Genomic DNA, 56232 nt, shown 5'->3' with positions numbered 1-56232 from the left:
GACGCCACCAAAGCCCAACTGAAAAGCTACCTCGAACGCGCCACGCAACCGATTGAAATCGTTGCCTCGCTCGACGACAGCGAGGCCTCCGGCGAAGTGCTGTCGCTGCTCAAGGACGTTGCCGAAGCCTCGCCGCTGGTCAAGCTGACGGAAAGCCGCGACGACAATCACCGCAAGCCCTCGTTTTCCATCAACCGCCCGAGCGAAAACCACGGCCCGCGTTTTGCCGGCCTGCCCATGGGCCATGAATTCACCTCGCTGATCCTGGCCTTGCTGCAGGTCGGCGGCTACCCGCCCAAGGTCGAGCAAGCCGTGCTGGAACAAATCCGCGCGCTCGATGGCGATTTCGACTTCGAGGTTTATGTCTCGCTGACCTGCCACAACTGCCCCGACGTGGTCCAGGCGCTGAACCTGATGGCGGTGCAGAACCCGCGCATCAAGACCACGATGATCGAGGGCGGCACCTTCCAGGACGAAGTGAAGGAGCGCGAGATCATGGGCGTGCCCACGGTCTTCCTCAACGGCACCATGTTCGGAAACGGCCGCATGAGCCTGGAAGAAATCCTCGCCAAGATTGACACCAGCGGCGTGGAACGTGAAGCCAAGATCATCGACAAAAAGGAAGCTTTTGATGTACTGATCGTCGGCGGCGGCCCGGCCGGTGCCGCGGCGGCCGTGTACGCCGCGCGTAAGGGGATTCGCACCGGCGTGGCCTCGGAGCGCTTCGGCGGCCAGGTGCTGGACACCATGGGCATCGAGAACTTCATTTCCATCAAGGAAACCGAAGGGCCCAAATTCGCCCATGCGCTGGAAGAGCACGTGCGCAATTACGACGTGGACATCATGAACCTGCAGCGCGCCAAGGCCTTGATCCCGAACAGCGGGCCGGACAAAAACCTGATCGAAGTCCAGCTTGAGAACGGCGCTTCGCTCAGGAGCAAGTCCATCGTGATTTCAACCGGCGCGCGCTGGCGCAACATCAACGTGCCCGGCGAGCACGAGTTCAAGAACAAGGGCGTGGCCTACTGCCCGCACTGCGACGGCCCGCTGTTCAAGGGCAAACGCGTGGCGGTCATAGGCGGCGGCAACTCGGGCGTCGAGGCGGCCATCGACCTGGCCGGCATCGTCGGCCACGTCACGCTGATCGAATACGACACCGCGCTGCGCGCCGATGCCGTGCTGCAACGCAAGTTGAACAGCCTGGCGAACGTCACGGTGATCACCAACGCGCAGACCACCGAAATCACCGGCGACCAGAAGGTCAACGGCCTGGTCTACAAGGATCGCGCCGGCGGCGAGCTGAAAACCGTGGCGCTCGAAGGCGTGTTCATCCAGATCGGCCTCGTGCCCAACACCGACTGGCTCAAGGGAACGGTCGAGCTGTCGAAACACGGCGAAATCATCGTCGACGCCAAGGGCCAGACCTCGGTGCCCGGCGTGTTCGCGGCCGGCGACGTGACGACGGTACCCTTCAAGCAGATCATCATCGCGGCCGGTGAAGGCGCGAAGGCCGCCCTCAGCGCCTTCGACTACCTGATCCGCAGCCCCATCGCCGCGCAATAAGCTCGCGATCCAGTGAACGTTGAACGCAAAAAGCCGCCCCGACCGGGGCGGCTTTTTTTCTGCGGCTAGCGAGGAAAATTCGGCAAAAACCGCACGGGCTCTAGCGTCTTTCAAATGAGAATTACTCTCATCGATGATATAGTTCGCTGCCTCATCTTCCGCTAGCCAGACATCCCAGCAGCCTCTCGCGCTGCCAGGCGCAGCAAGCCAACAACCTGCCCACGCGGCCCCTGAATTTCCGCCACCCACCGTGGCGCATCGGGCCGCCGTGCGCACGCCAGTTTCCTGGCGTTCCTCCCGGAGTTCTGACTTGCCCAGCTTGCACCTGCCGCGCGCCACACGCCGCCTGGCTCCGTTCACCGTTCTTTCGCTGGCCGCCGCGCTCCAGGGCGCTTATGCCCAGGCCCCTGCCGAAACCACCCTGCGCGAAGTGCAGGTGAGCGCCGAGCCCGAAAAAGAAACCGCCACCGGCCCGGTGACAGGCTATCGCGCCAAAAGAGCCTCCACCGCCACCAAAACCGACACGCTGCTGTCCGAAACGCCGCAAGCCGTCACCGTGGTGACCAGCCAGCAGATCAGCGACCAGGGCGCCAACAACCTGCAGGATGCGCTGGGCTACGCCGCCGGCGTGCGCTCCGATGCTTACGGGCTGGACTCGCGTACCGACTCGGTGCGGGTGCGCGGCAGCAACCCCGACAACTACCTCGACGGCCTGCGCGAGGCCTACGGTTACTACACCAGCCGCACCCGGGCCGATCCCTACACGCTGGAGCGGCTGGAAGTGCTGCGTGGCCCCTCGGGCATGCTGTTCGGCGCGGGCACCGCCGCCGGCGTGATCAATATGGTCAGCAAAAGGCCGCTAGCCGAAGCCCAGCACGAAGTGGCTGTGCAATACGGCAGCTATGGCCGCAAACAACTCCAGCTAGACCTGACCGGCCCGCTCACGCAGGACGGTGAGTGGCTGTACCGGCTGGTCGCGCTCAAGCGCTCATCGGGCACACAGGTGGACTACGTGCCGGACGACCGCAGCCTGGTCTCACCCTCGCTGACCTGGCGACCCAGCGCCGCCACCTCATTAACCCTGCAGGCGCTGTGGCAGAAAGACAAGAGCGGCTCGACTTCGCAATTCTTCCCGTGGGAGGGCACGCTGCTGCCCAACCCCAACGGCCGCCTGCCGACCAGCCGTTTCATCGGGGAGCCCGGCGACTACTACAACTCCGAGCGCAAGACTTTCGGCTGGCTGTTCGAGCACAAGTTCAACGACAACTGGACAGTGCGCCAGAACTTCCGCGTCTCGCGCAACGAGAACGACAACCGCTACCACTATGGCGACTTCTTCACGGCCCCGGGCAGTTGGGGATCGGACCCGGTGGCCAAGCGGCGGCTGGGACGCATCAACGACAGTTCGCTGACACGCAACCGCATCACTGCGCTCGACAACCACGTCGAAGGCCATTTCAACACCGGTGCCCTGCAGCACACGCTGTTGTTCGGTGCGGATTTCGCGCGCCACCGCGAGAACGTCTGGTCGGGCGCGACGGTCAGCGACATAGATGCCTATGCGCCGGTCTACGGCAACCTGCTGGTTCCGGACCGTACGGCGTTGCCGCGCACCACCCAGCGCCAGACTGGTTTGTATATGCAGGACCAGATGAAGTGGGACCACTGGATCGTCACCGCGGGCCTGCGCCATGACAAGGCCGTCGCGGGCGCCGACGGCAGCCCCGAGGAAGAAAGCAAGGCCACGACCAAGCGCCTGGGCCTGATGTACGCCTTCCCCTCGGGCTGGTCGCCTTATGTAAGTTACAGCGAATCGTTCACACCACAAGCAGCCATCAAAGGCCAGGTATTCAAGCCGCTACGCGGCGAGCAATGGGAGCTGGGCCTGAAATACGAGCCGGCGGGCCGGGCGCTGGCTTTCAGCGCGGCGCTCTACGACCTGCGCGAGAAAAACCAGATCGCCTCGCCGCTGCCCGACACCTATACCCAGGTCGGCGCCACCCGCACCCAAGGACTGGAGCTGGAGCTCAAGGGCCCCGTCACCCCGAACCTGGAACTGGTCGCGCACTACAACTACACCGAACTGGACAAGCAGCTCGAGGGCCTGCCCAAGCACCAGGCAAGCGCCTGGGCCAAATACCGGTTCTCCATCGCCGGCGTGAACGGCTTCTCGGCCGGCGCCGGCGTCCGCTGGATGGGCTCCTTCAACGACCAACAGGGCGGCGGCAACGGCCCGCACATCCCCAGCGTCGCCTTGCTGGACCTGATGTTCGCCTACGACACCGGGCAGTGGCGCTACGCCGTCAACATCAACAACGCGACCGACAAGACCTATTTCAGCACCTGCCTGGCGCGCGGTGACTGCTGGTATGGCGCACGGCGCAACCTGGTGGCCAGCGCCACCTACCGTTTCTAGGCACGAAGGAGCACCATGATGAACAGCCGCAAGGTCAAAACCTGGACCTGGATCCACAAGTGGAGCAGCCTGGTCTGCACGGTCTTTATGCTGCTGCTGTGCCTGACTGGGCTACCCCTGATCTTTCACCATGAGATCGGCCACCTGCTGGGCACCGAAGTGGAAGCGCCCGACCTGCCCAAGGACACGCCGCGTGCCAGCCTGGACAAGGTGATGCAGGTGGCGCAGGCCTTGCATCCAGGCAAAGTGCCCATGTTCGCCTCGCATGAGATCGACGACGACCGCTTCTGGTACGTCACGCTGGGTGACACGCCGACCTCCGAGGTCGGCAACAAAACCGTCGCCGTCGATGCGCGCAGCGCCGCGGTGCTGGCGCAGCCGAAGTTTGACGAAGGTTTTATGTACGTCATGTTCAAGCTGCACGTGGACCTGTTCGCCGGGCTGCCCGGCAAGCTGTTCCTGGGCTTGATGGGCCTCTTGCTGCTGCTGGCGATTGTGTCAGGCGTGGTGCTGTATGCGCCCTTTATGCGCAAGCTGGACTTCGGCGCCGTGCGGCAAAGCCGGCCGCGCGCCAGGTGGCTGGACCTGCACAACCTGCTGGGCATCGTGACCTTGGTGTGGGCCTTCACCGTGGGCGCCACCGGGATGATCAACACCTGGGCCGACCTGGTGATCAAATACTGGCAGTACGACCAGCTCAGCGCACTGCTGGCGCCTTACCAGGGGCAAAAGCCGCCGGCTCGCCTGGCCTCGGTGCAGCAGGCGGCATCGTCGGCCACCGCGCTCGCGCCCGACATGAAGATGGCATTCATTGCCTTTCCGGGCACGACGTTTTCCAGCCCACACCATTACACAGTGTTCCTGCGCGGCAACGAGCCTTTCAATTCACGCCTGCTCAAGCCAGTGCTGGTGGATGCGGGTACCAACGCGCTCACCGCCAGCCCGCCGCTGCCCTGGTACCTCACGGCGCTGCTGGTATCGCAGCCGCTGCACTTCGGTGACTACGGCGGCATGCCCATGCAAATCCTCTGGGCGCTGCTGGACATCGCCACCATCGTCGTGCTGGGCAGCGGCCTCTACCTGTGGGTCAAGCGCCGCAACCCGGCGCTGGCGAAGCCGGCCACAACCACACATGCGCCGGATCCGCGCACCCTCGCCCGCAAGGCACCGGGCGGTGCAGCATGAGCACGGCGGCAAACTCCTTCTGGCGCCTTTGGCGCTGGCCCCTGGTGCTGGGCCTGCTCAGCACCAGCGGCTTGCTGAGCGCGCTGGTCTCCGACGGCTGGGGCGACTGGTGGGCCTGGTTAAGCCTGGGCCTGCCGGTGGCCGTGATGGCCTGGTGCGCATGGATGCCCCGCAAGCCGGCAGGGCCCTGAGCAACAGTGAGACCTTGGCACCCACATGGCGTCGCACCGGTCGCGAACGACAGCTTCGCGCAAGCGATAAAATACGGCGCTGCTCACGCACGATCTGAAGGCTGAACTGAAGGAGTGCGCGGCGGGCCTCCTGCCCTCTTGCATTGCCCAAACTACTTTTCGTTCTTTCCTTCTTTCTTTTTCTCATGAGCGCCTTTAACACCGAACGCATTATTTCCGTCCACCACTGGACCGATACGCTCTTCAGCTTCACCGCCACGCGCGACCCCGGCTTTCGTTTCGTCAACGGCCAGTTCACCATGATCGGCCTGCCTGTCGACGGCAAGCCATTGATGCGCGCCTACAGCGTGGCCAGCGCCAACCATGAAGATCAGCTGGAGTTTTTCAGCATCAAGGTAGCCAACGGCCCGCTGACCTCGCGGCTGCAGCACTTGAAGCCCGGCGACGACATCCTGGTGGGCCGCAAGCCTACCGGTACGCTGCTGCTGCAAAACCTGTTGCCCGGCAAGACGCTGTGGCTGCTGGCGACCGGCACCGGCCTGGCGCCCTTCCTCTCACTGATCAAGGACCCCGACACCTATGAGCGCTTTGAGCGCGTGGTGCTGGTGCACGGCTGCCGCACCAGCGCCGAGCTGGCCTACCGCGGGCTGATCGAGCATGAGTTGCACGAGCATGAGTTCCTGGGTGAACTTGTGCGCGGCCGGCTGATGTATTACCCGACTGTGACGCGCGAGCGCTTTCGCAACGAGGGCCGCATCACCGAGCTCATGCAGTCGGGCAAGATCTACAGCGACCTCGGCTTGCCGGCGATCTCGGCGGAAAACGACCGCCTGATGCTGTGCGGCAGCCCCGACATGCTGCGCGACATCAAGGCCATGCTGGAAGCCCAGGGCCTGGAAGAAGGCAATATGCAGCACGCCGGCCACTTCGTGGTGGAGCGCGCCTTCGCCGAGCGCTGAGCATCGCCCACGACACAATACGAACAGTTCTCACAATCAAACGCAAGCAGACCGCGCCAGCAGGGGGAATGCTTGAGTTGCGAGCTGCGGCCAGTGACAATGGGCGATCCGAACTACAACGATAAGGAATTCCCATGAAAGGCGACGCAAAAGTCATCGCTCATCTGCAGGCGCAGCTCAAAAATGAACTGACGGCCATCAACCAGTACTTTCTGCATTACCGCATGTACAAGCACTGGGGCCTGGACAAGCTGGCCAAGAAGGAATACGAGGAGTCCATCGGCGAAATGAAACACGCCGACAAGCTGATGGACCGTATCTTCATGCTCGACGGTCTGCCCAACCTGCAGGACCTAGGCAAGCTGCTGATCGGCGAGGACGTGCTGGAGGCGCTGAACTGCGACCTGAAAGCCGAAACCGGCGCGCAGGCAACCATCAAGGACGGCATCGCTCACTGCGAAAGCGTGCGCGACTATGTCTCGCGCGATTTGCTGCAGGAAATCCTGGACGACACCGAAGAGCACATCGATTTCCTGGAAACCCAGATCGAGCTGGTCGCCAAGGTCGGCGTACAGAACTATCTGCAAAGCCAGATGGGCGAAATCAGCTAAGCCCTTGCGGCAGTCTCGCACCTTCGGTGCAGCTCAAAAAATACGGGGCCTGTGGGCCCCGTTGTTGTTTCGACAGCTTTTGTCGCCCCTCTCATTTCGTGCGTGTTCCCCGCCTTGAAATGGCTTTGGTTCCCTCGGTTTCGCATTTTTGCGACAAAAACAAGCCTTGCGGGACCCGGTTCTTCAGCATTTAGAAACAAGATATTACGAATCATTATCATTTGGGATAAACTTCAAGCGATCTTTTCGAGCCAGCCAACTCGCGTCCCTTTTCGGTGATTTCGAGCCAGCCAAGCTTTTTCCTGAACCCGGTCCGCCTGCACAGGCCGGACCCTGCTTGGAGGCCATCTTGGCACACCCGTCCGCTCGCGCCGCAAAACCTGCGCGCAATAAAAAAATCCGCAACGCCGGTACCAACAGCTTCGCCCCTCTCGCCGCACCTGCGGTTTCTGGCCCCTCTTCCGACAAAGCCCTGCTGCCTCTGGGCGCGCTGATGCTGGCTGTCTCGGTGTCCGGATGGGCGCAAAGCGCCGCCCCGGCACCCGCCGCCGCAAGCACCACGACTTCCACGCAGGCCGAGGGCAAAACCCTGGCGCCCGTCACGGTCACAGGCACGCGCGACCGCGAGAACCAGACCTACCAGAGCGGCATCACCAGCGTCGGCAAGATGCCCGTGGCGGCCAAGGACATTCCCCAGTCGCTGACGGTTGTCAATGAAAAGCTGATGCACGACCAGGGCAAGGACAGCTTCAAGAGCGCCCTGGAAAACGTCATCGGCATCACGTTTGAAGCCGGCGAAGGCGGCCGCGTCGGCGACAACATCCGCCTGCGCGGCTTCAGCGCGGCGGGCGACATTTACCTGGACGGCATGCGCGACATCGCGCAGTACAACCGCGACAACTTCAACACCGAGCGCGTGGAAGTCCTGCGCGGCGCGGCCTCCATGCTGTTCGGCCGCGGTTCCACCGGCGGCGTGATCAACCAGGTCAGCAAGCAGGCGCGCCTGATCACCGAACACGAGGTGAACGCCACCGTCGGCACCAAGGGCTACCAACGCTACCAGGGCGACTTCAATTTCAAGCTGGACGACGATGCGGCCTTTCGCATCAACGCCATGGCCACCGACGGCGACGGCCGCGGTGAAAACGCCAGCGCTTCCACCCACCGCCGCGGCCTGGCGCTGGACTACCGCTTCGGCATCGGCACGGCCAACGAATTTGAAATCAGTTACTACCACCTGCACTACAACGACAAGCCCGACTGGGGTTTTGCGTGGTTCAACGACCGTCCGGCGCCCGGCCCCACCAACAAATACTGGTACGGCCTGAACACCGACTTCCAGAACGACAAGGCCGACGCCGTCACCTTGAGCCACACCCACCGCTGGGCCGACGGCAGCAGCCTGAAAACCACCGTGCGCGACGGCTACTATTCGCGCACGCTGCGCGCCACGCAGGCCAGCTTTGCCGCGGGCACCACGCTGGCCAACCTGAACGCCAACACGGTGGTGAGCCGTGGCGCCAGCGGTGCCGGCAATGCCAAGGCGGGCAATGAGCACCACACCTTCCTGCAAACCGACTACCTCACCACCACCCAGTGGTTCGGCCGCAAGAACAGCTTGCTGATAGGCGCCGAATACGCGGTGGAAAACTCCGACCGCTCCAGCTACCCCTTCCTCGCGGTGGCGGCAGGCGGCCCCGCCAAGCCCTCCACCGTCGTCGGCAACCCCATCAGCAACGGCATAGGCGGCAATCTCACGCAGAGACTGGAAACGCAATTCAAGGCCACGACGTTGGGCCTGTACATGCAGGACACGATCGACCTCGCGCCTTACTGGAAACTGGTCGCAGGCCTTCGCATTGACAACTTCAAGGCCGACTACCAGCGTCCCGGCGGCACCGCGCCCAACAACACACCACTTGGCCGGTCTGACAGCCTGCTCAGCAAGCGCCTGGGCGTGATGTACCAACCGACTGACGAGGTCAGCTATTACGCAGCTTACGGTACGTCCTTCAACACCCAGGGCGACCTGTACCAGTTCGATCCGCAATCGGCCAACACCGCCCCCGAAAGCAGCCGCAACATGGAAATCGGCGCCAAATGGGAGCTCTACGGCGGCGACCTGTCGCTGCGCGCCGCGCTGGCACGCACCGAGAAGTACAACGAGCGCAACACCGACCTGGACACCAACACCAACTCCTACCTGCTGTCCGGCAAGCGCCACACCGACGCACTCGAATTCGAGATCGCCGGCCGCATCACGCCGCAGTGGGACGTCTTTGCGGGTATTGGTTTCCTGAAGGCGAAGATCGACCAGTCCGGCTCTAACGCGGCAGGCCAGGCCGAAGTCGGCCAAAACCCCGGCCTGAGCCCAAGCCGCCAGGCCAATCTGTTCACCACCTACCGCATAGGCGACAAGTGGCGCATCGGCGGCGGCTTCACAGCCGTCAGCACCAACAAGCCGGCCAACAGCGTCACCACCTTCAACCGCGCTCCAGGCTACGTCAAGGCCGACGCGCTGGTGGAATACCGCATCAGCGAAGGCAACACCGTCAAGCTGAACATCGACAACATCTTCGACAAGGTCTACTACAACACGCTGTACCGCGGTTTCGCCGCGCCCGGCGACGCGCGCAGCGTGCGCGTGACGCTGACCAGCAAGTTCTGATTCGACGAAGAGAATTTTTTCAAAGGTCTTGGGCACCTGGGGGATACTCCGGGTGCCTTTTTTCATTTCAGCGATCTTTCCGGAGATGCATCCATGCTGCTTCGCATTCACCAAGCCCTCCAGCCCGGCGAACTCGCGCAGGTCCGCGAGCTGATCCTGGGTGCCGACTGGGCCGACGGCCGTATCACCGCCGGCAGCCAGAGCGGCACCGTCAAGAACAACCTGCAACTGCCCGAAGAATTGCCGGCCGCCCAGCAGGCGCGCCATATCGTGTCGGTGGCCTTGGCCCGCAACCCCATGTTCGTGACCGGGGCGCTGCCCAAATCGGTCTACCCGCCGCTGTTCAACCGCTATGGCGGGGACGCCAACAACTTCGGCAACCACATCGACAATGCCGTGCGCACGCATGCGGCCACGGCGCGCCATGTGCGCACCGACATCTCCTGCACGCTGTTCCTCAGCGACCCGGCCGGCTACGACGGCGGCGAGCTGGTGGTGCAGGACACTTACGGCGAGCAGCGCATCAAATTCGATGCCGGCGACCTGGTCATGTACCCGGGCACCTCCGTGCACCGTGTGGAGCCGGTCACGCGCGGCGAACGGCTGGCCTGCTTTTTCTGGATCGAAAGCATGGTCCGCTCCGACGCCCAGCGCCGGCTTCTGTACGAGATGGACATGGCCATCACCTCGCTGCGCCAGAAAGACCTGGAACGCGCGGCCCAAGGTGCCGCCGAAAGCCCGGAGGTGGTGCGCCTGACCGGCTGCTATCACAACCTGCTCCGCATGTGGGCCGAGGTCTGAGGTCCGTCCAGGCATCGCCCCTCCCGCTAGAGGTCTTTTGGGGCCGGAGAACGCAGTCGCGCGCGCCAACCGGAAAACTACAAAATTCATAGCATCCAAGGCTTACCAGGTATCGCTTAGCGGGATTTCCGGGCTGTGCACCTGACGGTGGATGGCTTACCGGCGGCAGCCCGATACCGAAATAACACCTTCAAGATTGCAAATGCGACAGATTCGCATTTATAATCTGCACACCGATTGAATCAATCCCCAGCCAAGCCACTCCATGATTGTTTGCGTCTGCCGCCGTATCTCCGACCGCGAAATTGTCCGCCATGCCCGCGCGGGCCTGGGCTTTGACGAGATCCAGTTCGAACTCGGCGTCGCCACCCAGTGCGGCCAATGCGAAGGCTGCGCCCGTGACGTGGTGGCGCAGTGCAGCAACAGCTGCCCGACCGCCAACATCAAGCTCGCCACCCACACACAGGAAGGCAGCCCATGGAACATCTTGCAACACTCACCCCAAGCCTGATCGCGGCGCTTCCCGCCAGCCTGGTCCTGGTGATAGCTTCCACGTGGTGGATCTTCCGCCGCTGATTCTGCTCAAACACCGATAGAACCGGGCCACGACACACTCGCGGTCCTTCGCCTACTCACCATTTCCCGATGACCGCCACTTTCTCCACCGCCCCGCGCCCGCCCGCGCCGCGCCAGCCCCTGAGCCGGAATGCCGTGATCGCCCTGGTCGTGGTCGGCCTGCACATAGGCTTTATCTGGGCACTGCAAAGCGGCTTGCTGATGCGCGCAGCGGAAATCGTGGTGCCCGCTGAAATCCTGACGCAATTCATAAGCCCACCAGCTCCCAAGGTGGAGCCGGTGCCGCCCACGCCGCCAACTCCATCTGTGCAAAAAAAGCCGGTGGCCAAGGCTCCCGTACAGCCAGCACCCCAACCCCTGGCCATTCCCGACCCGGCGCCCGCCCCGAATGCCCCGACGGGCGTGGTCACGCCGCCGCTGCCGCCCGCGCCCGTGGCCGTCGCACCCGCAGCGCCGCCGGGGCCCCCAGTTGTGCAATTGCCTTCCAGCGACGCCGACTATCTGCAGAACCCGACGCCGATCTATCCCCCCCTGAGCAAACGCTTCGGTGAGCATGGCAAGGTGACTTACAAGGTATGGATCGGTGCCGACGGAAAGCCCCAGCGCGCCGAACTCGTTACCTCGAGCGGCTTTTCCCGCCTCGACAAGGCCGCCTACGACGCCGTCATGAGCTGGCGCTATGTGCCCGGCAAGCGAAACGGCGTTCCCGAAGCCATGCCCTTCAATGTCCCCATCAACTGGACATTAAAGGACTGAGCGAAATCTTTTTGAACCTTGGAGTATTGATTCATGAATTCCCAATTCGGCCTTGCCAACGTCTGGAGCCAGGGCGACATCGTCACCAAATCAGTGGCGGTGCTGCTGCTGGTGATGTCGCTGGCCTCGTGGATGGTCATCATCATCAAGTCGCTGGACCTCATCAAGTACAAAAAGATCGCCCGCGCGGCCGAAGACTTCTGGCATAGCGAGGACTTTGCGGCCGGCCTCACCAAGCTCGGCGGCGACCCGACCAATCCCTTCCGCCAGCTGGCCCTCGAAGGCCGCGAAGCCACCCTGCACCACCGCAATACCAAGGCGCACCTGCATGACGCCCTGGACGTGAGCGACTGGGTCACGCGCACGCTGCGCAATACCATCGACGAATTCACCGGCAAGCTGCAGTCCGGCCTGGCCATCCTGGCCTCCGTCGGCTCGACCGCGCCCTTCGTCGGCCTGTTCGGCACCGTGTGGGGCATCTACCATGCGCTGCTGTCCATAGGCGCGGCCGGCCAGGCGACCATCGACAAGGTGGCCGGCCCCATCGGCGAATCGCTGATCATGACGGCCCTGGGCCTGGCCGTGGCCATTCCCGCCGTGCTGGGCTACAACGCGCTGGTGCGCGGCAACAAGGGCGTGCTGCAAAAGCTCAACCGCTTCGCGCACGACCTGCATGCCTACTTCGTGACCGGAGCCCGCGTGAGCGCCGGGGGCCAGGCCAACGTCGTGGCCATGAAAAAGGCCTGAGCTCCATTCAAACAGCCCCCGCGACCCGCAACGCGGGGCTCCCTATTCAGCGACCGAGAAGCACCATGGCCTTTGGAACCCAAGACGACAGCGATGACGTGATGAACGAGATCAACATGACGCCCATGGTGGACATCATGCTGGTGCTGCTCATCATCTTCATCATCACGGTCCCCGTGATGAAACATTCCGTCAACATCGACCTGCCGCGCGCCTCCAACGAAGCGCAGAACATCAAGCCGGAAACGGTTCGCCTGAGCGTGGATGCCGAAGGCAGCTATTTCCTCAACGAAACCAAGATCACCGATGAACAGCTGAGCACCCAGCTCAAGGCCGCGGCGGCCCAGAACCCGCAACCCGAGTTGCACATCCGCGGCGACAAGTCGGTTCGCTACGAGCGCGTGGCGCAGGCCATGGCAGCCGCGCAGCAGGCAGGCCTGCGCAAGATCGGCTTTATCACCGAACCCAAGAACTGATCAGAGCCGATCAAGGCCCGTCCCCGCTAACCCGCACGGCAGGCCTTTTCCTTTGACACAAAAAGAAAACACTTCGCAGCCCAAACTCGCTTGACTTTTAAATGAGAATGGTTATCATTAACTCAACGAAACCCAAACAGGTTTAAACCATGTCCATCGCATTGCCCCCCTCCAACACCTTGAGCCTTCCTGCCCGCGCGCCCGTGCACACAGAGACCGCTTCGGGCGGCCAGGGCAGTCCCGCGGCTACGGTCAGCAGCACGGAAATCCTGCGCGGACAAAAGGCCGTGGAAATCAACCACAACGGCGCCACCTACCGGCTGCAAGCCACGCGCCTGGGCAAACTGATCTTGACCAAATAAAGTCGCACGCAGGTTTCAGCACAGTTTTTCATCAAAAGTTTCATCGTGGGGCGATCCGGGGCTACCAAGCTCCCAAGGTCGTTTTTAGCCAGCCATAGACTCCCCGGAGTTGTTTAGCCAGGCTTTTTTTCATGAGACTCCTGTTCAGTTCACGCCAACAAAAAAGCCGACCTGGTGGTCGGCTTTTTTTATGCCCTCGCGAACACGGTGCTTTAAAGGCCGATAGCGGCGATACCCGCGCGCGCTATCTGCGCGTCTTCACTGGACTTCACGCCACTCACGCCCACGGCGCCAATGCACTGCCCGTCTTTCACGATGGGCACGCCCCCTTCCAGCATGCCGTGGATATAAGGAGCCGACAGGAAGGACGTGCGGCCGCCGTTGATGACGTCTTCGTACACCTTGCTTTCACGGCGGCCCATGGCGGCGGTATTGGCCTTGGAGGGCGCGATGTGCGAGGAAATCGGCGGAGCACCGTCCAGGCGCTGCAGGTGCAGCAGGTGGCCGCCGTCGTCAACGATGGCGATGGTCACGGCCCAGCTGTTTTTGAGGGCTTCCGCCTCGGCGGCCGCGGCGATGGTTTTGACGTCTGCGAGTTCAAGCACTGCTTTTGATTTCATGGTCTTCAGGATTTCCGTTGATTGGCAAAGATACCGAGCATACGCAAATTCGAGGCCGTCCTTCAGACCCATTGCCGTCAAATTAGCTTATAGAACCCTTACAAAAAGTAGGGAGTGCGGACTGGAAAAACGGCAATGCACCCTAAAATAATCTTGCCCGCATTTGCTGGCGCCCTGGAGACGACTCTCATGACTGACAATGTTCAAACCCTCGACTATGGCGTTGCCACAAGCGTCGAGCAACGCAACAAGGTCCTGCGCAACACCTATTGGTTGCTGGCCCTGAGCCTGTTGCCCACCGTGCTGGGCGCTTGGCTGGGCGTGGCGACCGGCATCACCCGTTCGCTGACAGGTGGACTGGGCCTGATCGTGTTCCTGGGCGGTGCATTCGGTTTTATTTTTGCCATCGAGAAGACCAAGAACTCTGCCGCCGGTGTGCCCGTGCTGCTGGGCTTTACCTTCTTCATGGGCCTGATGCTCTCTCGCCTGATTGCCATGGTGCTGGGCTTCAGCAATGGTTCCTCGCTGGTGATGACGGCTTTTGCCGGCACGGCCGGCGTGATGTTCGTGATGGCCAGCCTGGCCACCATCATCAAGCGCGACCTGAGCGGCATGAGCAAGTGGCTTTTTGCCGGCGCCCTGGTCATCCTGGTGGCGGCTGTCATCAACGTGTTTGTCGGCTCCACGATGCTGATGGCGGTGATCAGCACTCTGGCCATCGCGGTGTTCAGCGCCTATTTGCTGTATGACCTGAAACAGGTGATCGACGGCGGCGAAACCAACTACATCAGCGCCACCCTGGCCATTTACCTGGACCTGTTCAATATCTTCCAGAGCCTGCTGGCCCTGCTGGGGATTTTCGGCGGCGACAGCGACTAAAAATTCCCGCCTCGAAAAAAGGAGCCTCCTGGGCTCCTTTTTTTATGCCCGCTCGAATACCGCAATGGACTCCACATGCGCCGTATGCGGGAACATGTTGACCACACCGGCCGCCGTGCAGCGCCAGGCGCCGCCAGCCACCAGCACACCCGCATCGCGCGCCAGGGTGGCCGGGTTGCAGCTCACATAGACGATACGCCTGGGCGGTGTCCAGCCGTCCAGGGCCAGGCTTTGCTGGTGCTCGCCGTCGTCGCAGGGAACGCCGCTCGCGATCTGCTGCTGCAGGGCCGACAGGGACTTGAACAACTCGAACGCCCCTTCGCGCGGCGGGTCCACCAGCCATTTGTCGGCCGCGCCGTCCTTGACCAGCATGGCCGGGGTCATTTCAAACAGGTTGCGCGCCACAAACCGGGTCGGGGCCAATGCGCGTCGGACGGAAGAACCCGCCCGGTTTCTTTCAAAGTTTTCACGGGACCGGGCTACCAGCACTTCGCTGCCCTCGATGCCCAACACCTCCCGGGCGCATGTGGCCAGCGGCAGCGTGAAGTTACCCAGGCCGCAAAACCAGTCAATCACCCGTTCATCCGGTTGCACGGCCAGCAGGCGCAGGGCGCGCGACACCAGCGCCTGGTTGATCTGAGGATTGACCTGGGTGAAGTCGGTCGGCTTGAAAGGCATGGTGATGCCGAACTCGGGCAGGCCGTAACTCAGTTCCCGCGCGGCGTCGTCAAGCAGCTTCACTGTCTCCAGCCCGCCGGGCTGCAGCCACCACTGCAGGCCCGGGTGGGCCGCGGCAAAGGCACGCAAGCGCGCCAGGTCGCCCGCGCTGAGCGGTTCCATATGGCGCAGCACCATGGCCGTCACGTCGTCACCGCACGCCAGCTCGATCTGCGGCAGGGTTTCTTTCGCGTCCATGCCGCCGATCAGCTCACGCAGCGGCACCAGCATGTCGCTGACATGGCGGGGCAGCACATGGCACTCGACCATATCGGCCACGTAGCTGCTTTTACGCTCATGAAAACCCACCAGCACCGTGCCCTTTTTACGCACATAGCGCACCGACAGCCGCGCGCGGTAGCGGTAGCCCCAGGTCGGCCCCTCTATCGGGCGCAGCAGGTTGTCCGCGCCGAGCTTGCCGATGTGCCGAAGGTTGTCTTCCAGCACGCGCTGCTTCACAGCCACCTGCGCGCCCGCGTGCAGGTGCTGCATCTTGCAGCCGCCGCAGGCGCCGGTGTGCATGCCGAAATGCGGGCAAGCCGGGCGCACGCGCTGGGACGATTCGCGGTGGATGGCCATCACCACGGCTTTTTCAAAGCTGCTCTTCTTGCGGTAGACGTTGGCCGTCACCTGCTCGAAAGGCAATGCCCCCTCGATAAACACCACCTTGCCGTCGGCCCTGTGGGCAATGCCCTGGGCCTCAATGTCGAGCGACTCGACCTCCAGCAGGTCAGGCGGATAGTCTGCGGCAGCGGCGGGCTTGGTGATGGGGCTTTCTTCTGTCATGCACCGATTGTCTCAGGCTGCGCTACCATTTTCCGGACCACCGAAAGGAATGCCGCATGGAACTTCGCATCTGCATAGACGTTGACGACATGGAGCGCGCCATCGCGTTCTACACCCAGGGACTGGGGCTGCGGGTCGGCCGCCGTTTCAAGAGCGATTTTGTAGAACTCCTGGGGGCCGGCAGCCCCATAGACCTGCTCTTCAACGCGCCGGGCACCAGGCCCGTCAGCGGCAGCGAAGGTGTGCGCAATTACAGCCGGCACTGGACGCCGGTTCACCTGGATTTTGTGGTGGAAGACATCGATGCCGCCGTGGCACGGCTGCAGCGCTGCGGCGCAGTACTGGAGATGCCGGTAGCCGATCGCGCCTGGGGGCGCATCGCCGGGCTGGCCGACCCTTTCGGCCACGGGCTGGACCTGCTGGAGTTCAGGGGGCGCGGCTACGACGAAATCGTGGATCCTCGCTAAAGGGCCCAAACGGCGGGCAAAGAAAAAGGAGCCGGGCGGCCGCCGGGCTCCTTTTGCCTGGATGCAGCGCGTTTATTTGGCGGGCAGGTATTTGGCCGGGTCCACCGGTTTACCCTGGCGGCGGATTTCAAAATGCAGTTTCACGCGATCCGCGTCGCTGTTGCCCATCTCGGCAATCTTCTGGCCCTTCTTGACGTTCTGGTCCTCCTTCACCAACAGCGTCTGGTTGTGCGCATAGGCCGTGAGGAAGGTGTTGTTGTGCTTGAGGATGACCAGGTTGCCGTAGCCGCGCAAGCCGGCACCTGCGTACACCACACGCCCGTCGGCGGAGGCCACGACCGCATCGCCGGCCTTGCCGGAAATGTCCAGGCCCTTGTTTTTGGCTTCGTCAAAGCCAGCCACCATGGGGCCTTGCGCGGGCCAGATCCAGGCGATGTCTTCATCGCCCCCCGTCGCGGCTGTTGCCGGGCTGGCACTGCTACCAGCGGGCGCCGATGCGGGTTTGGCAGCGCTGGCGGCCTGCGCCGGTGCCGTGCTGGACGCAGGGGCCGAACCCGGCGACACCGGACGGGTCACGACCAAGGGGTTCTCATTGGTCGGCGGCACGACGCGCAGCACCTGCCCCACTTCGATGATGTTGGGATTTTCAAGGTTGTTCCAGCGCACGATGTCGCGCCAGTTCTGGCCGTTCTCCAGGCCGATGCGGATCATGGTGTCGCCGGGCTTGACCGTGTAGTAGCCGGGTTTGCCGGCGTTCTCAAAGCCGGGCAGCTGTTTGACGCTGCCAGGATCCACCGCGCCCGCGGTTGGGCGCGCCCCGAAGGTTCCACGGTCTTCCACCGGTGCGTTGGTGGGGGAACGCGAAGCGCAACCCGCCATGAGCAGCACGGCTGCAAGCATGCAGGACAAGCCCAGCCTGCCGGGCATGGAGCGGGTGGCAGGCAGAGTGGCTGTCCTGTTCGGCCTTACGGTTTGATTCATTGTTTCTTTCGTCTTCAATCTTGGCTGACTTGCCTGAGCCGCAAGGCCCAAAGGGCGCGTCTGGTTTATCGGACTTATTTATTCATGATGCCGGCCTGCGCCTCTATGGGCGCCCGGCCTTAGCTTGTCCCCGATTTTAAAGGCACAAAGTGAACGGCTTCCAGCAAGGTCTGCCGCACGCCCTGGGGGGTTTTGTCCAGCACCACCAGCGCTTGCGCGCCGCCGGCTGTTTGCATGGGCGCCACCAGACGGCCACCCACAGCCAGCTGGTCTATCCAGGCTGCGGGGATGGCCTCGCCGCCCGCCGCCGCGATGATGGCCGCATAAGGCGCGCCTTTGGCATAGCCCATCATGCCATCCCCAAAGAGCAGGTGCAGATTGGGCAGGCGTAAAGTCCGCAAGTTCTCCCTGGCTTTGTCATGCAAGCCGCGCAGCCGCTCTATGCTGTAGACCTCAGTGGCCAGGTGGCTGAGCACCGCAGCCTGGTAGCCGCAGCCGGTGCCGATCTCCAGCACCCGGCCCAGTTTTCCCGCACCACCCGCCGCCCCGTGGCGCAGCAGTTCTAGCATGCGGGCCACCACATTGGGCTTGGAGATGGTCTGACCCAGGCCTATCGGCAGGCTGGTGTCTTCGTAAGCCTGGTTGACAAGCGCGGAGTCGACAAAGCGGTGGCGCTCCACCAGGCCCATGGCGGCCAGTACCTGCGCATCGCTAACGCCCTGCGCCGCGAGCTTGGCCACCATGCGCGCGCGCACGGCCTGCGAGTCCAAGCCGACACCACCCGGCCGCGCAGGAGAGACGCTGGTTGCGGCCTTCTTCGCCATGCTCCCGCCCGCAGGCACCGCGGGGCGGGCATTGGCCGCACCCAATCGGGTTGCCGATGGGACGCCGGCATCGGGCTTGAGGCGCACCGGAAAGGACGGGCGCGCCGCGCCTTCCGACACCTTGGAGGCGGGCTTGGCTGCCGCGGGATTGAAAGGCGGCTTGAGGCTGGGTTTCATGCGTCAGGCCTTCAGCGCGTCTCGGTCAGCCTGGCGGCGGTCTGGGCCCAATAAGGCAGGCGCTCATGGTCGGTCAGGTCCACCTGCAGCGGCGTGATGGAGACAAACTTCTGGCTGGTCGCGTAGAAGTCGGTGCCCTCGCCGGCTTCCTTCGCGGGCCCCGCGCCGCCTATCCAGTACATGGTCTCCCCGCGCGGGCTGGTCTGCATGATGACGCGCTCGGCCGCATGGCGGCGCCCCAGGCGGCACACCTTCACGCCGCGGATCTCGTCGTCGGGCAAATTGGGAATATTCACGTTGAGCAGCCACGGCGGCACCGTGGGCTCCGCGCCCTCGGCCACATTTTCCAGCGAAGGGATCAGCTGCCGCACCAGCCCGGCCGCGCGCTTGGCCGCGACGTCGATGTGGGCCCAGCCTTTTTCAGTCTGCGAAAAAGCGATGGACGGGATGCCGAATAAATAGCCCTCCATGGCCGCGCCCACCGTGCCGGAGTAAATCGTGTCGTCGCCCATGTTGGCGCCATTGTTGATGCCGGACACCACCAGGTCGGGCCGGTAGCCCAGCAGGCCGGTCAGCGCGATGTGGACGCAGTCGGCGGGGGTGCCGTTGATGTAGCGAAAACCGTTGGCCGCCGTGTGCACGTACATCGGCGAGTGCAGGGTCAGCGCGTTGGATTTGGCGCTGTTGTTCTGCTCGGGCGCCACGACTTCGACATCCGCAACGGTTCTAAGCGCTTCGTAAAGGGCGATGATGCCGGAAGCCTGGTAGCCGTCGTCGTTGCAGATGAGAATTTTCATGGGGTGATTTTACGGTCACGGCCGTGACAGCCCGGACCTCTTTGGGACTGGCGAGCGCCCCTGCTTTGCCTATGATGCAGTCAAGGCGCCGCCCCCCGCGTTTTCCGCTCCTTCAAGCGTGCCGCCTTCAGCCCCTCACCTCATCGGAGACATCTCATGCAAGCCTGGCTTTGTGAAAATCCCACCGGCGTAGACGCCCTGACCTGGAAAGAGCTGCCCACGCCGCAACCCAAGGCCGGCGAAGTCCTGATTGAAATCAAGGCGGCCAGCCTGAACTTCCCCGACCTGCTGATCGTGCAGAACAAATACCAGATCAAGCCGCCCCTGCCCTTTGTGCCGGGCTCCGAGTACGCCGGCGTCGTCCAGGCCGTGGGGGAAGGCGTCAAGCACCTCCAGGTGGGGCAGAACGTCGCCTGCCTCTCGGGCACCGGCGGCTTTGGCACGCACACCATCGCGCCGGCAGCCCTGTGCATGCCCCTGCCCCCGGGCTTTTCTTATGTGGATGCCGCCGCCTTCATCATGATTTACGCCACCTCCTGGCATGCCCTGATGGACCGCGCGCAGCTCAAGGCAGGTGAAACCGTGCTGGTGCTGGGCGCTGCGGGCGGCGTGGGCACCGCCGCCATCCAGATTGCCAAGGCCGCCGGGGCCCGTGTGATCGCGGCCGCCTCCACCGATGAGAAATGCGCGCTCTGCACCTCCATAGGCGCGGATGCCGCCATCAACTACAGCAGCAAGAACCTGCGCGATGAAATCAAGGCCCTGACCGACGGCAAGGGGCCGGATGTGATCTACGACCCCGTGGGCGGCGACTTTGCCGAACCGGCCTTCCGCTCCATCGCCTGGCGCGGCCGCTACCTGGTTGTCGGCTTCGCCTCGGGCCCCATCCCCGCCCTGCCGCTGAACCTGACGCTGCTCAAGGGCGCCTCCATCGTGGGGGTGTTCTGGGGCGACTTTGCCAAACGCGAGCCCAAGGCCAATGCCGCCATGATGGCCGAATTGGCGGGATGGTACGCACAGGGCAAGATCAAGCCGGTGATAGACCGCACCATGCCCATGGCCGAGCTCAAAGCCGCCTATGCCCACATGGGCTCGCGCGGCGTCAAGGGCAAGCTGGTCATGGTCAACTGACTTTTAGAACGCTGCGGCGTCCCGGAAAGCGCCGCTTGCACGCTAGTTGTTTGTCACATTCCCGACGCTGCAGGCAGCCTTGACGATGCGCGCATTGGGGTCGTCGTCACTGTCCTTGAAGATCATCGGCCGTATATCGTCCCCGGCATAGGTGGTGATCCTGAAAGGCTCCCCACGAAAATCCGGCTGGGCATAAAAGGCCGCCTTCACATAACGGGCGATTTGCTGCGTGCAGTCGATCTGCACCTCGGTCACTACCGAACGGAACTGAAGGGCCTCGCCGGCGGGGGCCCACTGCGTCGCGCGGTTGATGCGCACCGGGATGAGCCGCTGGTCCTCCTTGACCTCGATGGCGGCCACGTTGACCTGCACGTAATGACTCGCGGAATTGGCGGGATCGCCGGTGATGGTCAGCCAGGTATCGGCCGCAGCATGCACGCCGGCCGCCCCCAACACCGCAGCCAGAAAAACGGCCGGCAAGCGGATCAAGCACTGTCTGGCCGAGGCGAAATGACCCAATGTCTGAAACAAGGCGTTCCTGTCGTGAAAGACGGCTCTCCCGAAATTTGCGAGAAAACCTGGTGGGAGGAGCTGAAGTGGCGGACACACAGCTTGAAACAGCTGCCAGCGTCTGTATCTTGCCGCACACAGTCGGGGTGCGCGTTTCGAATTGTGACTGCGGCAAGCCCAAGGAAAAAATCCCGCGTACCAAACGGCACGCGGGATTTCAGATACTGGGGTGGCTGATGGGGCTCGAACCCACGACAACAGGAATCACAATCCTGGACTCTACCAACTGAGCTACAGCCACCGGAGCCCTGCATTATAGCGGCAAAGATGCCGCTTCTTTATTGGGTCACGACTTCTTCTGCATTTGCCTTGGCCGGGACAGGCTTGGGAACGAGGATTTCCGCCTTGAAACGGTCTTTCAGGCTGTTGTAATACGCCAGGCTTTCCGCCGACGTCCACCACTGCGCATACTGGTCGCGTTGCTGTTTGGCGGCGGCTTCAACCGGCGCGTCGCGGGGAACCACCTTCTCGACCTTGACGATGGCGTAGCCCTGGCTCCCCAGGTCGACGCCCGCAAAAGCCGGCAGGGTGGCGACATCGGCGCGCAGTGCGGCATCAATCACCGGGATGGGCAGCTTCTGTGTCTGTTCGCGGGACACCACGACCGGCGCGGCCAGGCCCGTCGCCGACGCGGGAGCGGCCTTCCAGGCGGCCAATTTGGCCACGCCTTCCTTGCGAGCTTCTTCCGCGGCGCGCTGGGCCAACCAGCGCTGGCGCACGGTGTCTTTGACTTCGGCCAGGGGGCGGGTATGCGCGGGCGTGTATTGCACGATGCGGCCAGAGGCCAGCTGGCTGGGCCCCACCTCAATGGCTTCGGTGTTGCGTTTTTTCTCGATCGCGTCCGGGGCAAACAAGGCGTTGAGGAATTTGGCGTTTGCCAACACGCCGGTTGCGCCGATCTGGGGCTGGCGCGTCACATTCGACGCCGACTTGATCTCCAGCTTCAGCTTGTCTGCCGCCGGCTTGAGGCTCTCGGCCTGCTCGTATACCGCGTTGGTAAAGATATCAGCGGATTCAGCGAACTTCTTCTGGGCTTCCTGCTTTTTCATGGCGGCCTCGAGCTCCGGGCGCAGCTCTTCAAAGCTGCGTTGCTTGACGTCCGTCAGCTTGATGATGTGGTAGCCAAACTCGGACTCGACGACGTCGCTGATCTCGCCTTTTTTCATGGAAAAAACGGCATCTTCAAAAGGCTTGACCATGGAATTGCGCCCAAAGAAATCCAGGTCGCCCCCCTTGGCTGCGGAGCCGGGGTCTTGCGAATTCTTGCGGGCCACGTCGGCGAAGCTGTCGGGGGATTTTTTGACCAGGGCCAGCAGCTCCTGCGCTTTCGCCTTGGCTTTTTCACGGTCGGCCGCGGGGGCGGACTTCGGGGATGCGATCAGGATGTGGCTGGCCCGCCGCTCGCCCTCAAAGCGCGGAAGATTCTGCTCGTAATAGGTTTTCAGGTCGGCCGGATTGACGGCAATGCCCTTGCCCACACCATCCATGTCCAGCAGCACATATTCAATGCTGGCCTGCTCAGGCGCCTGGAAGAGCTTTTCGTTGGCCTTGTAATACTGCTCGAGCTCGGCGTCTGTCGGGTTCAGCTTGGCGACAAAGTCGGCGGCATTGAAGCGGGCCAACTGGATTTCACGCTTTTCGAAGTAGGCGTTCAGCGAAATGTCGGCGGCCGAATTGGAAGCAAAACCACTGGCACCCACACCCGCCAGCACCTGGCGGTTCGACAGGTCGGCGCGCACATTGGCTTCGAACATCTCCGGGCTCAGACCCTGGGCCCCCAGCAGCTGGCGATAACGCTCCATGTCGAGGCTGCCGTCCGGGCGGCGCAAGGAGGCGATCTCGGGGCTTTGCTGCAACTCGCGCGCCAGACGCTCGTTGCTCGTCGTGAGCTTGAACTTCTCGGCCGCCGCGGCGACAACACGTTCGCGCACCAGCCGCTCCAGGGAAGCGTAGCGCGCCTCGGGTGAGTCGAGCAGCTTGGGATCCAGGTTGGGCATGGAGTTGCGGAGCTGGTCCATTTCACGCTGGTGCGCGCGGTCCCACTCCGGCTGGGTGATGTTCTTGCCGTCCACCTTGGCCACTGTCGCGCTCTGGTCCTTGGAGCGGTTGTAGCCGTCGAGGCCGAACAACACAAAGGACGGAAGAATCAGCAAAAACAGCAGCACCATGACGATTTTGGTGTGCTTGCGAACGAAATCAAACATCTCGAATTTCCTGTACGACTGCTAACGGACAACCTGGGCCCACCAACAAAAAAGGCGAACCTCGTTCGCCTTTTTCCTCGTGGGTGGTGGGTGCTGACGGGCTCGAACCGCCGACCTACGCCGTGTAAGGGCGCTGCTCTACCAACTGAGCTAAGCACCCCACGTCAAACGTTCTTGTCAGTTCAAAGCATCCTTGAGCGCTTTGCCCGGACGGAACTTTGGAACCTTGGCTGCCTTGATTTTAATCGCATCGCCGGTCCGTGGATTACGGCCGGTGCGCGCAGCGCGTTTGCCCACCGCGAAAGTGCCAAAACCCACCAGAGACACGGAGCCTCCTTTTTTCAGGGTTGTTTTCACAGCGCCAATCGTGGATTCCAGCGCGCGCGTGGCGGCAGCTTTGGAAATGTCAGCATGTTTGGCAATGTGCTCGATCAGTTCGGTCTTGTTCACAAGGAGCCCCTCGTTGATAAAAAGTTAATCTGGTTGTCTCTAAAAAATATCTCCCGGGACACTGTGGTGTAGCGTCAGCGGGAGCGGCTTGTGCAGGTTTTCTGCTGCTTCCAATTAGAGCCATGGACTTCTAACCTGTCAATACAGCAGCAAGTTTTTACAACGTGCGGAGGCGGATTCTAGACGTTTTTTCGGCGCTTTCACGACTTAATCGTAAGCATGGTGTGTAATTTTCATGCTTGACAAAACAGGGCTTTCCAACGAATTTACGACCCGACCAGCGCCTGTGCAACGGCTTTGCCGACATCGGCCGTTCCGGCCTTTCCGCCCAGATCGGGCGTGCGCGGCGCACCACTTTCGGGACTCAATACTTTTTCGATCGCGGCGAGTATGCCGTCGTGCGCCTCCTTGTGCCCGAGGAACTCCAGCATCATTGCACCGCACCAAATTTGTCCTATGGGATTGGCGATGTTGCGCCCCGCGATGTCGGGCGCCGAGCCGTGCACCGGCTCGAACAGCGAGGGGAATTTTCGTTCGGGGTTGAGATTGGCGCTGGGCGCGATGCCAATGGTGCCGGTGCATGCCGGCCCGAGGTCGCTCAGGATGTCGCCGAACAGGTTGCTGGCCACCACCACATCGAAAAAGTCCGGGCGCTGCACAAAATGCGCGGTCAGTATGTCGATATGGAATTTATCCAGTTGGATGGCCGGATAGCTTTTCGCCATCTCGGCCACGCGCTCATCCCAGTAAGGCATGGAAATCGAGATGCCGTTGGATTTTGTTGCACTCGTCAGGTGCTTCTTGGGCCGCGACTGCGCCAGCTCGAACGCGAATTTCAGCACGCGGTCGACGCCGATGCGGGTGAACACCGATTCCTGCAGCACGAACTCGCGGTCGGTTCCGGGAAAGGCTTTTCCGCCTATGCTCGAATATTCACCCTCGGTGTTTTCACGAACGATGTAAAAGTCGATCTCGCCGGGCTGGCGCGGGCTGCCGTCGCGACGCACCACGGGCGCGATGATGCCGGGCATCAGGCGCGCCGGCCGCAGGTTGATGTACTGGTCGAACTCGCGCCGGAACAGCAGCAGCGAGCCCCACAGCGAGACATGGTCGGCGATCTTCTCGGGCCAGCCCACCGCGCCGAAGTAGATCGCGTCGTGGCCGCCGATCTGGTCCTTCCAGTTGTCGGGAAGCATCTTGCCGTGCTTCTCGAAATAGTCCCAGCTTGAAAAATCGAAATGATCGAACTGCAGGTCAATGCCGTACTTGATGGCCGCGGCCTCCAGCACGCGTACGCCCTCGGGCATGACCTCCTTGCCGATGCCGTCGCCCGCGATGACAGCGATTCTCTTTTTGCCGGTGTTCTTGCTCATGGTGTTCCTTTGGGTTTTCAGGGTTTAAAAAATTTCAGCGCTTCGGCCAGCAGCAGCGCCGGCGCCTCTTCCGCGATGTAGTGGCCGCAAGGCAGGGCCAGGCCCGACACATCCAGCGCGCGCTCGCGCCAGAGATCAAGCACCTTGAAGCATTGGCCCACTGCGCCGTGTTCACCCCACAGCACGCGCAAGGGCTGCGCCAGCCTCAGGCTGGCCGCGACGTCGGCGCGGTCATGCACCAGGTCGATGCCGGCGGAGGCCCGGTAGTCTTCGCAAATACTTTGGGCGGTGCCGGGGATTTGCGCGCAGCGCTCGTACTCGGCCAACGCGGCCGGCGCGAATGCGGCCAGGCCCGCATGACGCTTGCCCATCACGCTGCGCACGTAACGCGACGGGTCGGAAGCTATCAGCGCTTCCGGCAAGGGCGGCGGCTGGATCAGGAAGAACCAGTGCCAGTAGGCGCGTGCAAAGGCATCCGAGGTGTTGTCGTACATGGCGAGCGTGGGCGCGATGTCCAGCAGCATCAGACGCTCCACCGCATCCGGGTGGTCGGCCGCGAGGCGATGCGCCACGCGCCCGCCGCGGTCGTGGGCCAGTACCTGAAAGCGCGAAAAGCCGCAGGCCTTCATGACGGACACGGCGTCCTGCGCCATTGCACGTTTCGAATAGGCCTGGTGATCCGCGTCGCTCGCGACCCGTGCCGAATCCCCGTAGCCGCGCAAGTCCATCATGACCACGCTAAATGACTTGGCCAGCTCACCGGCCACCGCGTGCCACATCACATGGGTTTGCGGGTGGCCGTGCAGCAGCAGCAGGGGCGCGCCGCTGCCGCCCTGCAAGGTGCGCAGCCTGCCGGCGGGCCCTTCTATGTCGCGTTGGGAAAATCCTTCGAACATCAATCGGCCTTGATTCCTTTTTGTGCCACCAGTTTGTTCCAGCGTTGGTATTCTGACCGGATCAAGGCGTCGGACTGCGCTGGCGTTTGAGGCCATGCGTCAAAACCCTCGCGCGCCAGGCGCGCCCGGACTTCGGGCGCATTCAACGTCTCGTTCAGGGACTGGTTGAGCTTGCCAAGCACGTCTTGCGAAACGGCGGCAGGCGCGCTCACCACAAACCATGTTTCAAACACATAGTTCGCCAGCCCGGCTTCGGCCATGGTCGGCACCTCGGGCAACATGGGCGAGCGCTTTGGGCCCGTCACCGCGAGCGCCCTCAGCTTGCCGCCCGCCACATGCTGCTGCGCGGCGGACAGCACGGGAAAGCTCATATCGACCTGCCCCGAGATGGTATCGACCAGGGCCGGCCCGCCGCCCCGGTAGGGGACATGAAGAATAAAGGTATTCGATTCGGCCTTGAACAATTCGGCCGCCATATGAAAGGTGCTCCCGGTGCCCGCCGAGCCGAATGACAGCTTTCCCGGCCGGGCTTTGGCAAGCGCCACCAGCTCACGAACAGTCTTGGCGGGCACCTGGTTGTTGACCACCAGCACATGCTGCGACGTGGCCACAGTGCCAACCGCCTTCAGGTCTTTCAGCGTGTCAAAGGGCAGCCGCGCAAACAGCGACGGATTGATCGCCTGCGACACCGTATTGAGCGACAGCGTGTAGCCGTCCGCGCGCGACTTGGCGACGGCATCCATGCCCAGGTTGCCGGAAGCTCCGGCCCGGTTGTCCACCACCACCGGCTGCCCCAGGCGCTTGCCCCATTCGTCCGAAATCAGCCGGGCCGCGATGTCCGCACTGCCGCCCGGCGCATAGGGCACCACCAGGCGAATGGGTTTGTCGGGAAAGCCCTGGCTCCAGGCCGGGGCGGCGATGCACGCCAAGGCAAGCCAGGCGGCGCGGCGCAACCACGATCGGCGCAGCTCGTGATGAAGGTCCATGAATGGCATGCGAGTCTCCTGTTCGTTGTGGGACTCATTCTGGCTAGCGTATCGCCTTGATTCAAGCAATAATCCGGCAATCAATTGTTTCTTTTAAGGCATGAATGGATCGCAGCGATCTTGAACTTGTGCTCGCGGTTCGCGACGGCGGCAGCCTGAGCGCCGCCGCACTGGCCCTCGATGTCGCGCCACCGGTCGTGACCAAACGTCTTGCCGCCCTGGAAGCCCAACTGGGGCAGCGCCTGTTCCAGCGCACGACACGCCGGGTCAGCCCGACGGCCGAGGGAGAGACCGTGTGCGAGCGCGCACGGGTGCTGCTGCAGGGATTCACATCGCTCGAATCAGAGTTGCAGGAGCGCAAGGCGGAGCCAACAGGACTGATACGCCTCGTCGCGACTTTCGGGTTTGGGCGCTTGTGGCTGGGACCCGCGCTTTCCGGTTTTCAGGAGCGTTACCCGCGCGTGGAAATCCAGCTGCAACTCACCGAGCAATTGCCCGACCTGGCGCTTGAAGGGTTTGACGGTGCAATCTGGCTCTGGTCGGTGGAGGGCCGGCAGGCGGCGCAGTGGGTGTCCCGGCGGCTCGCGCGCAACCAGCGCGTGCTGGTGGCCTCGCCGCGTTACATCAAGCAGCACGGCGCACCGGCCAGCCTGGAAGCCCTGCAGGACCACGCGTGCCTGATCGTGCGTGAAAACGGCAACACCGCGGGGCGGCGCTTTGATGTCTGGTCGCTGCACCGGGAGCGCGACAAGGTGCCTGCGCGCGTGCGCGTCCACGGCCCCCTGGCCAGCAATTCAGGAGAACTGGTGCGCGACTGGTGCCTCGAAGGCCGCGGCATCATGCTGCGCAGCCTGTGGGACATCGCGCCGCAACTGGCTTCCGGCCAGTTGGTGCGCGTGCTGCCGGCCTATTCGATGCCCGATGCCGACATCCACTGGCTGGCACCCTACCGCACCGACCAGCCGCGGCGCATACGCCTGCTGATAGACCACCTGGCCGCGCAATTCCAGGACACGCCCTGGAAAACTACAGGGCCGGCGGCGGCTTCACGGGCCGCACCACGAGGCTCACGCCCAGCGCCGTGAGCGCCGTGCCCAGGATGGTGGCCGTGGTGATGGATTCACCAAACAGCGCCCAGGCCATCAGGGCCGTGGTGGGCGGCACCAGGTAAAGCAGGCTGGTTACCGCAGTTGCCGCGCCGCGCTGGATCAGCAGGTAAAGCAGAGAACTGCCGCCCAGCGTCAGCGCCAGCACCGACCAGGCCATGGCGCCCAGCAAATGCACGTTCCAGTTGATCGCCTCGGTTTCAAACAAGGCCAGCGGCAGCGTCACCACAAAGGCCGCCGCCAGCTGGATGGCATTGGCCGTGCGCACATCGGTCGGCTGGACAAAACGCTTTTGATAGAGTGTGCCGGCCGTGATGCAGAACAGGGCGAAGACGGTGCAGGCCAGCGTCAGCGTACTGACCTCCTGGCCGGTGCCGAACTTGCGCGACACCACCAGCAACAAGCCGCCCAGCCCGAATGCCAGGCCGGCCCACTGGCGCGGGCTGACCCGGGCCTGCGCGTTGCCGGCATCGCCCGAGGACATCCACGATACCCACAGCGCCGTCAGCACGGGCTGAAGCCCGACGATGAGCGCCGTCAGGCCCGAACCCATGCCGGCCTTCATCGCGCTCCAGATGCCGCCCAGGTAGCCCGCATGCATCAGCAAGCCGGTGACCGCGAGGTGGCCCCACTGCGCGCGCGTCCTGGGCCAGGCGGCTCGGGTCAGGACTATCCAGGCCAGGAAACAAAGAATAGACAGGAAGTAGCGTATGGCCAGGAAGGTCAGCGGCGGGGCGTAAGGCAGGCCGTATTTGGCGACGATGAAGCCGGTGCTCCAGATCAGGACAAACACGGCGGGCATGGCCCGGATCAAGGCACCCGGGGAGGAAGAGGCAGAACTCAAGGAGGGCAGCTTTAGGGGGACAGCGGGGCTATTTGGCGCGCGCGCGGATTTCCGGGATGGCTTTTTGCAGGTAATAAATCATGGACCAGACCGTGAGGATGGCGGAGATCCAGATCAGCCAGGTGCCCCAGACGTGCGTGTTGACCACGCCGAAGAGCACACCGTCGAACAGCAAAAAGGGGATGGCAATCATCTGCACCGTGGTCTTGACCTTGCCCAGCATGTGCACGGCCACGCTTTTGGTCGCCCCTATCAGGGCCATCCACTCGCGCAGCGCCGAAATGGCGATTTCGCGGCCAATGATGATAAGGGCCACGAACACGTCGGCACGCTGCAGGTGCACCAGCACCAGCAAGGAGGCGCAGACCAGGAACTTGTCGGCCACCGGATCCAGGAAGGCGCCGAAGGAGGAAGTCTGGTTCAGCTTGCGTGCCAGAAAGCCGTCCAGCCAGTCGGTCGCGGCGAAGACCACAAACATCACGGTGGCGATCAGGTTGCGCTCGACAGGCGCCAGGTTCAGGTAGAACACCCCCACGATCAGCGGAATCGCAACAATGCGGGTCCAGGTCATCAGCGTTGGGATGGTCAGAAACATGACCCGATTTTGGCATGAGCCGCACCAAGCCCGCCGGGCACCGGGTCAAAGCGCACCAAAACGGTGGTTTCCGTTGCTCAAATACGTCTGGCGCCCATTGGCGCATCAATGCAGCGCGCGGTAGATTTCCTCGGCCAGGTCCCTGGAAATGCCGTCCACCGTGGCGATGTCTTCCGCGCTGGCCGAGGCAATGCCGCGGATGCCGCCAAAGCGCTGCAGCAGGCTGGCACGCCGTTTCGGGCCTATGCCTGCGATATCTTCCAGCTTGCTGCCGCCCACCCTGACCTTGGCGCGCTTGGCCCGCATGCCGGTGATGGCAAAGCGGTGGGCCTCGTCGCGGATCTGCGCGATCAGCATCAGCGCGGCCGAATCCCGCCCTAAATAGACTTTGTCGCGCCCGTCGGCAAACACCAGCTCTTCCAGGCCGACCTTGCGGCCCTCGCCTTTTTCCACGCCGGCGATCAGCCCCAGGTCCAGCCCCAGCTCCTCGAACACCTCACGCGCCATCGACACCTGCCCCTTGCCGCCGTCGACCAGCACCAGGTCGGGCAGCTTGGCCTCGCCGTTGCGCGCGGCTTCGGCCAGGCGGGTGTAGCGGCGCGTCAGCACCTGGCGCATGGCGGCGTAGTCGTCGCCGGGCGTGATGCCCTCGATGTTGTAGCGGCGGTATTCGCTGTTGACCATCTTGTGCTCCTGGAACACCACGCAGGAGGCCTGCGTCGATTCGCCGGCCGTGTGCGAGATGTCGAAGCACTCGATGCGCAGCGTGTCCAGGTTGTCCAGTGGCAAATCGAGCGCCTCGGCCAACGCGCGCGTGCGCGCCTGTTGCGAGCCCTGCTCGGCCAGCAGCCGGGCCAGCTGCAGGCCGGCATTTTTCTGCGCCATCTCCAGCCAGATGCGGCGCTGCTCGCGCGGCTGGTGGATGGCCGTGACCTTGGTGCCGGTCTGGGCGCTGAGCGCCTCCATCAATTCCTTATCCACAGTTTCGCTGCAGACCAGGGTGGGCGGAACCGGCACATCGATGTAGTGCTGCGCGATAAAGGCTTCCAGCACCAGGGCCTCCAGCGGTTTGGCTGGCGGCGCCGAGGCCGGCACAGCCTCCGTGCCGGTCTCGGCATCGAGCGCCGCGACGTCGGCCGCGTTCTCGACATGGCTCGGAAAGTAAGCCCTGTCGCCCAGGTGGCGGCCGCCGCGCACCATGGCGAGGTTGACGCAGGCCTTGCCGCCCTGCACTTTCACCGCCAGGATGTCGACGTCCTTGTCGCCGCCGATTTCCATGGACTGCTGGTGCAGCACCTTGGACAGCGCCGATATCTGGTTGCGCAACTCGGCGGCCTGCTCGAACTCCAGCTTCTCGGCATGGGCCAGCATTTTTTTCTCGAGTTCGGTCAGGATGTCCTGGGCCTGGCCCTGCAGGAAGCGTTCGGCGTTGGCGGTGTCCAGCGCGTATTGCTCGGGCGACACATGGCCCACGCAGGGCGCCGAGCAGCGCTTGATCTGGTACAGCAGGCAGGGCCGCGTACGGTTGTTGAACACCGTGTCTTCGCAGGTGCGCAGCCGGAACACCTTTTGCAGCAGCAAGATGGTGTCCTTGACGGCCCAGGCGCTCGGGTAAGGCCCGAAGTAGCGGTGCTTTTTCTCCACCGCGCCGCGGTAGTAGGCAATGCGAGGAAACACCGCGGCCGCCGGCGCCTCGCCCTCCACGGGCGGACGCGCGCCGGTGAGCTTGAGGTAGGGGTAGCTCTTGTCGTCCCGAAACAGGATGTTGTACTTCGGGTTCAGCGTCTTGATCAGGTTGTTTTCCAGCAGCAGCGCCTCAGCCTCGGAGCGCACCACTGTGGTCTCCATGCGGGCGATCTTGGTCACCATGTGGCCTATGCGCGTGCCGCCATGATTCTTCTGGAAGTAATTGGAAACCCGCTTCTTGAGGTTGCGCGCCTTGCCGACATAAAGCACGCCGCCCTCGGCATCGAAGTAGCGGTAGACGCCGGGCAAGGCGGGCAGCGCGGCGACTTCGGCCAGCAGCTCGGGCGCATGTCCGGAGTTCGGCTTTTCAACGGAGGGATGTTCAGGCATTCCCCTATTTTGCCGTGTAGCGGCGCTTCGAGACGGCGGCAGCCGCTGCATCACAATACCCGCCATGGCTACCGCGCGCGTTTGGGATATTTTTTGCAAAGTCATCGACAACTTCGGGGACATTGGCGTCTGCTGGCGCCTGGCCGCCGACCTGGCCTCGCGGGGCCACACGGTGCGGCTGTGGGTGGACGATGCCTCGGCCCTGCGCTGGATGGCGCCGGCCGGATGCGCGGGGGTTCATGTGTTGCCCTGGCCGCAAGAGGGCAAGCCGCTGGACCCGCAGGCCGCCGGGCTTGCGCAACAGCCGACCGAGGTGCTGGTCGAGGCCTTCGGCTGTGAAATAGCGCCCGAGTTTTTGGCCGCCTGCGCCCGTGCCGCGCAGGCAAGCGGCCGCAAGCCCGTCTGGATCAACCTCGAATACCTGTCCGCCGAGGACTATGTCGAACGTAGCCACGCCCTGCCCTCGCCCGTGCAAACCGGCCCGGCAGCCGGCTGGACCAAGTGGTTTTTCTACCCCGGCTTCACCGACAACACCGGCGGGCTGCTGCGAGAGCCCGGCTTGCTGGAGCGGCAAGCGCAGTTTGACCGCGCCAAGTGGCTTCAAGCCCATGGAATCCCCGGCGAGGGACAAACCCTGGTAGCCCTGTTCTGCTATGAACCCCCGGCGCTGCAAAGCCTGCTCGCGCAATTCGCGCGGCAGGGCCTGCAAGGCCGGCCGGTGCGCCTGCTGGTAGCCGCCGGCCGCGCGGCCGCCGCGGTACGGGCCCTTGCCGGCGAAAACCCCGGCCGAACCGGGGGCTCGCAGCTTTCAATTTCCTACCTGCCCTTGCTGGCGCAGTCGGAGTTTGACCACCTGCTCTGGGCCTGCGACCTGAATTTTGTGCGCGGCGAGGACTCGGTGGTGCGCGCGCTCTGGGCCGGAAGGCCTTTTGTCTGGCAGATTTACCCCCAGCACGACGACATCCACCTGGCCAAGCTCCAGGCCTTTCTGGACTGGCTGCAGGCGCCGCCCTCCCTGCGCGCATTTCATGCCGCCTGGAACAGCCGGGAAACGCCTCAAAGCTCCGCGACTGGCCCGGCCCCCCTGCCCGCCGACCTGCCCATCTGGCAGGCCGCCACCCAGGCGAGCCGCGCCCGCCTGGCGGCCCAGGACGACCTGGCGACCCGGCTACTCGGCTTTGTGGCAAAAAAACGTTAAAATCATGGGCTTTGCAGACCAGCCCGAAGACCAGCCAGGTCTTGGCGTCCTGCACAACCCGCCGCGGAACCTGCACACCGGTGCAAGCGTTTAGCGGCCTACCTCAGTGAAACTGCTATGAAAATCGCTCAAGAAATCCGCGCCGGCAACGTCATCATGCACGGCAAGGACCCGATGGTGGTACTCAAGACCGAATACAGCCGCGGTGGGCGCAATTCCGCCACCGTGCGCATGAAGCTCAAAAGCCTGGTCGCCAACTTCAACACCGAAGTCGTGTTCAAGGCCGACGACAAGATGGACCAGATCGTCCTCGACAAGAAGGACTGCACCTACTCCTACTTCGCCGACCCGCTGTACGTCTGCATGGACTCCGAGTACAACCAGTACGAAGTCGAAGCCGAAAACATGGGCGACTCGCTCAACTACCTGCAGGACGGCATGGAGCTGGAAGTCGTGTTCTACGACGGCAAGGCCATCTCGGTGGAACTGCCCACCAGCGTGCAGCGCGAAATCACCTGGACCGAACCCGCCGTCAAGGGCGACACCTCCGGCAAGGTCCTGAAACCCGCCAAGATCGCCACCGGTTTTGAAATCGGCGTGCCCATCTTCGTGGCCCAGGGCGACGTGGTCGAAATCGACACCCGCACCGGCGAATACCGCAAACGCGTGTAAACCCGCTTCGGCACCCCGCAAAAGGCTCCTCACGGAGCCTTTTTGCTTTCCGCGTCCCGCGCCAGTGCCGGGAAAAGCAACCGCCCTCCCCGATCGTTGACAATAAGCCCATGGAACAAAAACAGGATTTATCCGTCAGCCGCCTGGCCAACGCCTGGGCGGCACTGCAGGCCCACGCCAATGAGGGTAACCCGCTCGAAGCCGACGCTTCCCGCCTGGCGTTTGCCGACCCGGAATTCCTGCTGCGGCGCGAAACCCGCGGCATACGCTTTCAGCTGGAGCTGCTCAAGCCGGACCTGGAACAGCAGGCCCACGGCATTGAGAACACCGTGGTGGTGTTCGGCAGCGCCCGCTTTCGCAGCGAGGAGGATTCCGCCCTCATGGTGGCCGAGGCCGAGGCCGGCGGCGACCCCGAGGTGATAGACCGCGCGAAAAAGCTGGCGCGCAATGCCCATTACTACGAAAGCGCCCGCGCCTTCGGCAAGCTGGTGGCCCAGTACAGCAGCGAGAAGCCGCCGGAAACCAAGCTCTTCATCTGCACCGGCGGCGGCCCGGGCATCATGCAGGCGGCCAACCGCGGCGCGCACGAGGCCGGCGGCCTCAGCGTGGGCCTGGCCATCGTGCTGCCCATGGAAGAAGCGGCCAACCCCTACGTGCCGCCCGAGCTCTCCTTCAAGTTCCACTACTTCGCGCTGCGCAAGATGCATTTCATGATGCGCGCCAAGGCCCTGGTGGTGTTTCCGGGCGGCTTCGGCACGCTGGACGAGCTGTTCGAGGTCATCACCCTGGTGCAGACCCGCAAGGCCAAGCCGGTGCCCATCATCCTGTTCGGCAGCAGCTACTGGAAGCGCCTGCTCAATACCGAGATGCTGGTGGAAGAGGGCGTGATCTCGGCGAACGACCTCAAGCTGTTCCAGTACGTGGACGACCCGCAGGTCGCCTGGGACCTGATCAAGGACTTTTACCGTCTTTGATGTCGCCGTGCCCGCCGTGGGCCGGCATGCTGTCCTTCAGCAGCCAGGCCGCGCGCGAGCCCGCGCCCACCATCGCGCCGGTGGTCCAGAACACGCCGGCAATCCCGATCAGCGCGCCGGCTGAGCCGAACAGCATGGGCATGACCACGCTGGACGCATTGATGGCCATCAGCCGAAGGCCCAGCGCCTCGCCGTGGCGCGCCTCCGGCGTGATCTGGTGCAGCATGCTCATGACCATGGGCTGCACCATGCCCAGGGCCAGGCCCAGCAGGATGGAGCACAGGCCCATGCCGATGGCAGAGTGCATCAGCGGGTAGATGCCGAACAGCAGCGCCGTCACCAGCATGGACACCGCCAGCACCTTCCACTCGCGCAGATGGGCGGCCACCAGCGGCATCACCATGCGGATCAGCGCCGCGGCCACCGCGAACGAACCCAGGATGGTGCCTATCACGGAGGCGCTGATGCCGCGCTCAAAGCCGAGCACGGGCACCACAAAGGTATGGACGTCCCAGCAGGACGACAAAAACCAGTTCACCAGCATCAGGCGGCGGAAGGTGGCCTGGCGCAGCAAGTCCCAGGCCCTGGGCTGCGGGCCGCCACTGGCGGCGATCACCGGCGGCAGCTCGCGCGTCTTGCGCACCAGGAACCAGCAGGCCAGCGGCAGTATCGCCATCAGCAAAAACGCCGCGCGGTAGCCCGAGGTGCTGCCGGGCACGGCGCCCACATGGTCGATCAGCAGGCCGGCCGAAAACGGCCCGATGAAATTGGACACGGCCGGTCCTATGGCCAGCCAGCTGAACACCTGGCGCAGCTCCAGCGCGCCGACCGCCGCGCGGCCCACATGGCGCTGCAGCGAAATCACCGCCGCGCCGGTAGCGCCGCCGGTAAGCAGCGCCGCCAGGCACAGCACCGGGAACACCGGAAAAGCCACCGCCGCCCCGGCCCCCAGCACCGCGGCGAACACGCTGTAGCGTATAGGGCGCCGCAAGCCGTGGCGGTCGGCAAAACGGCCGGCCGGCAGCGCCAGGAAAACCTGCGTCAGGGCAAACAGCGCGAGCAGCACACCGACCGCCGCGGGGCTGTAGCCTTCGCGCAGCGCCAGCAGGGGCGCCGCCATGCGGGTGCCGGCCATGCAGGCATGCAGGCATATCTGCGCCAGGATCAGGCGTGCGAGTTCAGGCGTCATGCGGCGCAGCTCATGCGCGGTGCATCAGGGGTTGTCCAGGTCTTTGTCAAGGGGGTCCAATGGAAGCAGGCGGGCGGATTCGATTTCGGGCAGCGCTTCGACGTTGCGCAGGGCCTTGCCCATGACGCGGCTGCGCTGCTCGGCGCTGCTCAGCGTGTTGAGCACGGTTTCGGTCTGGGATTTGACCTTGGCCAGCACGTCGCCGAACTTGCCGAATTCGGTCTTGACCGCGCCCAGCACCTGCCAGACTTCGCTGGAGCGTTTTTCCAGCGCCAGCGTGCGAAAGCCCATTTGCAGGGAGTTGAGCATCGCCAGCAGCGTGGTCGGGCCGGCCAGCGTGACGCGGTGGTCGCGCTGCAAGAACTCCATCAGTCCCGGTCGGCGCAGCACCTCGGCATACAGGCCCTCGGTCGGCAGGAACAGGATGGCGAAATCGGTGGTGTAAGGCGGGTCTATGTACTTGTCGGAAATCGACTTGGCCTCCAGGCGTATGCGCGCCTCCAGCGCCTTGCCGGCGATTTCCGCGCCCAGCACGTCGGCGCGCTGCTGCGCGTCCAGCAGGCGCTCGTAATCTTCGTTCGGGAATTTCGCGTCTATCGGCAGCCACAGCGGCTCGCCCGAATCGGAACGGCCCGGCAGCTTGATGGCGAAGTCGACCGGGTTCTTGCCGCCGCGGCGCGTGATGACCTGGGCCGCGTACTGGTCGACGGTGAACACCTGCTCCAGCAGGGCCGAGAGCTGCGCCTCGCCGAAAATGCCGCGCGTTTTCACATTGGTCAGCAAATGCTTGAGGTCGCCCACGCCCTGGGCCAACGTCTGCATCTCGCCCAGGCCCTTGTGCACCTGCTCCAGCCGGTCGGCCACCTGCTTGAAGCTTTCGCCCAGGCGGGTTTCCAGCGTGGTCTGCAGCTTTTCGTCGACCGTCTTGCGCATCTCGTCGAGCTTGGCCGAATTGGTCTGCTGCAGCTGCGCGAGCTGCTTTTCCAGCGTCTCGCGCACTTCACCCATCCGCCTGGCATTCGACTCGCTGACCGATTGCAGCTGCGTGCTCAGGGTGTCGGACAGCGTTTTTTGCAGCAAGGTGAGCTGCTGCGCGAACGCGTCGATCTGGGTGTTCTGCGTGCGGGTGGCTTCGGCGCTTTGCTGCACCAGGGTTTGCTGAAAGGTGGCGAAAGTTTTCGCCAACTCCTCACGGCTGTTGCGCGCGTTGTCGCCGATCTCGCGGCGCAGCTCGCGCTCCAGCTTGTCGTGGCCCGCCACGATAGCCGCAAGCAATTCGGTGCCGGCACCGGAAGGCTGGCCGGGCTTGCGCAGCAGCAGCCACACCAGCAACAGCAGGTTGGCCGCCAGCAAGGCGATGATCAGCCAGTTTTCCATCATGTGTCTATTTTCCGCTTGCCGCCAGCACCGCAGGATTGAGCGGGGTCAGCGGCTTCTTGCCGCTGAAAAACGCGATCAGGTTGTCGGCGGCCAGGCTCGCCATGGCCATGCGCGTGGGAATGGTGGCGCTGGCGATGTGCGGGGTCAGCACCACATTGGGAACGGTCAGCAGGTCCGGGTGCACCTTGGGCTCGCCCTCGAACACGTCCAGCCCGGCGGCCGCGATGCGTTTGTCGCGCAGGGCCGCGGCCAGCGCGGCATCGTCCACAATGCCGCCGCGCGCGATGTTGATCAGCGTGGCGGTCGGCTTCATCAGTGCGAGTTCGGCCGCCGCGATGCTGTGGTGGGAGGCCGGCGAATACGGCAGCACCAGCACCAGGTGGTCGGCCGTCTTGAGCAGCTCTTCCTTGCCGACGTAGCTGGCCTTGCATTCGGCTTCCAGCGCCGCGTCCAGGCGCGAACGGTTGTGGTAAATCACCTTCATGCCGAAACCGTGGGCGCCGCGTTTGGCAATGCCTTGCCCTATGCGGCCCATGCCCAGGATGCCCAGCGTAGCGCCATGGATGTCGGAGCCGGCGAACATGTCGTAGCTCCATTTGGTCCATTTGCCGGCACGCAGGTAGTGTTCGCTCTCGGTCACGCGGCGGGCAGTGGCCATCAGCAACGCGAAGCCAAAGTCGGCCGTGGTTTCGGTCAGCACGTCGGGCGCGTTGGTGGCCAGCACACCGGCCGCCGTCATCGCGTCGATGTCGAAGTTGTTGTAGCCCACGGCCATGTTGGCGCAGATTTTCAGGCCCGGGCAGGCGGCCAGCACCTCGGCGTCAATTTTGTCGCCGCCAGTGGTGAAGGCGCCGTCCTTGCCCTTGAGGCGCTCGGTCAGTTGCGCCTTGGACCAAGTCTCGTCGCCCTGATTGGATTCGACCTCGAAATGCTGCTCCAGGCGGGCGATGACTTCGGGGAACACGGCGCGTGCGACGAGGATTTTGGGTTTGCTCATGGTGGTTCAGGATGAGGTGAAAGACGATGCTACCGGTTCAGCGGACAAACCAATAGCCGAGGTAAAAGGTGAAGTGCCCGCAGCTTGCCGGACCCGGGGCGCATCGGGGTGCCAGCCCAGCACGGCCAGCAGCACGAAGAAGCCGACCACATAGCCCAGCGCCACATGCCAGCCGCCCTTGAGCCAGGCGACTACAGACCTGGCCTCGGGGTACATATTGGCCAGCGCCACGCCGGCCGAGGAGCCGAACCACAGCATGCTGCCGCCGAAGCCGACGGCATAAGCCAGAAAACCCCAGTCGTAGCCGCCCTGGTGCAAGGCCAGCGCCGTGAGCGGGATGTTGTCGAACACCGCGCTCACGAAGCCCAGGCCGAAAGCGCTTTGCCAGCTGGCGGCCGGCAGGTGCTGCACCGGCATCATGGAAGCGCACAGCACCAGCGACAGCAGGAAGACGCTGCCGCGCGCGGCCTCCGGCAGCAGGCCCCAGTTGGAGCGGCGCCAGGGCGTGGTCAGCGCGATCGCCACCCACACGGCGATGCCAATCACCGGAAGCCGCTCCAGCACCGCGGGGTCGCGCAGGTTGAAGTACACATTGGCGGCCACCGCCGACAGCAGGATGGTGGCGACAATGCCCAGGCGTGCCCAATGCAGCTGCGCGCCCGGCACGGCGTCCTTCATGATGGGCTGGAACGCGTGCTGCTGGCGCGCCGCGACCACGCCGAAGATGGCCAGCGCCACCACAGCGCCCGCATAGGATTCGAAGACCTGGCCCGGCGAGACGCCGGCAATCCACATCATGGTGGTGGTGGTGTCGCCCACCACGCTGCCCGAGCCGCCCGCGTTGCTGGCGGCCACGATGGCCGCCAGGAAGCCGATGTGCACGCGCTTGCGGTAGAGCACGGACGCCATGGTGCCGCCTATCATGGCCGCCGCGATGTTGTCGAGAAAGCTGGAGAGCACAAAGACCAGCAGCAGCATCACGAAGCCGCCCTTCCAGTCGTCGGGCAGGTAGCGCGGCAGCAGCGCCGGAATGCCGCTTTTTTCGAAATGGTCGGACAGCAGCGCGAAACCCAGCAACAGGCCCAGCAGGTTGGCCAGCGTCACCCACTCATGCGCCAGCAATTGCAGCAGGCCGCCCAGGCCGGGCGTGCCGGAAAAATCGCCCAGCGCGAGTTTGTAGAGCGTGATCACCGCCAGGCCCGTCAGCGCCACCTTGAGCGTGTGCCGGTGCAGCAGCGCCACACCGAGCAGCGTCAGGCCGAACAACACAAAATCAAGGGGGATACCTGCAATAGCCACGCGCTGGTTTTGGATAAAAGATAAGTAAGCGGTCGATTATGCCGGTGAGGCGATTTCAAACACCTGGCGCAGGTAGGCCAGGTATTTTTCGTCGTCGCACATGTTCTTGGACGGGGTATCGGAAAGCTTGGCCACCGGCTGGCCGTTGCAGCGAATCATCTTGATGACGATCTGCAGCGGCTCGTAACCGAGGTCGTTGGTCAGGTTGGTGCCTATGCCGAAGGCCAGCTGGCAGCGGCCCTTGAACTGGTGGTACAGCTCTATGGTGCGCGGCACCGTGAGGCCGTCGCTGAAGATCAGCGTCTTGGTTTTGGGGTCGACCCGGTTTTTGCTGTAGTGCGCAAGCATGCGCTCGCCCCACTGGAAAGGGTCCCCGCTGTCATGGCGCGCGCCGTCGAACAGCTTGCAGAAATACATGTCGAAATCGCGCAGGAAGGCGCTCATGCCGTAGACATCGGACAGCGCGATACCGAGGTCACCGCGGTATTCCTTGGCCCACGACTCAAAAGCGAAGACCTGGCTGTCGCGCAGCCGCGGCCCCAGCGCCTGGCAGGCCTGCAGGTATTCGTGCGCCATGGTGCCCAGCGGCGTCAGGCCCAGCTTCATCGCAAACAGCACGTTGCTGGTGCCGGCGAATTGCCCCTGCATGCCCGTGCCGAGACGCCCGGCCAGCGTGCGCAGCACTTCCTCGTGCCAGGCCTTGCCGAAGCGGCGGCGTGTGCCGTAGTCGGCGATCTTGAGCGCGCTCAGGCCCTCGGCCTGCAGTTCGCCGATCTTGGTGTCCAGCCGCCTGCGGCCTTCGGCAAAGTCGGCCTTTTTCTGCGTGTTGCGGAAGTAGACCTCGTTGATGATGGCCAGCACCGGGATCTCGAACAGGATGGTGTGCAGCCAGGGGCCCTTGATGGACACCTCGATCTCGCCCGAGGGCAGCGCCGTGACGCTCACGTATTTTTCGTTGAGCCGGAAGATGCCGAGGAAGTCGACGAAGTCGCTCTTGATGAAGCGCATGGCCTTGAGGTAGGCGAGCTCGGCATCCTGGAAGCGCAGGTTGCACAAGCCGCGGATTTCCTCGCGTATCTCGGTCACATAAGGCGCCAGGTCGCCTATGCCAGTCGCGCCGGCGTTGCGGCACTTGAAGCGGTACTCCACCTCGGCGCCCGGAAACTGGTGCAAGACCACCTGCATCATGGTGAACTTGTACAAGTCAGTGTCGAGCAAACTGGTGATGATCATGGAGAACGCTTGAGGGCCGCGGCGCAGGGGGAGCCTTGGCGGTTAATCAGGTGAACAAGCCCGCTGCAAACCATGCAGGCGGGCATCCAACGCGCCGGCTCAGGTACCGAGGAAATCCACTTCAAACAGCAAGGTGGCATTCGGCGGAATCACGCCGCCGGCGCCGCGCGCGCCGTAGCCCAGCGCGGCCGGAATGATCAGGCGGCGCGTGCCGCCCACCGACATGCCCTGCACACCTTCGTCCCAGCCGCGAATGACCTGGCCCGCGCCCAGCGAAAACTCGAAAGGCTGGCCGCGGTCCTTGCTGGAGTCGAACTTGGCGCCCTGCACGCCGTCGTTGTAAAGCCAGCCGGTGTAGTGGACCTTGACGTTCTGGCCGGCCTTGGCGATGGCGCCTGTGCCCAGCACGGTATCTTCGTACTGCAGGCCGGAGGCGGTGGTGGTGATGTTGCTCATGAGGGTCCTTTGAGGGAAGGGAAGATTAAGAAGAGGAGGAAAAAGAGAAGAAACGGGAAAGAGGCGGGTCTTTCTTCACGAACCCCTGACTTTACCCGCAACCAGCAAAACCAGCCTGTCAGCGCGGGCAGCCAGCAGCTGGTTCTGTTCGGCCACCAGCAGGCCCAGGCCCTGCCGGCGCAGTGCCAGCAGCGCGTCGCGAATCGCTTCCACCAGCACGGGGGCAATACCCTCGCAAGGCTCGTCCAGCAGCAGGATGCGCGGGCCGGTCATCAGCGTGCGGGCAATCGCCAGCATCTGCTGCTCGCCGCCGCTCATCTGGTCGGCGCGGCGTCCCAGCATGGCTTTGAGCGCGGGGAACAGGTCCAGTGCCCTGGCCTCCTGGGCCTGCAGGTCGCGGCCCGCCGCGATGCGCAGGTTCTCGCGCACCGTGAGTTCGGTGAACAGGCGGCGGTCTTCGGCGACATAGCCCAGGCCGGCCTGGGCGCGGCGGTGGGTGTCCCAGCGCTCAATCGCCGCCAGGCCCGCGCCCTGGGGACCCATCGGGTCGCGGTAGCGGATGTGGCCTTCGGTACGCACTTCCAGGCCCATCAGGGACTTGAGCAACGTGGACTTGCCGGCGCCGTTCAGGCCCTGCAGCACCACCAGTTCACCGGGCGCCACCCGCAGCGACACCTCGAACAAGGCCTGGGCCGGGCCGTAGAAGGCATTGAGCTGGTCGACCTCAAGCATGGCCCTCTCCTTCGCCGCCAGCCTGGCCCAGGTAGCGGCTGCGCACCACGGCATCGCGCGAGATCTCGTCGAACGAGCCCTGCGCCGCCAGCCGGCCTTCTATCAGCACCAGCACGCGGTCGGCCACACCGGCCACGGCGTCCATATTGTGTTCGGTGTAAAGCACGGCCATGCCCTGCCCCGCCAGGTGCTTGACGAGCTGCATCAGCTCGGCGCGCTCAGGCCCGGCCAGGCCGGCGGCGGGTTCGTCCAGCAGCAGGAGCTGCGGCCGGGCCGCCAGCGCCACAGCCAGTTCCAGCCGCTTCTTCGCGCCATAGGGCAGGCTCAGCGCATCCTGCGCCGCCAGCGCTTCCAGGCCGGTTTGCGCCAGCAGCGCCAGGGCCTGTTCACGCGCCTGGCCATCCAGGCTCCTGAAGGCGGAGATCGCCCGCAGGCCCAGGCGCGCCTGAATCGCCAGTTGCACGTTCTGCAGCACCGTGAGCGCTTCAAACACCTGGGCCACCTGGAAGCTGCGCGCCACGCCCAATTGCAGACGTGCCTGCGGGCTGAGCCCCCGCAGCGCCTGGCCGTTCCAGGCGATGCTGCCGCCCGTGAGCGGGTACTGGCCGGCAATGCAGGCAAAGGTGGTGGACTTGCCGGCGCCGTTGGGGCCTATCAAGGCCACGCACTGGCCCGGCCCTACCTCAAAACTCACGCCGTCCACGGCGCGCAGGCCGCCGAAATGTTTGACCAGTTGTTGGACCTGCAGCATCAGGCGCCCCTTCCAGGCCCGCGCCGCTGCCAGGCGCCAACAAGGCGCGGCAGCAAGCCCAGCAGCCCCGAGGGCGAAGCCACCATGATCAGCATGATGAAGACACCCAGCAGGCCGCGCCAGTAAGTGACCTCACGGCCCAACTCGGCGCCCGCATAACTCAGCACCAAGCTGCCCGCCACCGCGCCCCAAAGCTGGTGCACACCGCCCAGCAAGACCACCAGCAAGGCATCGACGGAGGTGGAGACCGACGCGAGCGAGGGAAACACCGCGCCCTTGTGCGCGGCAAACAGGCCGCCGGCCAGGCCCGCGAGCACGGCACTCTCCACAAAAATCCGGTATTTGAGCCAGTTCACCGCCAGCCCCGAGGCCGAGGCGCGCAAAGGCGCGTCGCGCAGGGCCTGCAGCGCGGCTCCCATGACCGAACGCGCCAGAAAGCGCAGCGCCGCCACGGCCACCAGTGCCAGCCCCACCAGCAGCGCGTAAAACACCGGCCTGCCTTCGTCGCCGACCAGCGTGAGGCCTATCAGGCCGTTGTCGCCGCCGGTAAGCCCAACCCACTGCGTGGCACCGGCCCAGATGACCTGCGCGAGCGCCAGCGACAGCATGGCCAGGTACACACCGCTGCTGCGCACCACCGCCGCGCCGAACACCGCGGCCACCGCCAGGGCCGCGCCGCAACCGGCCGCCAGCGCCAGCGGAAGCGAAGCGCCCCAGAGGCTGTGCGAGAGCGCCGCGCCATAAGCGCCCAGCGCAAAAAAGGCGGCGTGGCCAAAGCTGACCAGGCCGCCCAGCGCCATCATGGACTGCAGGCTGATACCAAAAATCATGAGGACCAGCGCATCGGCCGCCAGCGCCTGCCAGTAAGGCCCGCCCGCCCAGGCCAGGCCGGCCAGCAGCAAAAAAGATGCGGCGATGGCCGAAGACCCGGCCGCACCCACGCCCAGGCCGCGAAACTTCTGCGCCGCCTCGCGCACGCCGCTGCCGGCCTCCTGCGCCGACACCGCCCTGCCGTTGAGCCCCTGGGGCCGAAACACCAGCACCACGGCCATGGTCAGGAACACGATGACCAGCGTGGCCTGCGGAAACACGTTGATGCCGAAGGCATGGACCAGCCCTATCAGCAGCGCCGCTACAAAAGCGCCGCCTATGCTGCCCAGCCCGCCGGTGACCACCACCACAAAGGTTTCCACGATCACGTTCATGTCCATCTGCAGGTGGGCGGGCTCACGCGGCAGCTGCAGCGCGCCGGCCAGGCCCGCCAGCGCGCAGCCCAGCACAACGGCGCCCAGCATCAGCGGGCGCGGGTTGACGCCCAGCGCCGCGAGCATGGAGCGGTCCTGCGTGGCCGCGCGCAGGCGCTGGCCGAAACGCGAGCGCCGCAGCAGCAAATGCAGGCCCAGCCAGACCAGCGGGCCCAGCGCGATCATCACGAGCTGGTAGGCCGGAAAAAACTCGTCGCCGATTTGCACCGAGCCTTTGAGGCCCGGAAAGCGCGGCGCGAACACTTCGTCGGGGCCGAAGCCCCATTGCATCGCGTCATGCATCGCCAGCGTGAGGCCGAAGGTGGCGACCAGCTGGTACAACTCGGGCGCTCCGCTCATGCGCCTGAGCAGCAAAAATTCCGCTGCGGCCCCCGCCAGGCCCGCGCAGCCCGCGCCCATCAGGATCGCCAGCAAGTACAGCGGCGCGCTTTCGCCCCAGGCCGGAAACCAGTGGCTGACCCAGTGCGCCGTGAACAGCGCGCCCAGCATGAAAAAACTGCCATGCGCGAAGTTCACGATGCGGGTCACGCCGAAGATCAGCGTGAGGCCCGCCGCCATCAGGAACAACGTAGTGGCGTAAGACAGTCCACCGAGCAGCTGGACCAGGGAAAAAGTCATCCCGTCAGCCCAGTCAATCCAGCCAGGTGGTGAACTCGGTGGCCGGCACGCGCGGCGTTCTGAAGGTATTGACCAGCGCCGCCTCATCGGCATAGCCCAGCGACATGCCGCACACCAGCATCTCGTCAGGACCCGCGCCTATGTGCGGCAGGATGATTTTTCCGAAACCGTTCCAGGCGGCCTGCGGACAGGTGTGCAGGCCCAGGCCGCGCGCGGCCACCATGAGGTTCTGCATGAACATGCCGTAATCCACCAGCGAGCCGCGGCCCATCACGCGATCCAGCGTGAACATCAGGCCCACGGGCGCGTCGAAGAATTTGAAATTGCGGTGGTGCTGCGCATGCATCCTGTCCTTGTCGCCCTTGGTGATGCCCAGCAGGCCGTAAAGTCCCCAGCCGTTGGCGCGGCGCCGGTCTATATAGGGTGAGACCCATTTTTCGGGGTAGTAGTCGTATTCCTCCTGGTACTCGGCCGCCAGCGCCGGGTTGGCGTGCAGCGCGTCGTGGGCATCGCAGACCTTTTCCACCAGCGCGTCGCGGCTCGCGCCCTGCAGCACATAGGCCTTCCAGGGCTGGGTGTTGGTGCCCGAGGGCGCGCGGCTGGCAAGCTCCAGCAAGTGGGCGATGGTTTCGCGCGGCACCGGCTTGGGCAAAAACTGGCGTATGGACTGGCGGCTCAGGATGGCTTCGTCCACCGCATTGCGCGCATCGCCGGCCTGGCGCGGGGTGATATAGGGAAGCACGGGCGGTGCCTGGGTCATCTGAGGGTCTCCAGTACGGAAAGCAGTTCGGGCGGAAGCGGCGCCGGCCGGCGCGTGGCGCGGTCGACGTAAACATGGATGAAATGGCCTTTAGCCGCGCACAGCAGGGTTTCATCGCCGGGGAACAAGGCCACCTCGTAGCGCACGCTGGACGAACCCACATGCGCCACGCGGATCCCGGCCACCACGGGCTCGGGAAAGGCCAGCGGCGCGAAGTAGTTGCACTGGGTTTCTATGACCAGGCCTATCACGCCGCCGGTGTGGATGTCGATGGCGCCGCGCTCGATCAGCAGGCCGTTGACGGCGGTGTCGAACCAGCTGTAGTAAACGACGTTGTTGACGTGGCCGTAGATGTCGTTGTCGGACCAGCGGGTGCCGATGTCGCGGAAAGCTTTGTAGGCGCTACGGGCTTCGGCTTGCGGCCGTGTCGGGGAACTCATGAGGCCTTATTTTGCCAGTGCGGGCCGCGCCGGGCTCACGGGCATTTTTGACCCGATGGCCTGGGGCTCGCGCCCGAGCAGTTCCGGCAATCGGTTGGGTGAGGGAACGTTGTCCCGCTGCAGCAAGATCCAGTGCCCGTAAGAAAACGGCGAGAAATGCAGCACGTCGCAGACATGCGCGCCCAGCCGTGCCGCCCAATTGGGCAGCGGCAGTTGCAGCGCGCGGGTGGCGGTGTAGTCGGCGCGCAGTTCGCGCAGGTATTCCGCATAGCCATAACGGCGGCTGCCGCCCAGCTCGACCTCGCGGTGGGCGGCCAGGGTCGGCATGGCCGCCAGGGCGGCGAAGGCCAGGCCGAGGTCGGTGGCCGTCATGGCCGCGATGCCGCCGCGCGCGCCACGCGGAATGCCATGCACGGGCGAGCGCGACAGGCCGCGCAGCCAGCGCGCGCCAAAACCGCCCTCGCCGTCAAGCAGCGAGGGGCGCACGATGGCATAGTCGCTGCCCGAGGCCGCGATGGCGCGCTCGCCCAGCAGCTTGCTCGACAGGAAACGGCTTTTGGCGCCTTCGTGCAAACCCAGGGCCGAGGTGTGTATGAAGCGTATGCCCGCCTCGGCACAGGCGACGGCCAGCGCCGCGGGCGCACGGTGGTGCACATGGTCGTAGGACTCGTTGGGCCGCTGGCGCAGAATGCCCACGCAATTGACAACCACATCGACATCCTTGAGCAGCGCGGCCCAGGCGTCGGGCTGCAGCAACTGCTCGAAGCGCGCAAGCCGCATGTCGGCAAAAGAATAAGCCGCCTGGTGGCGGCTGCCTATCGCGAGCCGCGCACCCGAAGCGTGCAGTGCCGCCACGGCATGGCGGCCGATGAAGCCAGTGCCGCCGAGGACGAGGACACGCACAAGGGAAGGTTTTTCAGGAGGGTCGGGACTATCGGTGGTGTTCGGCGCCATGTTTTGCTTTTGTCTGTCCAGGGGTCGCCGAAGCGAATCTGAGGCAATGTAGCAGCAATGCTAAGGATTCCAGCGCGCCCAGTATTCGAGTGCCAGCGTGTAAGTGTTCATCTGCACCTGCACGGTCTCGTCGATGTTGATACCGTAGCCGCCCGCCATGGCAAATGCCAGCGGGATGCGGCGCTGCCAGGCCCAGTCGAAGACGCGCCGGTCGCGCGCCTCCAGGCCGTCGAAACTGAGCGCCAGGCGGCCCAGGCGGTCGCCCTCGTAAGGGTCGGCGCCGGCCAGGTACAAAACCAGGCCGGGCTCGAAGCGCCGCTCGAGTTCGTCGAGCGCATGCTCCAGCGCCTGCAGGTAAGCTGCGTCGCCGCAGCCGTCGGGCAGGTCCACGTCCAGGTCGCTGGCCTCCTTGCGAAACGGGAAATTCTTCTGCCCATGCAGCGACAGCGTGAAGACGCTGGGGTCATTGGCAAAGATGCTGGCCGTGCCGTTGCCCTGGTGCACGTCCAGGTCGATGATGGCGACCTGCAGCGGCTTGCGCCCGTGCCTGTGTTGCCGCGCCCATTCCGCCTGCATCAGCCTGGCGGCAAGGGCCGCATCGTTGAACACGCAAAAGCCGCCGCCCTTGTGCGCATAGGAATGGTGCGTTCCCCCGGCGAGGTTGGCCGCAATGCCCTCCCCCAGCCGGCCCGGCGAACCCATGGCCACGCGGGCCGCCGCGACGGTGGCGCCGGCCGAGCGGCGCGCGCGTTCGGCCATGCCCGGGCTCCAGGGAAAACCAATCTCACGCTGGGCCGCGGCCGGCAGGGTTCCGTGGCTGATGGCGTCTATGTAGTCCGGCGTGTGTACCAGCGCGAGCTCGCCGTCCGTTGCGGCCGGCGCCTGCGCCATGCGCACCCGCGGGCGTTCATTCACCAGGCGGTCGCGCAGCAAACGGTATTTCGCCATGGGAAAGCGATGGCCGGGCGGCAGCGGCAAAACAAAGTTGTCGGCGTAGAAGGCTTGCAAGATGGTGAAGGTGTTGCGATTTCGGGGCTGAGGCCATTGTGGCCTCGGGCCACACATATAGAAAAATGGGTGCATGCAGGGCGAGTCGAGTAGTCCTTTTTGGGTACTTTTCAGCGCTGTTTCAGAGCGTTACCTAGGGCTTGGCCTCTAAATTGGTGCACTGCAACATAAAATACTTGCAATGGTGCACACAGTCCCTATACTTGGACTTATGTTGCAGTGCAGCAATTCAGCGCAAAGCAACACCATTGCCCTCACCTAAACCTATTTTGGAGATTCATTATGCTGACCGCTGAACAAGTCCTCGCTTCCCACAAAGCCAACATCGAAACCATGTTTGGCCTGACCCACAAAGCCTTCGAAGGCGTTGAAAAACTGGTCGAACTGAACGTGCAAGCCACCAAGGCCGCCCTGGCTGAAAGCGCCAACCACACGCAAGCCGTGCTGGGCGTGAAAGACGCACAAGAACTGCTGGCCCTGCAAGCCGGCCTGGTCCAGCCCCTGGCTGAAAAGACCGCCGCCTACAGCCGCCACCTCTATGACATCGCTTCGGCCGCCGGCGCTGAACTGGGCAAGACCTTTGAAACCCAGGCTGCCGATGCACAGAAGAAATTCGTCGGCCTGGTCGACAACGCCGCCAAGAACGCACCGGCCGGTTCCGAAACCGCCGTGGCTGTCCTGAAGAGCGCCGTCGCCGCCGCCAACAACGCTTTCGAGTCGGTCCAGAAGGCCGTCAAGCAAGCCACCGACATCGCTGAAGCCAACTTCAACACGGTGGCTGCTTCCGCCGTGAACGCCACCAAGACGACCACCGCCAAAAAGCGCTGATCGCAGCGCCTCGCGCGCTACCGTTCATGGAGCCTGTTTCGCGAATCCTGTTTGATTGAACGGGTTTCAAACCAGTTGTCTCCTCGGGTCCCTTCCGAAATTCATTTTCACGGACCCCTTAAAGCCCGATCGCAAGATTGGGCTTTTTTTTGGCCTGCGCTATTTCTCTATTTCTGCGCCGTGACCGCCGCGGCCTCGAGTTTGGCCTTGAGCTGCGGCAACGCCGCCAGCATGGCCGCCCGGCCCGCGTCGATGGCGCGCTGGCGCGCCGAGAAGTCGGCGCTCTTGAGGCCCGCGAGTGAGGGTCGCACGACGACGTCGGCATCCTTGAGCTCGTACTGGTTGATGCTTTTGCCCATGATGGCAAAGGTTTGCAGCAGGATTTGCAGGGTGTCGCCCGCGGGATTGGCTTCAGGCGCGCTCGATATATCGACGGCCACCACGATGTCGGCGCCCATTTGCCGCGCAAAACGCACCGGCACCGGCGATACCAGGCCGCCGTCCACATACTCGCGGCCGTTGATCTTGACCGGCAGGAATACCGCCGGCACCGCGCTCGATGCGCGCACCGCCGTGCCGGTGTCGCCGCGCTGGAACAGCACGGCCTGGCCGCTGTTGAGGTCGGTGGCGACGATACCCAGCGGAATCGCCATGTTCTCCATGGTGCGGTTGGCGACCAGGTCGTTGACATAGCGGGCCAGCGCGTCGCCGCGGAACATGCCGCGGCCGAAGATGGGCAGCATCCAGTCGGTGATGGCCACCTCCTCCATACTCAGCGCGGTCTGCTGCAGCTGCGCGCTGGTCTTGCCGCTGGCATAGAGCGCCGCCACCAGGCTACCGGCCGAGGTGCCGACCACGAGCTGCGGCTTGAGCCCGGCTTCCTCGAGCACGGCGATCACGCCCACATGGGCAAAACCGCGCGCCGCACCGCCGCCCAGCGCCAGCCCCACACGCACCGGCTTTCTGGCGGCCTCCGCCGGCGGCGGCACGGTCGCAACCGGCCCGGACGGCATGACGGCGCAACCGGCCAGCAACAGCATGGCCACAGCCATGCAGGCGCCCGCATACCTGCCTGGCTCGCATGAAAACGTGCCCAGCGTAGGGACTCTGCCAAGAATGATTCTTATTTGCTTTATCATGGCCGGGCTTTAAAAATACCTGTAAGGAAGTGGAAAGTTATGTTCAAAAAAGTGCTTCTCTCGTCGCTGCTCTTGCTGGCAGGCCTGGCATCGGCCCAGGAGCAGGTGGTCAACCTGTATTCTGCCCGCCATTACCAGACCGACGAAAAGCTCTACAGCGACTTCACCAAGGCCACCGGCATCAGGGTCAACCGCGTGGACGCCGACGACGCCGGCATCCTGGCCCGCCTGAAGGCTGAAGGCGCGGCCTCCCCCGCCGACGTGATTTTGCTGGTCGACGCGGCTCGCCTCTGGAAGGGCGACGCGGACGGCCTGTTCCGGCCCATCAAGTCGCCGGCCCTCGAGGCCGCCATTCCCGCCAAGCTGCGCGCCAAGGAAACCGCCGAAGGCACGACCTGGTTCGGCTTCTCGACTCGCGCCCGCGTGGTGGTGTTCGACAAGCTCAAGGTCAAGAAGGCCGATGTCGACAGCTACGAAAAACTAGCCGACCCGAAGAACAAGGGCCTGCTGTGCACCCGCTCGGGCGCCCATCCCTACAACCTCTCGCTGTTCGGCGCCGTGACCGAGCACCTGGGCGAAGCCAAGGCCGAGCAGTGGCTCAAGGGCCTGGTGGCCAATATGGCGCGCGACCCCAAGGGCGGCGACAGCGACCAGATCAAGGCCGTGGCCAGCGGCGAATGCGGCATTGCATTGACCAACACCTACTACCTGGCGCGCATCATGCGTTCCAACGCGCCCGACGACAAAGTCGTGGCCGACCGGGTCGGCGTGGTCTTCCCCAACCAGGACAGCTGGGGCACGCATGTGAACATCGCCGGCGCAGCCGTCGCCAAGAACGCCAAGAACACGGCCAACGCCGTCAAGTTCATGGAATACCTGGCCAGCCCGAGCGCGCAGGAATACTTCGCCAACGGCAACAATGAATGGCCCGCCGTGCCGGGCCTGGGCGTCAGCAACCCGGCGCTCAAGGCCATGAGCCCCTCGGGCAACGGCAGCTTCAAGTCCGAAACCATCCCGATCAGCGCCGTGGGCAACAACCAGCTCAAGGTGCAGCAGATGCTGGACCGCGTCGGCTACAAATAAAACCCAGCCAGCGCCCTTGTTTTAAAAAAGCCCGGCCGCCAACAGGCGCCGGGCTTTTTTCATGCGCCATAATTGACGTTTACGTTTACGTTAACGTCATGTCGCCCGGACTTGTTAGCGGGCCCCGGCGTTCGCACCAACCCCTTTTAAACCTCCCACTCTTCATTCAAGGAATCACCATGGAAATCGCAGGCAAAGTATTTATCGTCACCGGCGGCGCATCGGGCCTGGGTGAAGGCACGGCGCGCATGCTGGTGGCCAATGGCGCGAAAGTCGTCATTGCCGACATGCAGGCCGACAAGGGCGAAGCCATCGCCAAGGAACTGGGCGCGGACAAGGCCGCCTTCGTCAAGTGCGACGTGAGCCAGGAGGCCGACGGCCAGGCCGTGGTGGCCAAGGCGGTCGCCATGGGCAAGCTGATGGGCCTGGTGAACTGCGCCGGCATCGCCCCCGCCGAAAAAACCGTGGGCAAGAACGGCGCGCACGGCCTGGCCTTGTTCAGCAAGACCATCACCGTCAACCTCATCGGCAGCTTCAACATGATCCGCCTGGCGGCCGACGCCATGTGCAAGAACGAGCCCGAAGCCACCGGTGAGCGCGGCGTGCTGATTTCCACCGCCTCGGTGGCGGCCTACGACGGCCAGATCGGCCAGGCCGCCTACAGCGCCTCCAAAGGAGGCATCGTCGGCATGACCCTGCCGATTGCGCGCGACCTGGCGCGCAACGGCATCCGCAACATGACGATTGCCCCCGGCATCTTCGGCACACCCATGCTCTTCGGCATGCCGCAGGAAGTGCAGGACTCGCTGGCTGCCGGCGTCCCCTTCCCCTCGCGCCTGGGCACACCGCAAGACTATGCGCGCCTGGCCAAACACATCATCGAAAACGACATGCTCAACGGCGAAGTGATTCGCCTGGACGGAGCGATCCGCCTCGCACCGCGCTGAGCGGGTTCAGGCCGCGGGCGGGTGCAGCGCAGCCAGCCTGTCGGTCAGCAGCGCCGACAGCCTGTCTATCACCTCGTTGACGCGGGCCGGCACGTAGCGCCGGCTCGGCACCACCGCGTAAAGCGGCGCCGGCTCGCCCAGATGACCTTCGAACAAGCGCACCAGCTTGCCGCCGGCCAGCGAGGCCATCAGGTCGATCTCGGACTGGTAGACAATGCCTCGCCCTTCCAGCGCCCACTGCAGAGCGATGGAGGCATCGTTGCAGGCCAGCGGCCCGGCCACGCGCACCTGGAAAGGCGCACTGGCCTCCCCCTGCAATTCGAACTGCCACTGGTCCTGGCGGCGCTCGCGCACATGGCAGACCAGACAGTCGTGCTGCGCGAGTTCGCAGGGCTGCACGGGCGTTCCGCGGCGCGCCAGGTAGTCGGGGCTGGCACAGGCGATGCGGCGGGCCGGCGCCAGCAGGCGCGCCGAATGGGTGGAGTCCATCAGCGGCCCGTTGCGCAGCGCCACGTCTATGCCTTCGCGCACCAGGTCCACGCGCGCGTCGCTAATTTGCAGGTCGATCTCGATGCCGGGATGCAGCGCGGCGAACTCCGCCAGCCAGTAGGCAAGCATCTCGCGCGCCAGCATGGCCGTGGCGGTGATGCGTATGCTCCCCGTGAGGCCGAAGGTGCCGGCGCGCACCTTGGCCTGGCCTTCGGCCACCAGCTCGAGCGCGCGGCGCGCGTGCTCGACCATGACCGCGCCTTCGGCCGTGGGCCGCACGGCGCGCGTGGTGCGCTCGAACAGGCGCACGCCCAGCGAGGTTTCCAGCCGCTTGATCGCCGCGCTGACGGCGGCCGTGGAAAGCCGGCAGCGCTTGCCCGCGCCCGTGAGGCTGCCGGTCTCCGCGGTGGCCAGCAGCACACGCAAGGCATCAAGATTGTCAAATTCCATGGAAGAGTGATTTCTCCGAAACGCCATTGTGGGGCGCGGGGCCGCTGGCTATATTTGCCGGCGGGCCTACAGCCCCCCCAAGCAAGAACTACATTCAAGGATATCCCATGAGACACGCCTTCCCGGCACTGGCAGCCACCGCGCTGCTGGCCGCCTGCGCCAGCAGCCCCTCCTCCTTCACCTACCAGGTCCCGGCCGACGAAGTCGCGCGCGGCGCCAAGTACATGCAGCCCGAAGGTTCTTCGGGCTTCACGCCCAAGCCGGGCTGGGCCACGAAGAAGTTCGCGGTGGCCGCCGCCAACCCGCTGGCCACCGACGCCGGCTACCAGGTGCTCAAGGCCGGCGGCTCGGCCGTAGACGCGGCGATTGCCGTGCAGATGGTGCTCACGCTGGTGGAGCCGCAATCCAGCGGCATAGGCGGCGGCGCCTTCCTGCTGCATGCCAGCGGCGGCAAGGTCGAAGCCTTTGACGGCCGCGAAACCGCGCCCGCGGCGGCCGATGAAAAGCTCTTTATCGGCGCCGACGGCAAGCCCATGGCTTTTTACGACGGCGTGGTCGGCGGCCGCTCGGTCGGCACGCCCGGCACCGTGCGCATGCTGGAGATGGCCCACAAGCAGTACGGCCGGCTTCCCTGGGCCCAGCTGTTCGCGCCGGCCATCCAGCTGGCCGAAGGCGGCTTCAAGGTCAGCCCGCGCCTGAACACCCTGCTCAAAGGCGAGCAGCACCTGAAGAAGGACGCCACGGCCGCCGCCTACTTCTACAAGCCCGACGGCAGCCCGGTGGACGTGGGCCAGACCCTGCGCAATCCGGCCCTGGCCGAGGTGCTGCGCCAGATCGCGGCCAAAGGATCGAGCGCGCTGCTCGAGGGCCAGGTCGCCCAGGCCATCGTCGCCAAGGTGCAGGGCCACGCCACCAACCCCGGCAAGCTGGCCCTCGCCGACCTGGCCGGCTACCAGCCCAAAAAACGCGACCCCATCTGCACCGACTACAGCGCCGCCGGCAAGGCCTACCGCCTGTGCGGCATGCCGCCGCCCAGCTCGGGCGCGATCGCCGTCGGGCAGATCCTCGGCATCCTGAACAACACGCCGGCAAGCACCCTGGGCCTGGTCACCGGCAGCGGCGGCGTTCCCGGCACGGTTGCGCCCACGCCTTCGGCCGACTGGCTGCACCTTTATACCGAGGCTTCGCGCCTGGCCTTTGCCGACCGCGGCCAGTACCTGGGCGACCCCGACTTCGTGCAGCCGCCGGGCGGCAGCTGGATGAGCTTGCTGGCCCCCGCCTACCTGAGCGAACGCGCCAAACTGATACAGCCCACGGGCCCCAGCATGAAGACCGCCAAGCCTGGCGTGCCCGGTGCGGTGAAGACGGCTTACGCGCCCATGCCCGAGCAGCCCGAGTACGGCACCTCGCACATCAGCATCATCGACGGCTATGGCAATGCGATCGCCATGACCACGACGATTGAAGACCAGTTCGGCTCGCGCCTGATGACCGACGGCGGCACCGGCAAGGCCGGCGGCTTTTTGCTCAACAACGAGCTCACCGACTTCAGCTTCGCCCCGGCGGACGCCGAAGGCAAGCCCGTGGCCAACCGCGTGCAGCCCGGCAAGCGCCCGCGCTCGTCCATGGCACCCACGCTGGTGTTCGACAAGAACTCGGGCCAGCTCGTCATGAGCGGCGGCAGCCCGGGCGGCGCGCTCATCATCCACTTCACGGCCAAGACCCTGTACGGCACGCTGAACTGGGGCCTCAATGCCCAGCAGGCCATAGACCTGCCCAACTTCGGCTCGCTCAACGGCCCCAGCATCCTGGAAGAAAAACGTTTCTCGCCGGCCACCGTCGAGGCGCTGCGCAGCCGCGGCGCCGAGGTGCGCGAGCAAACCATGACCAGCGGCCTGCAGGCCATCCAGAAAACGCCCGAAGGCTTCTTCGGCGGCGCCGACCCGCGACGCGAGGGGCTGGTCCTGGGTGACTAAACCGCCCTATACCCCGTGAATTACAAGGCCCTGCCGTCGCAGGGCCTTGTTGTTTCTACAATCCCCAGATGGCTATTCCGCAATCATTCATCCAGGAGCTGCTCGCGCGCGCCGACGTGGTGGATATCGTGGGCCGCCATGTGCAGCTCAAAAAGGGCGGCGCCAACTTCATGGGCCTGTGCCCTTTCCACGGCGAGAAGTCGCCCTCTTTCAGCGTCAGCCCCTCCAAGCAGTTCTACCACTGCTTCGGCTGCGGCAAGAACGGCAATGCCATCAGCTTCCTGATGGAGCACGCCGGCATGACCTTCATCGAGGCCGTCAAGGACCTGGCCCAGCAATACGGCCTGCAGGTGCCCGAGGACGACGTCTCGCCGCAGGACCGCGCCCGCGCCGCGCAGATGCGCGAGCAGCAGGCCACGCTCACCAGCGTGCTCGAAAAAGCCGGCATCGCCTACATCAAGGCCTTGCGCAACTCCGAGCGCGCCATCGACTACTTCAAGGGCCGCGGCGTCTCGGGCGAAGTCGCCAAGACCTTCGGCCTGGGCTACGCGCCCGAGGGCTGGCGCAGCCTGGCCAGCGTGTTCCCCGACTACAACGACCCGCTGCTGGTCGAAAGCGGCCTGGTCATCACCGGCGAGCCCGGCGAGGAAAACGCCGCCGGCGAGGCCAAGCGCTATGACCGCTTTCGCGACCGGGTCATGTTCCCCATCCGCAACGTCAAGGGCGAGTGCATAGGCTTTGGCGGCCGCGTGCTGGGCGACGACAAGCCCAAATACCTCAATTCACCCGAAACCCCGGTCTTCAGCAAGGGGCGCGAGCTCTACGGCCTGTTTGAGGCGCGAACAGCCCTGCGCGAACACGGCTACGCCCTGGTCACCGAAGGTTATATGGACGTGGTGGCGCTGGCCCAGCTGGGCTTTGCCAATGCGGTGGCCACCCTGGGAACCGCCTGCACTGCCGACCATGTGCAAAAGCTGTTCCGCTTCACCGATTCGGTGGTTTTCAGCTTTGACGGCGACAGCGCCGGCCGCCGCGCCGCGCGCAAGGCGCTGGATGCCGCCCTGCCTTTTGCCACCGACGTGCGCACCGTCAAGTTCCTCTTCCTGCCGGCCGAGCACGACCCCGACAGCTACATCCGCGAGCACGGCAAGGAAGGCTTTGCCGCCTACGTCAGCAAGGCCGTGCCGCTGAGCCGCTTCCTGCTCGAAGCGGCCGCCGAGGGCTGCGACCTGGACACCGCCGAGGGCCGCGCCCACATGGCCAGCAATGCCCGTCCGCTGTGGAGCCTGATGCCCGACGGCGCCTTGAAGCGCCAGCTGCTGGCCGAGATCGCCGACAAGGTGCTGATCGACAGCCGCGAACTGCTGCAGCTGTGGCAGCCGGCCTCCAGCGGCTACAAGTCCGGCAACAAGAACAGCGGCGGCCCGCGCGGCCAAGGCAAGGGCCACAGGCAGGACGCCGCACCGGCCCCGGTTCACCATGCGGACATGCCCGACCCCGGTGGCTACCCGCCGGACTACCCCGAAGAGCGCGACTACAGCGCGTCCGAGCCTTCCACTTATTACCCGCCCTCGTCAGCACCAGGACGCAGCTTTGGCGAGCGC

Annotated in this window: 54 protein-coding genes and 2 tRNA genes (2 of these 56 only partly in view); 25 read left to right on the top strand and 31 right to left on the bottom strand. The window is 64.4% G+C overall.

What is annotated here, in order from left to right:
• From ahpF to AC1D09_RS20100, 13 genes are all read left to right on the top strand, one after another.
• Positions 1 to 1563: the 3' portion of an alkyl hydroperoxide reductase subunit F gene (gene ahpF, locus AC1D09_RS20160; protein WP_477661973.1), read on the top strand. 9 nt of this gene lie to the left of the window's left edge; only the last 1563 of its 1572 coding nucleotides appear in the window; the start codon falls outside the window, past its left edge; its stop codon occupies positions 1561 to 1563.
• 310 nt (positions 1564 to 1873) lie between these two features.
• Positions 1874 to 3979, top strand: coding sequence for a TonB-dependent siderophore receptor (locus AC1D09_RS20155; protein WP_477661972.1), 2106 nt, complete (start codon positions 1874 to 1876; stop codon positions 3977 to 3979).
• An 18-nt stretch (positions 3980 to 3997) separates the two neighbouring features.
• On the top strand, positions 3998 to 5164 hold the full coding sequence (locus AC1D09_RS20150; RefSeq protein ID WP_477661971.1) for a PepSY-associated TM helix domain-containing protein: 1167 nt from the start codon (positions 3998 to 4000) through the stop codon (positions 5162 to 5164).
• Positions 5161 to 5355: a hypothetical protein gene (locus AC1D09_RS20145; RefSeq protein ID WP_477661970.1), complete on the top strand. Its 195-nt coding sequence runs from the start codon at positions 5161 to 5163 to the stop codon at positions 5353 to 5355. The genes AC1D09_RS20150 and AC1D09_RS20145 overlap by 4 nt, the downstream gene beginning before the upstream one ends.
• Before the next feature lie 185 nt (positions 5356 to 5540).
• Positions 5541 to 6314, top strand: a complete 774-nt coding sequence (locus tag AC1D09_RS20140) for a ferredoxin--NADP reductase (RefSeq protein WP_477661969.1) — start codon at positions 5541 to 5543, stop codon at positions 6312 to 6314.
• 134 nt (positions 6315 to 6448) lie between these two features.
• On the top strand, positions 6449 to 6925 hold the full coding sequence (bfr, locus tag AC1D09_RS20135) for a bacterioferritin (protein WP_477661968.1): 477 nt from the start codon (positions 6449 to 6451) through the stop codon (positions 6923 to 6925).
• 349 nt (positions 6926 to 7274) lie between these two features.
• The gene (locus AC1D09_RS20130; protein WP_477661967.1) at positions 7275 to 9593 is read left to right on the top strand and encodes a TonB-dependent receptor; all 2319 of its coding nucleotides are present in this window, start codon (positions 7275 to 7277) and stop codon (positions 9591 to 9593) included.
• Positions 9594 to 9686: 93 nt separating this feature from the next.
• Complete coding sequence (locus AC1D09_RS20125) at positions 9687 to 10394, top strand: Fe2+-dependent dioxygenase (RefSeq protein WP_477661966.1); 708 nt, start codon at positions 9687 to 9689, stop codon at positions 10392 to 10394.
• Positions 10395 to 10659: 265 nt separating this feature from the next.
• Positions 10660 to 10905, top strand: a complete 246-nt coding sequence (locus tag AC1D09_RS20120; protein WP_007874174.1) for a (2Fe-2S)-binding protein — start codon at positions 10660 to 10662, stop codon at positions 10903 to 10905.
• Positions 10906 to 11039: 134 nt separating this feature from the next.
• A complete protein-coding gene (locus tag AC1D09_RS20115) occupies positions 11040 to 11726 on the top strand; it encodes an energy transducer TonB (RefSeq protein WP_477661965.1) in 687 nt (228 codons plus the stop codon).
• A 33-nt stretch (positions 11727 to 11759) separates the two neighbouring features.
• A complete protein-coding gene (locus AC1D09_RS20110) occupies positions 11760 to 12473 on the top strand; it encodes a MotA/TolQ/ExbB proton channel family protein (RefSeq protein WP_007874172.1) in 714 nt (237 codons plus the stop codon).
• A 65-nt stretch (positions 12474 to 12538) separates the two neighbouring features.
• On the top strand, positions 12539 to 12949 hold the full coding sequence (locus tag AC1D09_RS20105; protein ID WP_477661964.1) for an ExbD/TolR family protein: 411 nt from the start codon (positions 12539 to 12541) through the stop codon (positions 12947 to 12949).
• Positions 12950 to 13098: 149 nt separating this feature from the next.
• Positions 13099 to 13311 carry a hemin uptake protein HemP gene (locus tag AC1D09_RS20100; protein ID WP_413328263.1) on the top strand — a complete coding sequence of 71 codons (213 nt, stop codon included), beginning with the start codon at positions 13099 to 13101 and terminating at the stop codon, positions 13309 to 13311.
• A gap of 212 nt (positions 13312 to 13523) precedes the next feature.
• Here the strand turns inward: AC1D09_RS20100 and AC1D09_RS20095 are convergent, their stop codons facing one another.
• Complete coding sequence (locus AC1D09_RS20095; protein ID WP_477661963.1) at positions 13524 to 13931, bottom strand: GlcG/HbpS family heme-binding protein; 408 nt, start codon at positions 13929 to 13931, stop codon at positions 13524 to 13526.
• Positions 13932 to 14120: 189 nt separating this feature from the next.
• Here AC1D09_RS20095 and AC1D09_RS20090 point away from each other — a divergent pair, with 189 nt between their 5' ends.
• Positions 14121 to 14810 carry a Bax inhibitor-1/YccA family protein gene (locus AC1D09_RS20090; RefSeq protein WP_477661962.1) on the top strand — a complete coding sequence of 230 codons (690 nt, stop codon included), beginning with the start codon at positions 14121 to 14123 and terminating at the stop codon, positions 14808 to 14810.
• A gap of 42 nt (positions 14811 to 14852) precedes the next feature.
• Here AC1D09_RS20090 and rlmD read toward each other — a convergent pair whose 3' ends face one another.
• Entirely contained in the window at positions 14853 to 16313 is a 1461-nt protein-coding gene (gene rlmD / locus AC1D09_RS20085) for a 23S rRNA (uracil(1939)-C(5))-methyltransferase RlmD (RefSeq protein WP_477701198.1), read from the bottom strand.
• A 56-nt stretch (positions 16314 to 16369) separates the two neighbouring features.
• Here rlmD and AC1D09_RS20080 point away from each other — a divergent pair, with 56 nt between their 5' ends.
• Positions 16370 to 16780, top strand: a complete 411-nt coding sequence (locus tag AC1D09_RS20080; RefSeq protein ID WP_477661960.1) for a VOC family protein — start codon at positions 16370 to 16372, stop codon at positions 16778 to 16780.
• 72 nt (positions 16781 to 16852) lie between these two features.
• Here the strand turns inward: AC1D09_RS20080 and AC1D09_RS20075 are convergent, their stop codons facing one another.
• The 3 genes from AC1D09_RS20075 to surE form a co-directional block, all read right to left on the bottom strand.
• The gene (locus AC1D09_RS20075; protein ID WP_477661959.1) at positions 16853 to 17707 is read right to left on the bottom strand and encodes a peptidoglycan DD-metalloendopeptidase family protein; all 855 of its coding nucleotides are present in this window, start codon (positions 17705 to 17707) and stop codon (positions 16853 to 16855) included.
• 173 nt (positions 17708 to 17880) lie between these two features.
• The gene (locus AC1D09_RS20070; protein ID WP_477661958.1) at positions 17881 to 18762 is read right to left on the bottom strand and encodes a protein-L-isoaspartate(D-aspartate) O-methyltransferase; all 882 of its coding nucleotides are present in this window, start codon (positions 18760 to 18762) and stop codon (positions 17881 to 17883) included.
• 11 nt (positions 18763 to 18773) lie between these two features.
• A complete protein-coding gene (gene surE, locus AC1D09_RS20065) occupies positions 18774 to 19559 on the bottom strand; it encodes a 5'/3'-nucleotidase SurE (RefSeq protein WP_477701197.1) in 786 nt (261 codons plus the stop codon).
• A gap of 156 nt (positions 19560 to 19715) precedes the next feature.
• Between surE and AC1D09_RS20060 the strand changes: the two genes are divergently transcribed.
• On the top strand, positions 19716 to 20690 hold the full coding sequence (locus tag AC1D09_RS20060) for an NADPH:quinone oxidoreductase family protein (protein WP_477661956.1): 975 nt from the start codon (positions 19716 to 19718) through the stop codon (positions 20688 to 20690).
• Between the two features lie 42 nt (positions 20691 to 20732).
• Here the strand turns inward: AC1D09_RS20060 and AC1D09_RS20055 are convergent, their stop codons facing one another.
• The 8 genes from AC1D09_RS20055 to AC1D09_RS20020 all read right to left on the bottom strand — a co-directional run bounded on the left by AC1D09_RS20055 (position 20733) and on the right by AC1D09_RS20020 (position 27178).
• Complete coding sequence (locus tag AC1D09_RS20055) at positions 20733 to 21221, bottom strand: surface-adhesin E family protein (protein ID WP_477661955.1); 489 nt, start codon at positions 21219 to 21221, stop codon at positions 20733 to 20735.
• A gap of 204 nt (positions 21222 to 21425) precedes the next feature.
• A tRNA-His gene (locus AC1D09_RS20050) sits at positions 21426 to 21501 on the bottom strand.
• A gap of 37 nt (positions 21502 to 21538) precedes the next feature.
• Complete coding sequence (locus AC1D09_RS20045; RefSeq protein WP_477701196.1) at positions 21539 to 23464, bottom strand: SurA N-terminal domain-containing protein; 1926 nt, start codon at positions 23462 to 23464, stop codon at positions 21539 to 21541.
• 84 nt (positions 23465 to 23548) lie between these two features.
• Positions 23549 to 23624 (bottom strand) — tRNA-Val (locus tag AC1D09_RS20040).
• Positions 23625 to 23641: 17 nt separating this feature from the next.
• The gene (locus tag AC1D09_RS20035) at positions 23642 to 23914 is read right to left on the bottom strand and encodes an HU family DNA-binding protein (protein WP_007874140.1); all 273 of its coding nucleotides are present in this window, start codon (positions 23912 to 23914) and stop codon (positions 23642 to 23644) included.
• A gap of 266 nt (positions 23915 to 24180) precedes the next feature.
• Positions 24181 to 25287, bottom strand: coding sequence for a tartrate dehydrogenase (locus AC1D09_RS20030; RefSeq protein ID WP_477661952.1), 1107 nt, complete (start codon positions 25285 to 25287; stop codon positions 24181 to 24183).
• Between the two features lie 17 nt (positions 25288 to 25304).
• Entirely contained in the window at positions 25305 to 26183 is an 879-nt protein-coding gene (locus AC1D09_RS20025; RefSeq protein WP_477661951.1) for an alpha/beta fold hydrolase, read from the bottom strand.
• The gene (locus AC1D09_RS20020; protein ID WP_477661950.1) at positions 26183 to 27178 is read right to left on the bottom strand and encodes a Bug family tripartite tricarboxylate transporter substrate binding protein; all 996 of its coding nucleotides are present in this window, start codon (positions 27176 to 27178) and stop codon (positions 26183 to 26185) included. Before AC1D09_RS20020 ends, AC1D09_RS20025 begins: the two co-directional genes overlap by 1 nt.
• A 95-nt stretch (positions 27179 to 27273) precedes the next feature.
• Here AC1D09_RS20020 and AC1D09_RS20015 point away from each other — a divergent pair, with 95 nt between their 5' ends.
• Positions 27274 to 28254, top strand: coding sequence for a LysR family transcriptional regulator (locus tag AC1D09_RS20015; RefSeq protein ID WP_477701195.1), 981 nt, complete (start codon positions 27274 to 27276; stop codon positions 28252 to 28254).
• Here AC1D09_RS20015 and AC1D09_RS20010 read toward each other — a convergent pair.
• The 3 genes from AC1D09_RS20010 to uvrC all read right to left on the bottom strand — a co-directional run bounded on the left by AC1D09_RS20010 (position 28196) and on the right by uvrC (position 31790).
• Positions 28196 to 29077, bottom strand: a complete 882-nt coding sequence (locus AC1D09_RS20010) for a DMT family transporter (protein WP_477701194.1) — start codon at positions 29075 to 29077, stop codon at positions 28196 to 28198. The genes AC1D09_RS20015 and AC1D09_RS20010 overlap by 59 nt on opposite strands.
• A gap of 70 nt (positions 29078 to 29147) precedes the next feature.
• Positions 29148 to 29714, bottom strand: coding sequence for a CDP-diacylglycerol--glycerol-3-phosphate 3-phosphatidyltransferase (pgsA, locus tag AC1D09_RS20005; RefSeq protein ID WP_477701193.1), 567 nt, complete (start codon positions 29712 to 29714; stop codon positions 29148 to 29150).
• A 105-nt stretch (positions 29715 to 29819) separates the two neighbouring features.
• The gene (uvrC, locus tag AC1D09_RS20000; protein ID WP_477661946.1) at positions 29820 to 31790 is read right to left on the bottom strand and encodes an excinuclease ABC subunit UvrC; all 1971 of its coding nucleotides are present in this window, start codon (positions 31788 to 31790) and stop codon (positions 29820 to 29822) included.
• A 64-nt stretch (positions 31791 to 31854) separates the two neighbouring features.
• Here uvrC and earP point away from each other — a divergent pair, with 64 nt between their 5' ends.
• From earP to AC1D09_RS19985, 3 genes are all read left to right on the top strand, one after another.
• Positions 31855 to 32988 carry an elongation factor P maturation arginine rhamnosyltransferase EarP gene (gene earP, locus AC1D09_RS19995; protein WP_477661945.1) on the top strand — a complete coding sequence of 378 codons (1134 nt, stop codon included), beginning with the start codon at positions 31855 to 31857 and terminating at the stop codon, positions 32986 to 32988.
• Positions 32989 to 33105: 117 nt separating this feature from the next.
• Entirely contained in the window at positions 33106 to 33660 is a 555-nt protein-coding gene (gene efp / locus AC1D09_RS19990) for an elongation factor P (protein ID WP_007868500.1), read from the top strand.
• Between the two features lie 110 nt (positions 33661 to 33770).
• Complete coding sequence (locus tag AC1D09_RS19985) at positions 33771 to 34634, top strand: LOG family protein (RefSeq protein WP_477701192.1); 864 nt, start codon at positions 33771 to 33773, stop codon at positions 34632 to 34634.
• Here the strand turns inward: AC1D09_RS19985 and AC1D09_RS19980 are convergent.
• From AC1D09_RS19980 to AC1D09_RS19920, 13 genes are all read right to left on the bottom strand, one after another.
• The gene (locus tag AC1D09_RS19980; protein WP_477661943.1) at positions 34612 to 35823 is read right to left on the bottom strand and encodes an MFS transporter; all 1212 of its coding nucleotides are present in this window, start codon (positions 35821 to 35823) and stop codon (positions 34612 to 34614) included. The two genes, AC1D09_RS19985 and AC1D09_RS19980, sit on opposite strands and share 23 nt — an antisense overlap.
• A 24-nt stretch (positions 35824 to 35847) precedes the next feature.
• A complete protein-coding gene (locus tag AC1D09_RS19975; protein WP_477662064.1) occupies positions 35848 to 37200 on the bottom strand; it encodes a DNA recombination protein RmuC in 1353 nt (450 codons plus the stop codon).
• A 7-nt stretch (positions 37201 to 37207) separates the two neighbouring features.
• Positions 37208 to 38200 (bottom strand): 2-hydroxyacid dehydrogenase, encoded by a 993-nt coding sequence (locus tag AC1D09_RS19970; protein WP_477661942.1) that lies wholly within the window; start codon positions 38198 to 38200, stop codon positions 37208 to 37210.
• A 6-nt stretch (positions 38201 to 38206) separates the two neighbouring features.
• On the bottom strand, positions 38207 to 39499 hold the full coding sequence (locus AC1D09_RS19965; protein ID WP_477661941.1) for a citrate transporter: 1293 nt from the start codon (positions 39497 to 39499) through the stop codon (positions 38207 to 38209).
• Between the two features lie 36 nt (positions 39500 to 39535).
• Positions 39536 to 40732 carry a nicotinate phosphoribosyltransferase gene (pncB, locus tag AC1D09_RS19960; protein WP_477661940.1) on the bottom strand — a complete coding sequence of 399 codons (1197 nt, stop codon included), beginning with the start codon at positions 40730 to 40732 and terminating at the stop codon, positions 39536 to 39538.
• A 99-nt stretch (positions 40733 to 40831) separates the two neighbouring features.
• Positions 40832 to 41188, bottom strand: a complete 357-nt coding sequence (locus AC1D09_RS19955) for an FKBP-type peptidyl-prolyl cis-trans isomerase (RefSeq protein ID WP_007868513.1) — start codon at positions 41186 to 41188, stop codon at positions 40832 to 40834.
• Positions 41189 to 41263: 75 nt separating this feature from the next.
• Complete coding sequence (locus tag AC1D09_RS19950; RefSeq protein WP_477661939.1) at positions 41264 to 41920, bottom strand: ABC transporter ATP-binding protein; 657 nt, start codon at positions 41918 to 41920, stop codon at positions 41264 to 41266.
• On the bottom strand, positions 41913 to 42671 hold the full coding sequence (locus AC1D09_RS19945; protein WP_477701191.1) for an ABC transporter ATP-binding protein: 759 nt from the start codon (positions 42669 to 42671) through the stop codon (positions 41913 to 41915). The genes AC1D09_RS19950 and AC1D09_RS19945 overlap by 8 nt, the downstream gene beginning before the upstream one ends.
• Positions 42671 to 44554 (bottom strand): ABC transporter permease, encoded by a 1884-nt coding sequence (locus tag AC1D09_RS19940; protein ID WP_477661937.1) that lies wholly within the window; start codon positions 44552 to 44554, stop codon positions 42671 to 42673. The genes AC1D09_RS19945 and AC1D09_RS19940 overlap by 1 nt, the downstream gene beginning before the upstream one ends.
• Positions 44555 to 44567: 13 nt before the next feature.
• Positions 44568 to 45314: a nitroreductase gene (locus AC1D09_RS19935; RefSeq protein ID WP_477661936.1), complete on the bottom strand. Its 747-nt coding sequence runs from the start codon at positions 45312 to 45314 to the stop codon at positions 44568 to 44570.
• Positions 45311 to 45754 carry an acyl-CoA thioesterase gene (locus tag AC1D09_RS19930; RefSeq protein ID WP_477661935.1) on the bottom strand — a complete coding sequence of 148 codons (444 nt, stop codon included), beginning with the start codon at positions 45752 to 45754 and terminating at the stop codon, positions 45311 to 45313. Before AC1D09_RS19930 ends, AC1D09_RS19935 begins: the two co-directional genes overlap by 4 nt.
• 6 nt (positions 45755 to 45760) lie before the next feature.
• Positions 45761 to 46657 (bottom strand): NAD(P)H-binding protein, encoded by an 897-nt coding sequence (locus AC1D09_RS19925; protein ID WP_477661934.1) that lies wholly within the window; start codon positions 46655 to 46657, stop codon positions 45761 to 45763.
• A 111-nt stretch (positions 46658 to 46768) separates the two neighbouring features.
• The gene (locus tag AC1D09_RS19920) at positions 46769 to 47716 is read right to left on the bottom strand and encodes a histone deacetylase family protein (RefSeq protein ID WP_477661933.1); all 948 of its coding nucleotides are present in this window, start codon (positions 47714 to 47716) and stop codon (positions 46769 to 46771) included.
• A gap of 279 nt (positions 47717 to 47995) precedes the next feature.
• Between AC1D09_RS19920 and AC1D09_RS19915 the strand changes: the two genes are divergently transcribed.
• A complete protein-coding gene (locus AC1D09_RS19915; RefSeq protein WP_074575166.1) occupies positions 47996 to 48544 on the top strand; it encodes a phasin family protein in 549 nt (182 codons plus the stop codon).
• 167 nt (positions 48545 to 48711) lie between these two features.
• Here the strand turns inward: AC1D09_RS19915 and AC1D09_RS19910 are convergent, their stop codons facing one another.
• Positions 48712 to 49596 (bottom strand): patatin-like phospholipase family protein, encoded by an 885-nt coding sequence (locus AC1D09_RS19910; RefSeq protein WP_477661932.1) that lies wholly within the window; start codon positions 49594 to 49596, stop codon positions 48712 to 48714.
• Between the two features lie 126 nt (positions 49597 to 49722).
• Between AC1D09_RS19910 and AC1D09_RS19905 the strand changes: the two genes are divergently transcribed.
• Together AC1D09_RS19905 and AC1D09_RS19900 are read left to right on the top strand one after the other, a co-directional pair.
• Positions 49723 to 50766 (top strand): extracellular solute-binding protein, encoded by a 1044-nt coding sequence (locus tag AC1D09_RS19905; protein ID WP_477661931.1) that lies wholly within the window; start codon positions 49723 to 49725, stop codon positions 50764 to 50766.
• 179 nt (positions 50767 to 50945) lie between these two features.
• Positions 50946 to 51713 carry a 3-hydroxyacyl-CoA dehydrogenase gene (locus AC1D09_RS19900; protein ID WP_477661930.1) on the top strand — a complete coding sequence of 256 codons (768 nt, stop codon included), beginning with the start codon at positions 50946 to 50948 and terminating at the stop codon, positions 51711 to 51713.
• A 6-nt stretch (positions 51714 to 51719) separates the two neighbouring features.
• Here AC1D09_RS19900 and AC1D09_RS19895 read toward each other — a convergent pair whose 3' ends face one another.
• Complete coding sequence (locus AC1D09_RS19895) at positions 51720 to 52652, bottom strand: LysR family transcriptional regulator (RefSeq protein ID WP_477661929.1); 933 nt, start codon at positions 52650 to 52652, stop codon at positions 51720 to 51722.
• Between the two features lie 107 nt (positions 52653 to 52759).
• On the opposite strand from AC1D09_RS19895, the gene ggt reads away from it, so the two are divergent.
• Both ggt and dnaG read left to right on the top strand, forming a co-directional pair.
• Positions 52760 to 54628 (top strand): gamma-glutamyltransferase, encoded by a 1869-nt coding sequence (gene ggt, locus AC1D09_RS19890; RefSeq protein WP_477661928.1) that lies wholly within the window; start codon positions 52760 to 52762, stop codon positions 54626 to 54628.
• 68 nt (positions 54629 to 54696) lie between these two features.
• Positions 54697 to 56232, top strand: partial view of a DNA primase gene (gene dnaG, locus AC1D09_RS19885; RefSeq protein ID WP_477701190.1) — the 5' portion only. Its footprint extends 462 nt past the window's final position; the window shows 1536 of its 1998 coding nt (coding positions 1–1536); it begins with the start codon at positions 54697 to 54699; the stop codon falls past the right edge of the window.

The organism is Polaromonas sp. P1_A2, assembly GCF_056406895.1.
The sequence above is the reverse complement of the archived record's forward strand: the minus strand, read 5'-3'. Positions and strand labels throughout refer to the sequence as shown.

Excerpts from the sequence above, each read along its gene's own strand:
- AC1D09_RS20150 (WP_477661971.1), top strand. The coding sequence starts at position 3,998 with ATGAACAGCCGCAAGGTCAAAACCTGGACCTGGATCCACAAGTGGAGC.
- AC1D09_RS20145 (WP_477661970.1), top strand. The coding sequence starts at position 5,161 with ATGAGCACGGCGGCAAACTCCTTCTGGCGCCTTTGGCGCTGGCCCCTG.
- AC1D09_RS20140 (WP_477661969.1), top strand. The coding sequence starts at position 5,541 with ATGAGCGCCTTTAACACCGAACGCATTATTTCCGTCCACCACTGGACC.
- bfr (WP_477661968.1), top strand. The coding sequence starts at position 6,449 with ATGAAAGGCGACGCAAAAGTCATCGCTCATCTGCAGGCGCAGCTCAAA.
- AC1D09_RS20125 (WP_477661966.1), top strand. The coding sequence starts at position 9,687 with ATGCTGCTTCGCATTCACCAAGCCCTCCAGCCCGGCGAACTCGCGCAG.
- AC1D09_RS20120 (WP_007874174.1), top strand. The coding sequence starts at position 10,660 with ATGATTGTTTGCGTCTGCCGCCGTATCTCCGACCGCGAAATTGTCCGC.
- AC1D09_RS20115 (WP_477661965.1), top strand. The coding sequence starts at position 11,040 with ATGACCGCCACTTTCTCCACCGCCCCGCGCCCGCCCGCGCCGCGCCAG.
- AC1D09_RS20110 (WP_007874172.1), top strand. The coding sequence starts at position 11,760 with ATGAATTCCCAATTCGGCCTTGCCAACGTCTGGAGCCAGGGCGACATC.
- AC1D09_RS20105 (WP_477661964.1), top strand. The coding sequence starts at position 12,539 with ATGGCCTTTGGAACCCAAGACGACAGCGATGACGTGATGAACGAGATC.
- AC1D09_RS20100 (WP_413328263.1), top strand. The coding sequence starts at position 13,099 with ATGTCCATCGCATTGCCCCCCTCCAACACCTTGAGCCTTCCTGCCCGC.
- AC1D09_RS20095 (WP_477661963.1), bottom strand. The coding sequence starts at position 13,931 with ATGAAATCAAAAGCAGTGCTTGAACTCGCAGACGTCAAAACCATCGCC.
- AC1D09_RS20090 (WP_477661962.1), top strand. The coding sequence starts at position 14,121 with ATGACTGACAATGTTCAAACCCTCGACTATGGCGTTGCCACAAGCGTC.
- rlmD (WP_477701198.1), bottom strand. The coding sequence starts at position 16,313 with ATGACAGAAGAAAGCCCCATCACCAAGCCCGCCGCTGCCGCAGACTAT.
- AC1D09_RS20080 (WP_477661960.1), top strand. The coding sequence starts at position 16,370 with ATGGAACTTCGCATCTGCATAGACGTTGACGACATGGAGCGCGCCATC.
- AC1D09_RS20075 (WP_477661959.1), bottom strand. The coding sequence starts at position 17,707 with ATGCCCGGCAGGCTGGGCTTGTCCTGCATGCTTGCAGCCGTGCTGCTC.
- AC1D09_RS20070 (WP_477661958.1), bottom strand. The coding sequence starts at position 18,762 with ATGAAACCCAGCCTCAAGCCGCCTTTCAATCCCGCGGCAGCCAAGCCC.
- surE (WP_477701197.1), bottom strand. The coding sequence starts at position 19,559 with ATGAAAATTCTCATCTGCAACGACGACGGCTACCAGGCTTCCGGCATC.
- AC1D09_RS20060 (WP_477661956.1), top strand. The coding sequence starts at position 19,716 with ATGCAAGCCTGGCTTTGTGAAAATCCCACCGGCGTAGACGCCCTGACC.
- AC1D09_RS20045 (WP_477701196.1), bottom strand. The coding sequence starts at position 23,464 with ATGTTTGATTTCGTTCGCAAGCACACCAAAATCGTCATGGTGCTGCTG.
- AC1D09_RS20030 (WP_477661952.1), bottom strand. The coding sequence starts at position 25,287 with ATGAGCAAGAACACCGGCAAAAAGAGAATCGCTGTCATCGCGGGCGAC.
- AC1D09_RS20025 (WP_477661951.1), bottom strand. The coding sequence starts at position 26,183 with ATGTTCGAAGGATTTTCCCAACGCGACATAGAAGGGCCCGCCGGCAGG.
- AC1D09_RS20020 (WP_477661950.1), bottom strand. The coding sequence starts at position 27,178 with ATGCCATTCATGGACCTTCATCACGAGCTGCGCCGATCGTGGTTGCGC.
- AC1D09_RS20015 (WP_477701195.1), top strand. The coding sequence starts at position 27,274 with ATGGATCGCAGCGATCTTGAACTTGTGCTCGCGGTTCGCGACGGCGGC.
- AC1D09_RS20010 (WP_477701194.1), bottom strand. The coding sequence starts at position 29,077 with ATGCCCGCCGTGTTTGTCCTGATCTGGAGCACCGGCTTCATCGTCGCC.
- pgsA (WP_477701193.1), bottom strand. The coding sequence starts at position 29,714 with ATGTTTCTGACCATCCCAACGCTGATGACCTGGACCCGCATTGTTGCG.
- uvrC (WP_477661946.1), bottom strand. The coding sequence starts at position 31,790 with ATGCCTGAACATCCCTCCGTTGAAAAGCCGAACTCCGGACATGCGCCC.
- earP (WP_477661945.1), top strand. The coding sequence starts at position 31,855 with ATGGCTACCGCGCGCGTTTGGGATATTTTTTGCAAAGTCATCGACAAC.
- efp (WP_007868500.1), top strand. The coding sequence starts at position 33,106 with ATGAAAATCGCTCAAGAAATCCGCGCCGGCAACGTCATCATGCACGGC.
- AC1D09_RS19985 (WP_477701192.1), top strand. The coding sequence starts at position 33,771 with ATGGAACAAAAACAGGATTTATCCGTCAGCCGCCTGGCCAACGCCTGG.
- AC1D09_RS19980 (WP_477661943.1), bottom strand. The coding sequence starts at position 35,823 with ATGACGCCTGAACTCGCACGCCTGATCCTGGCGCAGATATGCCTGCAT.
- AC1D09_RS19975 (WP_477662064.1), bottom strand. The coding sequence starts at position 37,200 with ATGGAAAACTGGCTGATCATCGCCTTGCTGGCGGCCAACCTGCTGTTG.
- AC1D09_RS19970 (WP_477661942.1), bottom strand. The coding sequence starts at position 38,200 with ATGAGCAAACCCAAAATCCTCGTCGCACGCGCCGTGTTCCCCGAAGTC.
- pncB (WP_477661940.1), bottom strand. The coding sequence starts at position 40,732 with ATGATCATCACCAGTTTGCTCGACACTGACTTGTACAAGTTCACCATG.
- AC1D09_RS19955 (WP_007868513.1), bottom strand. The coding sequence starts at position 41,188 with ATGAGCAACATCACCACCACCGCCTCCGGCCTGCAGTACGAAGATACC.
- AC1D09_RS19950 (WP_477661939.1), bottom strand. The coding sequence starts at position 41,920 with ATGCTTGAGGTCGACCAGCTCAATGCCTTCTACGGCCCGGCCCAGGCC.
- AC1D09_RS19945 (WP_477701191.1), bottom strand. The coding sequence starts at position 42,671 with ATGCTGCAGGTCCAACAACTGGTCAAACATTTCGGCGGCCTGCGCGCC.
- AC1D09_RS19940 (WP_477661937.1), bottom strand. The coding sequence starts at position 44,554 with ATGACTTTTTCCCTGGTCCAGCTGCTCGGTGGACTGTCTTACGCCACT.
- AC1D09_RS19935 (WP_477661936.1), bottom strand. The coding sequence starts at position 45,314 with ATGACCCAGGCACCGCCCGTGCTTCCCTATATCACCCCGCGCCAGGCC.
- AC1D09_RS19930 (WP_477661935.1), bottom strand. The coding sequence starts at position 45,754 with ATGAGTTCCCCGACACGGCCGCAAGCCGAAGCCCGTAGCGCCTACAAA.
- AC1D09_RS19910 (WP_477661932.1), bottom strand. The coding sequence starts at position 49,596 with ATGGCTGTGGCCATGCTGTTGCTGGCCGGTTGCGCCGTCATGCCGTCC.
- AC1D09_RS19905 (WP_477661931.1), top strand. The coding sequence starts at position 49,723 with ATGTTCAAAAAAGTGCTTCTCTCGTCGCTGCTCTTGCTGGCAGGCCTG.
- AC1D09_RS19900 (WP_477661930.1), top strand. The coding sequence starts at position 50,946 with ATGGAAATCGCAGGCAAAGTATTTATCGTCACCGGCGGCGCATCGGGC.
- AC1D09_RS19895 (WP_477661929.1), bottom strand. The coding sequence starts at position 52,652 with ATGGAATTTGACAATCTTGATGCCTTGCGTGTGCTGCTGGCCACCGCG.
- ggt (WP_477661928.1), top strand. The coding sequence starts at position 52,760 with ATGAGACACGCCTTCCCGGCACTGGCAGCCACCGCGCTGCTGGCCGCC.